The organism is Mesorhizobium sp. P3_A8 (genome assembly GCF_056402995.1).
Genome location: NZ_JBFUGI010000012.1, coordinates 1 through 57,039, shown reverse-complemented (window position 1 = coordinate 57,039; position 57,039 = coordinate 1). Strand labels below are relative to the sequence as shown.

Sequence of the window (57,039 nt, the reverse complement as noted above, 5' to 3'; positions counted from 1 at the left end):
CGCGTCTACGGCACCATGCAGACCGACAAGCCCAACGGCCGGTACCACGGCGTTGTCGGCTACATCTACAAGTGAATGGGGAAGCGGACATGTCTCAGTCAGCGTTGAAGACCAGGACCATCGCCACGACGATGCGAGCACTGCCGATCCTGGCGGTGGCGGTGACGGCGTTGCTGGCCGGCTGCGCCCAGCGCGACAGCATTACCGTTGGCGCCATTCCGGACGACTATCGCACCAACCATCCGATCGTCATCGCCGAGAAGAACCAGAAGATCGACCTGCCTGTCGGCGCCGGCGACCGCGGCATGACCGGCTCGCAGCGCGACACGCTGCTCGGTTTCCTCGACGGCTATGACAAGAGTGCCGCGCCGACATTGACGATACAGATACCCAGCGGATCGGCCAATCAGGTCGCCGCGACGGCGGCCGGCCGTGATTTCGCCAGGCTCGCGGTCGCCAGCGGCATCAAGCGCAACCGCATCGTCGTGGTCTCCTATCAGGCCGGCTCGAGTGAGACATCCGCCCCGATCCGCGTCTCCTTTATCGCGGTGAGAGCCCAGACTGACAAATGCGGTCGTTGGCCCGACGATCTGGTCGAGACCACGGAAAACAAGCACTATGCCGACTTCGGCTGCTCCTATCAGAACAATCTCGCGGCCCAGATGGCAAACCCGGCCGACCTGCTCGGGCCGCGCAAGCAGACCACCATCGACGCGGAAAATCGTGGTGCGGTGATCGATGTCTACCGCAGCAGAGGCATTTCGGATGAATTCCTCGGCAATTCGGAAGTGACGTACTGAGCCGAGCCCTCGAGGAAGAGAAGCCACGGAAAGAGCATGACCATGAGCAACCTTGCCTATGACGCCACCGTGGACGGCGGTGATACCTCGTCGCAGGACATCGCCGCGATGCAGGCATTGCGCCCGGTTCCGCGCATCTCGATCCAGGCATTCTGCGAGACCGAAGGCGTTGCCAATCCGGTCGAGCGCGCCGGCGAGGACCGCCGCATGACCAAGGCGCATCTCAAGGTGCATATGGGCGGCGTTGCCACGGCCATCGAGTTCTATCAGTCGGCGCCGACGCCGAACCTGATCCTGCTTGAGTCGCGCAGCGAACCCAAGCAATTGCTGGAGCAGCTCGCCCAGCTTTCGGAATACTGTGATCCATCCTCGAAGGTGGTGGTGATCGGCCACTACAATGATGTCGGTCTCTATCGCGAGCTCATCCGTTCCGGCATCTCCGAATATGTCATCGCGCCGGTGTCGATGGCTGACATCGTCAGTGTCGTGTCGTCGATTTTCGTCGATCCGGAGGCCGAACCGCTCGGCCGTTCGGTCGCCTTCGTAGGCGCCAAGGGCGGCGTCGGCTCTTCCACCATTGCCCACAACGTAGCCTGGGCAATGTCCACCCTGTTCAAGTCCGAGGTCGTCGTTGCCGACCTCGACCTCGCCTTCGGCACGGCCAACATCAATTTCGACCAGGATCCGGCACAGGGCATCGCTGAAGCGGTGTTCTCGCCTGAACGCGTCGACGAAGTCTATCTCGACCGGCTGCTGACTCAATGCGCCGAGCACCTGTCGTTGCTCGCGGCGCCCTCGACGCTGGAACGCGTCTACGACTTCGATCCCGATGCCTTTGCGCAGCTTGTCGATACCGCGCAGCGCAGCGTTCCGCTTCTGGTGCTCGACGTTCCCCATATCTGGACCGGCTGGGCCAAGAACACGCTGGTGAAGGCCGACGAGATCGTCATCACGGCGACGCCGGAACTGGCCAATCTGCGCAACACCAAGAACCTGGTCGACATGCTGAAGCGGCTTCGCCCCAACGACCCACCGCCTAAGCTGATCATCAACCAGGCCGGTGTGCCCAAGCGGCCGGAAATTTCACCGGCCGATTTCGCCGAGCCGCTCGGCCTGACGCCGATGTCGGTCATCGGCTTCGATCCGTTGCTGTTCGGCAATGCAGCCAACAATGGGCGCATGCTCGGCGAGATGGATGCCAAGAATCCGGTTGTGGCCATGATCAATGAGATTGCTCATGTGCTGACCGGCCGCAGCGAGATCCGGACGAAAAAGAAGGCTGGCCTGGGCAGTCTGCTCGGCAAGCTCTCGCGAAACAAGAAGTGACGCAGTGGGGTCGGTAGTCGATCATGTTCGGTAAACGAGGCAACGACGACGGCAACCGGTTCACGCCGGAATTCCGCCAGCCAGCACCGGCGCCGGCCGCGCCGCCGCCCTCGGGTTCGGCGGACACGGCGGTTCTGGCCGCCCGGCCCGCGGCAGCGCCGCAGCCAAGCGCACCTGTCGCGCCGCCGGCTCGCCGCGCGGTCGAGGCGCCGCCCATCGCGCCGGAGGCGAAGCGGGGGCGCGAAAAGAGCGAAACCTACTACGACACCAAGAGCCAGGTTTTCTCGGCGCTCATCGACACGATCGACCTGTCGCAGCTCGCCAAGCTCGAACCCGAAAGCGCGCGCGAGGAAATCCGCGACATCGTCAACGACATCATCGCGATCAAGAATTTCGCGATGTCGATTGCCGAGCAGGAGGAACTGCTCGATGACATCTGCAACGATGTGCTTGGTTATGGGCCGCTCGAGCCATTGCTCGCCCGCGACGACATCGCCGACATCATGGTCAACGGGTCGAAGAACGTCTACATCGAAGTCAACGGCAAGGTCGAGCAGACTGGCATTCGCTTTCGCGACAACCAGCAGCTTCTCAACATCTGCCAGCGCATCGTCAGCCAGGTCGGCCGCCGTGTCGATGAATCCAGCCCGATCTGCGACGCACGCCTCCCCGACGGCTCCCGCGTCAACGTCATCGCCCCTCCGCTCTCCATCGATGGAGCCGCGCTTACCATCCGAAAATTCAAGAAGGACAAGCTAACGCTCGATCAGTTGGTCAAGTTCGGCGCCATTTCCCCGCAGGGAGCCGAGGTCCTCAAGATCATCAGCCGTGTTCGCTGCAACATCGTCATCTCGGGCGGCACTGGCTCTGGCAAGACGACACTGCTCAACTGCCTGACCAATTACATCGACCGCGATGAGCGCGTCATCACTTGCGAGGACTCGGCCGAACTGCAGCTGCAGCAGCCGCATGTCGTGCGCCTGGAAACCCGCCCGCCGAACCTTGAAGGCGAAGGCGAAGTGACGATGCGCGACCTGGTCAAGAACTGCCTGCGCATGCGGCCTGAGCGCATCATCGTCGGCGAAGTGCGCGGACCCGAAGTGTTCGACCTTTTGCAGGCGATGAACACCGGCCATGACGGCTCGATGGGAACGATCCACTCGAACAGTCCGCGCGAATGCCTGAACCGTATCGAATCCATGATCGCCATGGGTGGCTATTCGCTACCGCAGAAAACCGTGCGTGAAATCGTCGTCGGCTCCATCGACGTGATCATTCAGGCGGCACGTCTGCGCGACGGATCGCGCCGCATCACCCACATCACCGAGGTGATCGGTATGGAAGGCGACGTCATCATCACCCAGGATATCGTCCTCTACAACATCAAGGGCGAGGACGCTAACGGCAGGCTTTTGGGCGAGCACGTCTCGACCGGCATCGGCCGTCCGCATTTCTGGGATCGGGCTCGCTACTACGGCGAGGAACAGCGCCTCGCCACCGCGCTCGAGGCGATGGAGAAACGTGCTGACTGAGGCATCCGCAGGCGTGAAGGTTCTGGTCGATGTTTGGAATTGACGGCACCGTATTGGCGTTTGTCGTGCTCGCCGGCTTCAGCGCCGGCGCGGTCGCCTATGCATTCCTGTTCACCCAGATCAGCAATGAGAAACAGGCAGGCAAGCGGCTTGAAACGATCAAGGCCGCGGAGACGGACCGTTCCGTCGTCAAGGCCACGCGCGACCGCGCGGCCGACGCGGCCAAGCGCCGTAAAACGGTGCAGGATTCGCTGAAGGACCTCGACGAGAAGCAGAAAACCAAGGACAACGCGGTCAAGAAGCCGCCACTGAAAGCCCAGCTTCGCCAGGCCGGCATGAAGGTTTCGATCGAACGTTTCTACATCTATTCCGCTATATGTGGGATCGCGCTGGCGGTGGTCGCCTTCGTGGCCGGGGCGCCGCTGCTTGTCGTGCCAGGCGTGCTGTTGGCCGGCGCGCTCGGCCTGCCGCGCTGGTTCGTCTCGTTTCGCCGCACGCGACGGGTCAAGGCATTCCTCAACGAATTTCCAAACGCCCTCGACATCATCGTACGCGCGGTCAAGTCCGGCCTGCCGCTGAATGATGCCATACGCCTGATCGCCAACGAATCCCCCGAGCCGGTGAAGACCGAGTTTCGCCGCATTGTCGATTCGCAGCAGATGGGCCTGTCGATCCCCGATGCGACCTTGCGCATGCCCGAAACCATGCCGTGCACCGAGGCGAGTTTCTTCGGCATCGTCATCCAGATCCAGTCGCAGGCCGGCGGCAATCTGTCCGAGGCGCTGGGCAACCTCTCGCGCGTGCTTCGTGACCGCAAGAAGATGAAGGCCAAGGTCCAGGCGCTGTCCATGGAGGCGAAGGCGTCGGCCGCCATCATCGGCGCGCTGCCCTTCATCGTCGCCTTCCTAGTCTACCTTTCGAGCCCGCTCTACCTGATGCCATTGTTCAACACCAGCGTCGGCAATCTTATCCTCGGTTGTGCCGCCGTCTGGATGTCGATCGGCATTCTTGTGATGCGCAAGATGATGAACTTCGAAGTCTAGGACCACGGCATGACCGAACAAGTCATCAAATCGCTGACTGATCCGACGCTGCTGATCGCACTGCTGGTCGGCATCGCCGTGTTTGCGACCGTCTTTACGCTGTTGCCGGCGTTTGGTGGCAGCCAGCTCAAGGCGCGCATGAAATCGGTCGCGCTGGAGCGCGATGAGCTTCGCGCCAAGCAGCGCGCGCGGCTTGCGACCGAGGCCGATCGCCGCCGCAAGGGTCTGCGCGAGCAACAGTCGGTCGGCATGCGCAACATCGTCGACAGGCTCGACCTGCGGCGCGCCCTCGCCGACGAGAGCACTTTGCAGAAGCTCAAGGTAGCCGGCTTCCGGGGACAGAACCCGCTGACGCGGTTTCTCTTCTTCCGTCTGGTGCTGCCTTTTGTCGGCTTCGCGCTGGCTCTGGTCTACATATTCGTGCTTGGCGGGTTGCCGGACAAACCATTGGTCATCCGGCTGTTCGTCTGCATCCTCGTTGCCTATGGCGGCTTCTACGCACCGGTCGTCTATGTCAACAACCGCGCCACCAAGCGCAAGCAGTCGATCCAGATGGCATGGCCGGATGCGCTCGACCTGATGCTGATCTGCGTGGAGTCGGGCATGTCGGTGGAGGCAGCACTGCGCAAGGTCGCCGACGAGATCGGCGCGCAGTCGGTGGCTCTGGCGGAAGAATTCATCCTGACCAATGCCGAGCTCTCCTATCTGCAGGAGCGCAAGCAGGCCTATGAGAATCTTGCAAGCCGTACCGGTCTGGAATCGGTCAAATCGGTGTCGCAGGCGCTCGTCCAGGCCGAGCGCTACGGCACGCCCGTGGCGCATGCGCTGCGCGTGCTCGCCGCCGAAAGCCGCGACATGCGCATGAACGCCGCCGAAAAGAAGGCTGCCGCCTTGCCGCCCAAGCTCACCGTGCCGATGATCCTGTTCTTCCTGCCGGTGCTTTTCGCCATCATCCTGGGCCCTGCCGGCATCCAGGTCAGCCAGCGCGGCATCTTCGGCGATCATTCCGGGGCGGCTGCGCCGTCCAGCCAGTAAGAGACACGGCAATCCTAGAGCGGTTCACCGTTTCACGGAAACGGTGAACCGCTCTAACTCTTTGTTTTGACGCAATTCCCAAGGGAAAGCGCTACGCGCTTTTCCCGGGAAAACCGTTTCACACTTTCCTGGAATTGCTCTAGCACAAATGCAAAAGCCGCGCTGCATGCAGCGCGGCTTTGTTCTGTTGGCGAAATCGCTGTGTCAGTTGGTTGCCGGCTTCGACTTCGACTTGTCCTGATCCTTGAGCTGGGTCCAGGCATTCTGCTGGGCCAGCATCTGCCTGAGATAGGCGACATTGGCCTGTGCCTGTTCGGGCGAGAGTTCCTGCGAGGCGATCTTCTCGGCTTCGTCGAAGCGTCCCTGCAGGCCGACGACCAATGCCAGGTTCTGGCGCACACGGCTGTCGGCGCCGGGCTGCTGGGCGGCTGAACGCATATAAGTCTCGGCGGTGCGCAGGTCCCCTTCCAGCACATAGGACATGCCGAGATTGGAGAGAACCGAGGGCTCGTTCGGCTTGAGTTCGAGGGCCTTGCGGTAGAGCTGGCGCGCGTCGTCCTTCTGGCCGATCTGATCAAGGATGGCCGCTTCCGCCGACACCAGCTTCCAGTCTGGATATTCCGGCGTCTGCGCACGGCGCACGGCGTCGAGCGCTGCCTCGAACTGACCATTGGCGGCCAGTGCCTTGCCATAGGCCGCGAGCACGTCGCGATCCTTGGGGTAGGCGATCGCCAGCTTGCGCATCACGGCAAGCGACTGGTCGGCATCACCGTCCATCTGCAGCGCGGCCGCGAAGTTGGTCGCTATACGCTTGTCGTTGGGGTTCTTGGCATAGGACTGGCCAAGGGCGGCCGTCGCATTGTGCAGTTCTCCCGCCGACATGGTCTCCAGCGGCTTGCCGCCGGAGCGGCCGATCGAGCCGGTAGTCATTCTGCTGGTTCCGCAACCGGCGATGCCCGCCGCCAGCGCCAGCATGAGGGCCGTGGTGACGAGCCGTTTTCCCCTGGAATTCACTGTCCGGTTGGTCGGCATCACACCCTAAGCCTCCATTCATGCGCGCGGCCATTGCGTGGCCATCTTCCCTCTCGCAGAAATATTCTGTTAACCCTAACGGACGGTTAAGAAACGCCGACTCGGGCTTCGGGTCGGCAGGAGAACATCGAATGCCTGTCGAACTCGTCGAGAAGAAATTGCAAGGCGCGCTGCCCGTGCATCTGGTGGCCCGGGACGGTCTGGAGGCCGCGGGCCTTGCACCATCTGTTGTCAGCTGGGCCAGGGCCAACGGGTTCTCCGGCGAGGCAGGCAGGACGCTGGCCGTGCCCGGCGAGAACGGTGCGCTTGCCGGCGCGCTGTTCGGTATTGGCGACGGCGAGGGCGCGCTTGCTCTCGGCGCATTGTCGAAAACCCTGCCGGAAGGCGACTGGCATTTCGCCTCGACGCCTGCCGAGCCAGAACTCGCGGCAATTGCGTTGGCGCTCGGCGGCTATGTCTTTACCCGTTACGGCAAGAAGTCAGGCAAGGTGCTGCGCTTCGACGTGCCGGCCGGTGTCGACGCGGCGCGCGTTCGCCGCATCGCCGATGGCGTCTTCCTGACACGCGACCTGGTCAACACGCCGACCAGCGACATGGGGCCGGACGATCTGGAGAAGGCGGTGCGGACTTTGGCCGCGGCTCACAAGGCCGAAATCTCCGTCATCAAGGGCGACGATCTGCTCACGCAGAATTTCCCGATGATCCATGCCGTCGGCCGTGCCTCATCAGGCGCGCCGCGGCTGATCGACATGGTCTGGGGGCAACCGGGCGCGCCAAAGGTGACGCTGGTCGGCAAGGGCGTCTGCTTCGACACCGGCGGTCTCGACATCAAGCCGTCGTCCGGCATGCTGTTGATGAAGAAGGACATGGGCGGCGCGGCCAATGTGCTTGGCCTGGCCTCGATGATCATGGCTGCCGGGCTGAACGTTCGGCTGCGCGTGCTGATCCCCGCGGTCGAGAACTCGATTGCCGGCAATGCCTTCAGGCCAGGTGACGTGCTGGCGAGCCGCAAGGGCATCACTGTCGAGATCGGCAACACGGACGCCGAAGGGCGGCTGGTGCTCGGCGACGCGCTGGCACTGGCCGATGACGAGGAGCCGCAGCTCCTGGTCGACATGGCGACGCTGACCGGAGCCGCCCGTGTCGCGCTTGGCCCCGATCTGCCGCCTTTCTACACCGGTGACGAGGCGCTGGCCTCGGAGCTGGCGGCGGCATCGCTTGCGGTCGAGGATCCGCTTTGGCGCATGCCGCTGTGGCGGCCCTACGATGCGAAACTGTCGTCGAAGATCGCCGACATCAACAATGTCACCACGGACGGCTTCGCCGGTTCGATCACGGCGGCGCTGTTCCTCAAGCGTTTTGTCGAAAAGACGATGAGCTGGGCGCATTTCGACATTTTCGCCTGGAATCCCGCCGACCGCCCGTACGGTCCTTCCGGCGGAGAGGCGCAAGGCATTCGGGCGTTGGAGCGGATCATCTCGACGCGCTATGGCTGATGTGACGGCCGCAAGCAGAGCCGGCAAATCGCTGAAACTGAAACGGAACCGAAACAATTTGCCGTCATGCTGGCGTGATGTCGATTGCGATGCGCCCGAGCCAGGCCTTGCGACTGTGGCAGCAAGTGATGCTGTCGCAGGTGCGCGACGACGCGCCTGACCTGACCATGCGCCAGACGGCCATCCTGTTCACCATCTATCTCGATCCGCCGCCGCACACGGTGCGCGGCCTCGCCGCCCGCCTCAACGTCACCAAGCCGGTCATCACCCGCGCGCTCGACACGATGGGCGCGCTGAAACTGGTGTCGCGCCATCGCGACGAACTCGACAAGCGCAACGTGCTGATCAAGCGCACGGTCGAGGGCGCGCTCTTTGTCGAGCGCTTCGGCGATGGTATCATCGCCAAGGCGCATGAACTGCCCATCTGACCAATTAGCCATTAGACCGAGTTAGTGATTTGACCGCCAGGGATGCCCGCCTTCACGCCTTTCGTACCGATCTTGCCGATGCTAGATTGAAAGGTGAGGTTACCGCCGACCGTTTTGTCAGCGGCCGTTCGGCGCGGATCACCGCGTCGGTTGCCGATGTCCGCAAGGCGCCGCGGCCTGATGCCGGCGTCAACACGCAGCTGCTGTTCGGCGATGATGTCCTTGTCTTCGAGGTCGCCGAAGGGTGGGCCTGGATCCAGGCCGAACGCGACGGCTATGTCGGCTATGTCGCCGACACCATGCTGGGCGGACGAGACAATGCGCCCACCCATATTGTCTCGGTGACCCGCACTTTCCTTTATCCCGGTCCGGATCTGCGCTTTCCAGTCGCGGGACAGCTGTCGATGGGATCGACCGTGACCGTGACGGGTGCCGCCGAGACGCGCGGCACGCACTATGCCGTCCTGCCCTCCGGCGAGGCTCTCATCGCTGGCCACCTCAGGCCAATCGCCGAAGTTGCCGCTGACTATGTCGCGGTTGCCGAGACATTTCTTGGCACACCTTATCTCTGGGGCGGCGCTTCCGGCTTCGGCATCGACTGTTCGGGCCTCGTGCAACTGGCGATGCGCATGGCCGGCAGGGACGTGTTGCGCGATTCCGACATGCAGGCGGCAAGCATCGGCGAACCCCTTGAGCCGGGCCCGGACTATGCCGGATTGCGCCGGGGCGATCTTGTGTTCTGGAAAGGCCATATCGCGGTCATGACCGACGCCGACACCATGATCCACGCCAATGGCCACACCATGCTGGTCTCGCGCGAAGGGCTGAAGGAAGCGGTGGCTCGCATCGGCTATCTCTACGGCGGGCCGACGGGGTTTCGGCGGCCATAGCGCATCCGTCTCGGCGCTGCGCGCCGATCCACCTTCTCCCACAGGGGAGAAGGGAAGAGTCGTCACGATCCCCTTTTGTTCCGATTTTCCTTGGCGATTGCCCGTGGCCGCGCTACCTCTGGCGCGTGACAGTTGAGCCGCGCCTTGCCGAGAAGAATGCCGCCATTGCCCTACCCGAGCCATTTGTCAGATGGTTCGGCGAGAAAGGCTGGTCGCCGCGCGCCCATCAGATCGAATTGTTGGCGAAGGCACAGAGCGGCCAATCGGTGCTGTTGATCGCGCCGACTGGGGCCGGCAAGACGCTGGCCGGCTTCCTGCCCTCGCTGACCGAACTGGCGGTCAGGCCGAGGCGAAAGCCGGGGCAGGCGCATCGCGGCATCCATACGCTCTATATCTCGCCGCTCAAGGCATTGGCCGTCGACATCGAGCGCAATCTCGGCAAGCCGGTCGAAGAGATCGGGTTGCCCGTCACCATTGAGACACGCACTGGCGACACCCCCGCCCACAAGCGCCAGCGCCAGAAGCTGGTACCACCGGATATTCTCCTGACCACACCCGAGCAACTGGCGCTGCTGATCGCCGCCCCCGATGCCAGGCGGTTCTTCGAGGATCTGCGCTATGTCGTGCTCGACGAACTGCATTCGCTGGTGACGTCGAAGCGCGGCCATCTGCTGGCGCTCGGGCTGGCGCGGCTGCGCAGTTTTGTCCCCGACCTGCAGACAATCGGCCTGTCGGCGACGGTGGCCGAACCGGACGAATTGCGACGCTGGCTGGTTAGGCAGAATCCACCTGGCGACATGTCCGAGCTGATCGTCGTTACCGGAGGCGCGAAACCTGAAATCTCCATCCTCGATTCCGAAGAGCGCGTGCCTTGGGCGGGCCATTCGGCGCGCTACGCCACGCCGGAGATCTATCGCGAGATCAAGCGCCACAAGACGACCCTGCTGTTCGTCAACACCCGCAGCCAGGCGGAGCTGTTGTTCCAGGAATTGTGGCGGGTCAACGAGGACACCTTGCCGATCGCGCTGCATCATGGCTCGCTCGATGTCGGTCAGCGCCGCCGGGTCGAAAAGGCGATGGGTGAGAATGCACTGCGCGCCATTGTCGCGACATCGACGCTCGATCTCGGCATCGACTGGGGCGATGTCGACCTGGTCGTGCATGTCGGTGCGCCGAAGGGCGCTAGCCGGCTGGCGCAGCGCATCGGCCGCGCCAACCACCGCATGGACGAACCGTCCAAGGCGATCCTCATCCCGGCCAACCGGTTCGAAGTGCTGGAATGCCGGGCGGCGCTCGACGCCAACTATCTCGGTGCGCAGGACACGCCGCCGCTGGTCGATGGCGGCCTCGATGTGCTGGCGCAACATGTGCTCGGCTGTGCCTGCGGCGCACCGTTCCGCGCCGATGATCTGTTCGAGGAAGTGCGAACGGCAGCACCCTACGCAAGTCTCGACCGGCCGACCTTCGACCGCGTCATCGACTTCGTCGCCACTGGCGGCTACGCGCTGAAGAACTACGAGCGCTACGCGCGCATCCGCCTGAACAAGGACGGTTTGTGGCGCGTCTCCAATCCGCGCGTTGCCCAGCAATACAGGCTGAATGTCGGCACCATCATCGAAGTGCCGGCGCTCAACGTCCGTTACGTCAAAGCCGGCAGCAAAGGCTCGGCTACGCGCGGCGGCGCCGTTCTCGGCAAAATCGAGGAGGCCTTCCTCGAAACGCTGACGCATGGCGACACTTTCATGTTCGCCGGCAAGGTGCTGCGCTTCGAAGGTATTCGCGAGAATGAATGCTTCGTGTCGAATGCCCCCGGCAGCGATGCCAAGGTGCCTTACTATGGCGGCGGCAAGTTCCCGCTTTCGACCTACCTGGCCGAGCAGGTCCGCATCATGCTGGACGATCCGCAGCGCTGGAAGAAGCTGCCGGAGCAGGTGGCCGACTGGCTGCGATTCCAGGCGGACAAATCGGTATTGCCTAAGCGCGATGATCTGCTGATCGAGACCTTTCCACGCGGCAACCGCTATTATCTGGTCGCCTATCCCTTCGAAGGCAGGCTGGCGCACCAGACGCTGGGCATGCTGCTCACCCGCCGTCTCGACAGGGCGGGCGCCAGGCCGCTCGGCTTCGTCGCCACCGACTATGCGCTGGCCATATGGTCGTTGGGCGATATGGGGGCGATGTTCAAGGCCCGCAGACCGTCACTCGGCGCGCTGTTCGACGAGGACATGCTGGGCGACGACCTCGAAGCCTGGCTGGCCGACAGCTGGCTGCTCAAGCGGACCTTCCGCAATTGTGCGCTGATTTCGGGACTGATCGAGAAACGCCATCCGGGCCAGGAGAAAAGCGGCCGCCAGGTTACCGTGTCGACCGACCTGATCTACGACGTGCTGCGCAGCCATGAGCCGGACCATATTCTGCTGCAGGCGACGCGTGCCGATGCGGCGGCCGGTCTGCTCGATGTCAGCAGACTTGCCGACATGCTCTCGCGCATCCAGGGTCGAATCATGCATAAGAATCTCGAGCAGATTTCGCCACTTGCCGTGCCCATCATGCTCGAGATCGGCAAGATGCCGGTCAATGGCGAAGCCGATGAAACACTCCTGATGGACGCGGCGACACTGGTCGAGGAGGCTATGGGGCCGGGAATGGTAGAGGAATGAATTTTTCGCTGGCGCGCACATCGCTGATTGGTGAGGCCGATCTTGTCGGCATCGCCGGCGAACGTGCGGTCTGCGATCCGCGCGGCGTGCTCTATTTTCCGGAGCTCAGGCTTCTGGCGGTATCCGACCTGCATCTGGAAAAAGGCTCGTCGCTGGCAAGGCGCGGCACGCTGATCCCACCCTACGACACCGGCGCGACCTTGCTGCGGCTGCAAGCGGTGATCTCGGACTATCAGCCATCGATCGTCATCAGCCTGGGCGACAGTTTTCACGACGGCGGTGGTGCCGAGCGCATGCATGCGAGTTTTCGCGAGCGGCTGGAAGCGCTGATGGCGGGCCGCGACTGGTTCTGGGTCGCCGGCAACCATGACCCGGAAGCGCCGGCCGATCTGCCCGGCGAAACCGTACGGGAACTAGCTATCGGTTCGCTGCTGTTCCGGCATGAGCCATCCAAGGTGCGCATCGAAGGCGAGATCGCAGGCCACCTGCATCCCTGTGCTCGCATCGTCCAGCGCGGCCGTTCGGTGCGGCGGCGGTGCTTCGCCGGCGATGGCGGCCGAATGATCATGCCGGCCTTCGGCGCCTATACCGGTTCGCTCAACGTCCTTGACCGCGCCTATGCCGGGCTGTTCCGTCTGGAATCGCTGATGGCCTATATGCTTGGCGCCGAGCGCATCTTCGCCATCTCCCGCTCGATGCTGCGGCCGGGCTGACCTCAACGTCCGTAGTACAGTGTAACCGTGTGCTTCGCCTCGGCGAAGAACAGCCAGCGCTCGACCAGCATGCCGGCGAACTGGACGATCGCGGCGAGCACCGAAGGCACCGCCGCAAAGGGCCAGGGCAAGGCGAATGTCGCGGCGAGAAGCAGGACGGGCAGGGCGAAGGCCAGGGCCTGTGTGATCTGGCGCAGGCGTGCGCTGTGCTTGCGCGCGATGCGAAAGCCCATTTCCTTGAGCAGGTAGTTTTCCTCGGTATGCGGCCATTCCAGCGACCGCACCGTGCCGCCGGCCAAGCCTGTAGCCGTGTTGGCGGTGGTTGGGATCTCGAGCCGGTCGTTGTGGCGCCATGTCGCCAGTTTCCAGCCCCAGCCGAGCAAGGTCAGCAGCACGCAAACCGCTAGCAGCATATTGGAGCCGAGGCCAAAACCCTGCAGCAGCGCGTTCAGGAGCACGCTGCCGGTCATCGCCGAGAATATGAGGTAGGCCGGTAGCGTGAAGCGGCTGTGCCACTGGGCGATTGGCTTCAGTGACGCGTAGATCATGCCGGTGGTGCAGACGGTGACGACCGCGCTCATAGCCGCCAGCAACCCGGCGATGGCCACCCAGGCGCCTGTGCGGCCGAAAAACACCCAGCCGATGCCGAACAGCCCCGCCGGGATGAAGGTAGCGACCGAAGCAACGCCTTCACGCGACAGCCACGAGCTGCGCCACTGCGAGAAAGCCCGCCAGGCTCGTTCCGGCCGACCGAGATGGCCGGTAGAGGACAACAGGCCTGCGGCGATCAGGCTGAGCGCCAGCCCCAGGCCGACGAGACCCAGCCAGAAATCGGGGGGGATGATCTCGAACCCGCCGAGCACGCCAAGCAGCGCCAGCAGACCATAGCCGGCGCCGGTGGCGGTGGTGAAGAAGACGACGGAGAAGGCGGGATGCATGGGCTAGTTCGAAAGCATGCGGTCTACCCAGCCGAGGAAGCCGCCTTCGGCCCGCACCGGCTCCAGCGCCTTCGCCGGCACCGATGCGGCGCGTTGCGTATGGGCGCGCGGCGGCAGATATTTGTTGGTCGGGTGGTAGCCGAGTTCCGGCATCAGGTCGACGCCGCCACGCTCCGCCACCAGTTGCGAGACGGCAGACTGCGGATCGCCGAGGTCACCGAAATGCCGGGCGCTTGTCGGGCAGGCGGCGACGCAGGCCGGCACGCGGTCTTCCTCGGCCAGATTGTCATTGTAGATGCGGTCGACGCAGAGCGTGCATTTCTTCATCACGCCGACATCACTGTCGAACTCGCGCGCACCATAGGGGCAGGCCCAGCTGCACAATTTGCAGCCGATGCACTTGTCCTCGTCGATCAGCACGATGCCGTCCGACGCCCTTTTGTAGGAGGCGCCGGTCGGGCAGACGGTGACACAGGCCGGCGTCTCGCAATGCAGGCAAGAGCGCGGGAAGTTCACCGTTCGACCGCCCATCTCGGTGGTATGCTCATAGCTGTGCACGCGGTTGAACCAGACGCCGTCGACATGGCCGCCATAGGGGTCGATGTCGGTCAACGGCGCCATGTGGCCGCCAGTGTTCCATTCCTTGCAGGCGGTGACGCAGGCCTGGCAGCCGACGCAGGTGTCGAGATCGATGACGAGGCCGAGCTTTTTGCCGGTTTGACTTGGCAGGCAGGTCATTCGGCCGCCTCTCTTGCTCGCCGAAACTCGGCACCGAAACGGAGCGTGTCGGGCGCTGGCTCGAAATGCGGCGGCTGCTGGAAACGCTCGAATTGCGGCTCTGTGAAGCCGGCTTCCTCATCTGCGCATTTGACGATGCGCACGCGCAAATCGAACCATGCCGCCTGGCCGGTCACCGGATCGGAGTTCGAATAGCGTTTGCCCTGCGCGTCGGCCGAGGTCTGGTCGCCGATGATGTGGTTGAGCAGGAAGCCGCGATTGCTCTCGGCGGCATCGTCCTTCAGGCCCCAGCTGCCGCGCCTTTTGCCGATCGCGTTCCAGGTCCAGACCGTGCTTTCGTTCACCCCGTCGATCAGCTTGATCTGCCCCTTCACCCGGCCATTGATGCTCTCGATCCACACCCAGTCGTCGTCTACCAGACCGAGGCTGGCGCCGGTCCGGTGATGCACGAACAGCCGGTTCTGGCTGGTGATCTGCCGCAGCCACGCATTCTGCGAACCCCAGGAATGGTACATGTGCATCGGCCGCTGTGTCAGCGCATGCAGCGGATATTTTTCGAGGTCGACCACCGCTTCCTCGAACGGCATGTACCAAAACGGCAGCGGGTCCATATAGGTCTCGATGCGCTGGCGTTCGCTCTCGGGTGGCACCACCCGGCCATGGCCGCGCGCTGCGAGGCGAAAGCGCTGCAATGGCTCGGAGTAGAGCTGGAAGACGATCGGTTCCGCCTTGGGGGTGAAGCCCATGCTCTCGGCGAAGTCGAGATAGGAGCGGTTGGCCATCTTGTAGTAGCGCTGGTCATCGGCGAAGTCGTGGTGCCAGAAGCCACCATTGTCGATGTAGCGCTGCAACTGGTCCGGGTTGGCCTCGCCCTTGCCGATCGCCGTCCCATCCTTGCCGCGCCAGCCGGCCAGCGGGCCGATGCCCGGCGTGCGCTCATGATTGACGATGTAATCGGCATAGTCGGCATACCTGGTCGATCCGTCGTCATCGACGAAGCCGGGCAGGCCAAGCCGTGCGCCGAGTTCGATCAGCACCGACTGGAACGGCCTGACGTCGCGGTCCGGTTCGACGACGGGATGGCGGATGGCGTCGCCCGGCCCGTCGGCATGGCTGATCGGCCGGTCGAGCAGGCTGATGCAGTCATGCCGTTCGAGATAGGTGGTGTCGGGCAGCACGAGATCGGCGAACGGCACGGTCTCGGAATAATAGGCGTCGGAATAGATGATGAAGGGGATCTTGTAATTACCGGCCTCGTCATGGTCAGTCAGCATGGCAATGGTCTCGACGGTGTTCATCGAGGAATTCCAGGCCATGTTCGACATGTACATCATCAGCGTGTCGATCGGGTACGGATCGCCCGCCCAGGCATTGCGGATGACGGTGTGCATCAGGCCATGGGCGGCCAGCGGCGCGTCCCAGGAATAGGCCTTGTCGATGCGGGTCGGCGTTCCGGCTTCATCAACCAGCAGATCGTCAGGCCCGCAGACGAAGCCGAGCGGCATGCCGTCCAACGGCGTCATCGGCTTGACGCTCTTGCCGGAGGGTTTCGGGCCCGGCGGCGCCGATCTGGGGTAGGGCGGCTTGAAGCGAAAGCCGCCGGGGACATCCACCGTGCCCAGAAGCACTTGCAGCAGATGGATGGCGCGGCAGGTGTGAAAGCCGTTCGAATGGGCTGAGATGCCGCGCATGGCATGCATCGAAACCGGCCGGCCCTTGATCGTCTCGTGCCGGCGCCCGGCCCAGTCGGTCCAGGCGATAGGCAGTTCGATCGTCTGTTCGAAGGCGACATGGGCAAGTTCGGCGGCGATCCGGCGGATCGTATCGGCGGCAATGCCGCAGCGCTCCGCGACCGCATCCGGCGCGTAGCTGTCGTCCAGGTAGCGGTCGGCGATCAGCTGGAACACCGGCGTGCAGCGGCGGCCGCCGACTTCGAAGCTGCCGGTCAGCGCCGGTTTCGCTTCCGGGTCATCTGCCTTGACGGAGGTTTTCGCCACCCTGTCCCAGGCCAGCGGATTGCCATCGGTGTCGCGCACGAACAGCCCATCGTCGGAGGCGCCGGGCTCCTGCACGACGAGGACATGGGCGTTGGTGTAGCGGAGCAAATAGTCGAGATCGACGCGGCCGGCCTTCAGCAACTCGTGGATGAGCGCGAAGACAAACAGGCCGTCGGTGCCTGGCCGGATGCCGATCCAGTCGTCGGCAATGGCATTGTAGCCGGTGCGGCATGGATTGATCGACACCACCTTGGCGCCGCGTGCCTTGAGTTTGCCCAGCCCGATCTTGATCGGGTTGGAATCATGGTCCTCGGCGACGCCGAACAGCATGAAGTATCTTGTGTTGTCCCAGTCGGGCTCGCCGAACTCCCAGAACGAACCGCCGATCGAATAGAGCCCGCCGGCTGCCATGTTGACCGAACAGAAGCCGCCATGGGCGGCGAAGTTCGGCGTGCCGAACTGGCTCGCCCACCAGCCGGTGAGAGACTGCGACTGGTCGCGCCCGGTGAAGAAGGCGAGTTTCCTGGGATCGGTCCGGCGGATGGCAGAGAGCCGTTCGGTGGCGATCGCGAACGACTCTTCCCACTCGATCTCGCGGAATTCTCCCGAGCCGCGCGGGCCGGTGCGCAGCAAGGGCTTCTTCAGCCGGGCCGGGCTGTAGTGCTGCATGATGCCGGAACTGCCCTTGCCGCAGATCACGCCGCGATTGACCGGATGGTCCTTGTTGCCGTTGATGTAGCGGACCTTGCCATCCTTGATGTGCACGTCGATGCCGCAGCGGCAGGCGCACATGTAGCAGGTGGTCTTGGCGATGCTGTCGGAAACGCTTGGCGAGGTGTCGACGCCGTCGCCCTCATCGGGCGCGCGTGTGTCGGCAAGCGGGCGTTGCGATGGTGCCGAATTCGCGCCGCGCGCCGGTCGGTGCATCATGAGCCGGTGTTGCCCGCGCGGCCGACGGATTTGGCTCGCGTCTTCGGCCCGGGGCCGCGCATGTAATGCTCTTCCGGGTGATAGCGATCGCCGGCCAGCCGTCGCCGGATGCCGCGGGTCCAATGCGCAAGCAGGGACTTGAACCGCCCGATCATTTTATTCCAAGCCATCCACTGGCGAATTTTTTCTAACTTCGCTCGAAAATGTAGAATAAAGCTATCGATCCGTCTAATCAGTTGTTCTTGTAAATTCGATCGATATTGGTTCTTAATGTCGTCATGACCCTGGACCAGTTGCGCATTTTCGTCGCCGTCGCCGAGCGCGGCCACATGACCAAGGCGGCGGAGCTGCTCGGCATCTCCCAGTCGGCGGCATCGGCCGCCATCCGCGCGCTTGAAGAGCAGCACGGCGTCCATTTGTTCAACCGCGTCGGCCGCAATATCGAGCTTGCCCAGACCGGCCATCGGTTCCTGCCGGAGGCCAAGGCCGTGCTCGAGCGAGCCGCCGCCGCCCGCAATGTGCTGGAACATGTCTCCCAGACGGTCGCCGGCAGCCTCTCCATCGCTGCCAGCCTGACCATCGCCAGTTACTGGCTGCCGCGCCGGCTGGCGTCCTTCCACGAGGCCTACCCCGCGGTGCGGCTGAGCGTCAGCATCGGCAACACAAGGCAGGTCGAGGCCAGCGTGCTGGATGGAACCGCCGATCTCGGCCTGGTCGAGGGTCGCACCGAGTCCGACATATTACGCCGTGCCAAGGTCGACACCGACCGGCTGATGCTGGTCGTTGCCAGTTCCCATCCCGAGATCGCTGAAATCGCGCCGGGCCGTCCCGATATCAAGGGCCTGCGCTGGATCATCCGCGAAGGCGGTTCGGGCACGCGCGAGGTGCTGGAGGATCTGGCGCGGCGTGAGGGGATTTCGCTTGCCGATTTGCAGGTGTTCCTGGTGCTGCCCAGCAACGAGGCGGTTCGCCAGGCGGTCGAGGCGGGTGCCGGCGCCACCATCATTTCGGAACTCGTCGTCGGGCGCGCCGTCGCCGAAGGTAGCCTGCGGTCCGTGCCGATCGAACTGCCGAAGCGCGATTTCGCCATGATCACGCACCGCGATCGCCAGGCAAGCTTGGCCCAGATGGCGCTCAAGGTGCATTTGACGGGCAATGCGGATGCGTCTCCGACGGGATAGAGCAATTCAAGGAAAATCCGCTGCACGCCATTCCTGAATTTCCTTGGCGTCGTGGCGTTTGCTGCGCGACAGGGACCCTTCTAAGAGTTGTTCTTAGCCAAACGTTTCCTGGCAAGGTCTGCCACGGCTTGGATCACCTGTTCGCAATCTTGCTGCGGGAAACTCTTCGATAGAACAGAAGAGAGGATGACGCCCATCAAGATTATGATGTCCGCAGTGCCGCCTCCAGCATCCTTGACGCTCTCAACGACCTTCCTCGAAAATGGTTCGCACTCCGTCTCAAAAAAGCGCATCATCTTGACGTAGATGATCCGTTTGCGGAATACGGCCAGCAATTTTTCAAGACGTGGCACGCTATCTTTGACTACAGAGAAGTTACGCGCATCTGCGAGTTCCTCGATGGGAATGGGGGGGTCTTCTTTCAGCAACCCGAGCTTTGCAAGTTCACGCCAGAATGCGTGATTGCGGCTGCCAACCCATGTTGACATTGAAGCGCGATGCGTCACCGCGCCAACAAGAACAGAGATGTCTCCATCGCTCAACTGCATCATCATATCGATAAGATTGTCCGGCGGCCATTGCTCATCCTGTGTCATCTCACCACCCTCCAAATACCAGCTGCAACGTCGCAGGATTGTGAGCAGAACAATCTAAACTTACTAGCGGGATTGGGTTTAATTTTTGCGAGAGGCGCGGCTTATGTACTCTTTGACAGGTCCGCTGGTGCTTCAGCCGAACTTCCGCTGGGCATCCAGCGCCAGGCCAAGCCCGACCGAGCCGAACATGTCGCCGTCGATGACGGAAGCCTGCGGCACCAGCGACAGGATTTTTTGTCTGGCCAGCGGAATCGCGGTCGAACCGCCGGTCAGGAACACCGCGGTGATGTCGGACGGCTTGACCTGTGCGTCACGGATGGTCTCAGCCACCGTTGCGGTGACCCGTTCGATGTCCCTGGCGATGGTGGCGTCCAACCCGTCGCGCGTGATCCCGGCAGCGAACGCTACGTCAGATAGCCTCACCGCGACTTCGGCCGATGATTGGTCGGTCAGCTCGATCTTGGCCCTTTCGACCAATGCCGCTAGCGCGTGCCCATAGCGATGCTCGACGATGTGGATGAAGCGATCGACGAGATCGGCGCGCGCGGCCTCGTAGCGGATCTGGCGCAGATGCGTCATCGCCTTGGCGGTGTAGACCAGGTTGATGCGCTGCCATGTCGCGAGATCGATGAAATAGCTGGCCGGCAGATTGCGCTTGCCGTCCTTGGTCGGGGTCAGATAGCCGAGCTGCGGCATCACATGGGCGATGCTGAGCAGCCGGTCGAAATCGGTGCCGCCGATATGGACACCCCGGCTGGCGAGGATGTCGTCCTTGCGGTCCAGGGATCGGACACGCTCCGGCGAGACGCGCACGACCGAAAAGTCAGACGTGCCGCCGCCCATGTCGATGATCAGCGCCAGCTCCTCGCGCGTCACCCTCTGCTCATAGTCGAGCGCCGCGGCGATCGGCTCGAACTGGAAGGCGATATGCTTGAAACCCTGGGCATGCGCGGCCTTTTCCAGGTCGCTCTGTGCGTTGGCGTCGGCTTGCGCATCGTCATCGACGAACTGCACCGGGCGGCCGAGCACCACGGTCTCGACCAGATCGCCGCCATCCTCCTCCAGCCTTTTCCTGAGATGCCCGAGGAACAGGCCGATGATCTCCATGAAGCCGATCGAGCGCGCCTTGATGCGCGTCTTTTCATGCGCCAGCGAACTGCCGAGCACGCTCTTCAGCGAACGCATCAGCCGGCCTTCCACGCTGTCCGTGTAGTTGGCGATGGCCTGGCGGCCAAAACAGATGCGGCCATCCTCGAAGTTGAAGAATACCGCACTGGGCAGCGTGACCTGGCCGTCCTCAAGCGCGACGAGGTGGGGTTGCCCGTTGCGGACCACGCCGACCGTGGAGTTCGAAGTGCCGAAATCGATACCGGCGAATGCTGGTCGCAAAGCAGCCTCCTCATTGGCGCCAGGCAGCGGATCGGCGCTCGCGGAAGAAGCGTGCGCTGCGGTTTCGGGCGACCGGACCGCTCTGCCGAATTGAATTGTGCGTGCTTGCCCGTTGGGCGGGGAGGTGCGGTCTATCGCATGACGTGGAAAAGGGAAACCCCTTTTGGACGCCTCAGTCCTTGCGGAAGATCAGCCTGCCGAGCCAGCCCGTCAGCATGGCCAGCGATATGGCGAAGACGCCATAGAGGAAGGAGTAGTTGTGGGCGACCCGGAAGATCGACTGTTCGAAACCGGATTTGCGGATTTCGAGCTGGGCTGAACTCTCCTTGATGAACAGGCCGCTCTTGAACAGGAACGCGCGGGCTTTGTGGGTGCCAACTGGCACATTGGGCGCCAGCCTGACAGTGGCGCGGAAAAGGTTCTGCGACAGGAACTGCACGCCGCCGACATTCTCGCTGTAGAGGCCGGTGGCGGCCTTGCGTTCGCGCAAGGCGGTAGTGAACTCCTCGATCGTCGCCGGGCTGTCACCAGCGTCAGCCGGCTGCATGTAGAGGTTGGAGGCGCCGAGCGACAGCTGCTTGTAGCTGTTCGGTTCGGTGATGTCCTGCAGCGGCCGCGTCGTCGCCACCGAATAGGACATCGGCACGTTCTCGAATGTTTCGGAATCGAGATTGACCCAGACGCCGAGCACCCGGTCCTTGCGCCGCACCACCACCGGCTTGGGTGGCCCTTCGAGCACGACGATGACGTCGTAGCGGCCCTGGCGGGCGACCAGCGGGTCGGGATTTTCCAGCGAGCCGAAAATGGTCAGGTCGGCACCGGAAAAGCCGGCGGTGATCGACACATTATCGGTGGAGAGCCCGATCTGGATGCCTTCCGGCAGCGGCGTCTGTGCCTTGGCGGGTACGACGACCGCCAGCAGTGACAGGAAAATGGCGGTTGCGAACGCTTTGCGGCCCGTCATCAGTTGAGGCCCAAGGCAGACAGCGAATAGAGATTGGGCGGGGTGACGAAAAGATCGATGGCAAGTCTGATCGCTACAGCCAGCACCAGCAAGGCCAGCAATGCCCTGAGCTGCTCGCCGCGCAGCCTCTGGCCGGCCTTGGCGCCATATTGCGCGCCGGCCACGCCACCCGCCATCAAAATGAAGGCCAGCACGACATCGACCGTCTGGTTGGTGGTGGCGTGCACCAGCGTGGTGTAGGCGGACGTGAAGATGATCTGGAACAGCGACGTGCCGATAACGACATTGGTCGGCACCTTGAGCAGGTAGATCAGCGCCGGCACCATGATGAAGCCGCCGCCGACGCCCATGATCGACGACAGGAAGCCGATGCCGGCGCCAAGGCCCAGCACCGGAATGACGCTGACGAACAGTTTTGACGCCCTGAAGCGCATCTTCAGCGGCAGCCGGTGGATCCAGTTGTGCTGGCCGGATTTCTTCAGCACAGGGGCGGCGCCACTGCGTGTGGCACGCAGCGCATTGATGCTTTCGACCAGCATGAGGCCACCGACCGTGCCGAGCAGCACGACATAAAGCAGCGAGATGAACAGGTCGAGCTGGCCGAGCCTGCGCAGGAAGGCGAAGACATAGATGCCGGCGGTGGAGCCGACGATGCCGCCGGCCAGAAGCACCCCGCCGAGCTTGAAGTCGAGGGTGCCGCGCTTCATGTGCGAAAGCACGCCGGAGACGGAAGAGGCGATGACCTGGTTGGCGCCGGTGGCAACCGCGATCGCCGGGGGGATGTTGTAGAAGATCAGGAGCGGTGTGATGAGGAAGCCGCCGCCGACGCCGAACATGCCCGACAGGAAGCCCACCGCCGCACCCATGGCCAGCAGCACGAAGACGTTGACGGAAATTTCCGCAATCGGGAGATAGATGCCCACCCGTCAGTCTCGATCAGTTTGCCTGTCGGCGAATACAGCCGTTGTCGGCAGTCTCGCACCGAAAAGCCAATTTTTCCTTGCGCCGACGCGGCGGCGGGGCCAAACCCCGTCGCCGCGCCGAAACAAAAAATATCTCAATCAGTTAACAGGCAAATGTGTGGCAAGAGCGTCGTGGAAACGACGCTTCTCTGTTATTTGCGCGCCAGCAGCGCCCGGACCAGTTTTTCATCGACGGCGCCGGTCGCCGGCAGCTTGTTGTCGGTCTGGAAAGCGATGATCGCGTTCTTGGTCTTCTCGCCCATGACGCCATCGGCGCCGCCGGCATCATAGCCGTTCTTGTTGAGGATGAGCTGGATGTTCTTGACCGCCTTCTTCATATCGATGCCGGCGGTCGTCTGCGGCGTGCCTTCCTGCCAGGATTCGGGAATGTCGGCCGAATTGGTCGCCGCATTGAGCGGCTTGGCCTTCCACAATTCGGTCGCGGCACGAGCCCGCTCGAGCTGCTCGGGCCGCAGCGCGTTGGCAATCTCGTCGCGCTTGGCGGCCGCATCCTTGTCGCCGGTCTTGGCGACGAGCGCGAACCATTTGTAGGATTCCTCGAGGTTCTGCTTCATGCCAACGCCCTTGGCGGCGAGGATGCCGAGATTGAACTGGCTGTCCTTGACGCCGAGGTCGGCGGCTTCCTGGAACCAGTGCGCGGCCGATTCATTGTCGGTCACGCCGTCGGCGGCCATGGCGAACAGCACGGCCAGATTGTGCATGGCGCTGGCGTTGCCCTGTTCGGCGGCGAGCTGGTACCAGGTCTTCGACTTCTTGATGTCGCGTGCGACGCCGATGCCCTTCTCGTAGAAATTGCCGATGCGGTATTCGGCCGGCGCGAAGCCGAGTTCTGCCGATTTCTCGTACCATTTGGCGGCTGCCGCCATGTCTTCCTTGACGCCGCGCGACTCGGCGTAGCGCGAGCCGATCTCGAACAGCGCCTTGGCGTCGCCACCGGCGGCGGCATCGCGCAGCGCGGCCGGGCCGGCGTCGGCCGGAATGTCGAACTTGGCCGTGGCGGCCGCTGCCGGCGCATCCGCCGGTGCAACCGCGCCGGTGGTGTCCTTGGCGGTGGCATCGTTGGCAGCTGTTGGCGCGGCCACAACCGGCTTGGCATCCGCATCCGTCGCTTGTGCACCGCCGGTGACAGCGGCCGGCTCTGAAGCCGTCGCATCCATCGGGGTCGTAGCAATGGGCGCGGCTGGCGCCGGAGCGACCGAAGCGGTCGCATCGGAGGCAGTGGTGCTCGGGCCGGAAGAGGTGGCCGAAGCCGCAGGCGCCGCTGTGGGCCCTGCTACCGGCGCCGTATTCGCCATTGCATCCGTGTCCGAAGGCATGGCCATAACGGGCTGCGCCGCCATCTCGTCCTTGCTTGCCGGCACCGACTGTTCGGCCTGCCTGACGGCACGGGCCGGTGCGCTGTCCGTCGCTGCAGGCTGAGTTTCCGCCTTCGGCGGGCTAGCCGTGTCGACGGATGCAGTTTGCACCGGCTGCGCGGCAACGATTGGTGCCGCGTCGTTGCTGGCCACCTGGGCCGGATCCGAGAGGAACGCCTTGCCGAGCTGCAGGCCGGCAAGCGCCAGCATGATCGCCGCCGCCGCCATCAGGATCGGCTTGCGCCGCGCCTTGAGCAGGTCGCCGATCCTGAGTGCTTTCACTGGCCCTTTCACCGTCGACTGGCGCTTCAAGGCGTCGGCCTCTGCTGCGGCAGCCTGCGCCGCGCGCCGCGCGGCAGCGATGAAGTCCGATTTGGCGGCGTCGCTTTCGCTGAGCTTTGCCGGCTGACCACGCTCGTCGCGCACCCGCTTCATGATCGCATTCAGGTCGGGCGCGCCCGAGCCGGGCTCCAGCGGTCGGTTGGCCACTTTCGGATCGAGCGGCTCGTCGAGATCGACACTCGGTATGTCGGCGCTTGGCGCCGAGCCGGCCAGCGGCGGAACGTCCGCCGCCTTCTTGCCCTTGAAAGCGCGTGCCAGCCCGCCGAACATCGACTTGCGGCCTGCCGGCTGGTCTTTCTCGGCAATGGTGTCGGAACCGAGTGCGGCGATGGCGGCGGCAGCGGCGGCTTCCGCCGGCGAGCGAGTGCCCAAGTCACCACGCGGGTCGCTGCGCGTGCCCAGGTCGCTACGCGTACCGAAATCGCCACGCGGCCCCGGCTCGTTGCCCAATATCGCAGCGGCGCGGCCGTCCAGATCGGCCATGTCTCCGGTCAGCGGCATCGGCTCGTCGATATCCAGGGACGGCGCCTCGACAGCCATCTTGGCGGTCCGTGTACGGCGCTTGCCGACCGCCTCGTCCTGGCGGGTGTCCAGAAGCTCGCTTACCGCCTCGGACGGTTCGCTGGTCTCCAGCGACCCCAGCCTGTCGACGATCTTGAGCAACGTGTCGTGGATGGCCTCGAAAGTTCGCGAATTGCGCTCGTCGGAACGCCGCGTCAGCGTTTCCAGCGTCTTCAGATCCTGGGCGAGCCCGGAAACTGCTGACGCGTTGGCGTTCGATCCAGCCAGCGAACGCACCGCGTTCTCGGCCGCCTCGCGTGCCGCGCCGAGGATGGAATCGCGGGTCCCGGCCAGTGTCTTCTCGATATCRTTGAGGCGCGGGCTGATGTCTTCGAATTCCGGCAGCGGCGTGCTCGGCCTGGAAAGATGGGCGGACAGGCCGGCGACTTGCGCCTCCAGGCTGCGGATCAGCGCCGGATCGATGCCGGCCACCTGGGCCGCCGATGCGTCGAGCCGGCTGGAAATGTCCTCGAGCCGGCTTTCCAGTCCACGGATCGCTGCTTCGCCAGCAGGATCGGGAGCGCGCGTCTCCATACGCGTGGCGAGTGCGGTGAAGCGGGCATCGATGGCTTCCATGATGCCGGCGCTGTCGACTTGCGGCGCGATGCGCTGATCGAGCCGGTCGGCAACTTCGTCCAGGCGGCGCTCGAGATCGCGAAACAGCATGTTGCCCTGTTCGATGGCGTCGCCCTGGCGTCGCTCCATCATGCTGGACAGCACGTCGAAGCGCTGCTCAAGCCCCTGGAAGATATAGTCGGCATCGGGCATGGCCGGCGCCTGGTCGATCTTGTCGGCGATCAGCGTGATCTGCTTGGCCAGCCGTTCCATTGCCTGTTCGGGCAAATTGGCGCGACCGGCGAGTTCGTCGACCCGGCTCGACAGCGTGCCCAGGCGATCCATGACCGCGTTGCCGGGGTGGTCCTGCGCCACTTCCTCGATCTGCCGGGCGAGCGAGTCGATCCGCTTCTCGATGCGTTCAAAGGCTTCGTGGTCGACCGAATTGGCCTGTGCCGCGACGGTCGAGGCAACGATGGCGCGGGAAATCTCGTCCAGCCGCTCGTCGATCATGGCAAGCGTGTCGCTGCCGCGATTGTCCTGCTGGCCCGCGAAGTGTTCGACGGCGCCGGCGAGCGTACGGACCTTTTCCTCGAGCGAGCGCAGCGACAGCGATTCCGGCAGATTGTTGACAGCGTTGCTGATCTGCTCCAGCCGGTCGGTCAGCGCCGCAAGGGCGGGATCGTCGGAACGTTTGCGCTGGTCGGCGTCGACGCGGTCTTCGAAAGCCGTCCAGCGGCGGTCGAAGTCGTCCCAGCGGCGGTCGACCTTCTGCACGCTCTCCTCGCGCGCCAGCGTGTCGAGCGCGGCCTTGACCTGCTCGAGCTCCAGCCGCAGCAGGTTGACGCTTCTGTCGTCGCTCTTCTCCGACAGCGTTTTGATGGCGCCGGAAAGCCGTTCGAATTCGACGCCGAGTTCGGCGCTGCCCTTGCCTGCCGCGCCGGGCTTGGCGTTCGCCTGGAAGGCGCGATCAATATCCTTGCGCAGCGCGTCGAATTCGCGTTGCAGGCCTGCCGTCATCTGGTGGCGCAGCTCCTCGCGCATGCCGCGCAGTTCGCCGGCGATCTTGCCAACCATGGCGACGCTGTCTTCCTGGCCGCGCACGCGGTCGATGTCGCGGGCGATGGCCTGGTAGTTCTGGTCGAAGCCGGGAGCGGGCGCCGGGTTCTGTGGGCGCGGCGCCGGCTGCGGGTCCTCGTACCAGCGCTGCTGGGCGGTTGGTTGCGTGGCGGGATAACGTGGCTCCGCGGGAGAGCGCGGATCGGTGGCTGGATAGCGCGGGTCGGCGCCGTATTGGCGCGGAGCCGGACGTGCCGTCACCTCCTCGCGGGTCTGCCCCAGTCGCTGTTCCAGCGTCTCCAGCGAGCGGTTCAGTTGCTCGAGCGTGGTCTGCGGCCTGCGCTGCCTGCCGGCGTTGAGTGTATCGAGATAGGACCGCTTGCTGTTCATCGGTGCGTCCGTCTTTCAGATTGGCCGGCTTGCGACCAGCTCCCCAAGTCCCTGCCGGAACGAAGGCGACCGCGCTGCCACGGTGGAAGACAAGCTTCCCGGGGGTTTCACCCGCGCTCCGAAAAACCGTGAAAAATTCGATACAGGATAAACACGGGTAGCCGACGCGCCCACATTTCCCCCAACGTGGTAAACAACGCGTTAACCAAGCTTAAGAAGTTGCAAGGAAGTTGGCTTCGCCGTCCGCGCTGCGGCATAAAGCACCTTCTCAGAACGCCCCTTGCGTCATGAGGCGGCTATCGGTATAGAATTGACGTAAACGTAAAAGGCGCATTTGAGTGTGCTGTTTGCGATTTTGTTTGTCGAAACCACGGCCGGAAGCACGCCCCCGCTTCCAGTCAGGCGACGCATGGTCCAGGACCGCGACGCCACCAGACGGGGAAAGCCAGTGACCATGAAGCTTATCTCGGCCGGCGAGACCGCGGCCAATACCAATAATGCATCTATCGAAGCCGGCGAGGATCTCGTCCGCATCGGCGAAATGGCCAAGAAATACGGTGTGACGCTGCGCACGCTGCGTTTCTACGAAGACAAGGGCCTGCTCAACCCGCAGCGCGACGGTTCGACCCGTCTCTACACGCGCCGCGACAAGGCTCGGCTTAAGCTCATCCTGCTCGGCCGCAAGGTCGGGTTCTCGCTGCGCGACGTCAAGCAGATGATGGATCTCTACGATCCGACCGGCTCCAACACCAAGCAGCTGCGGCTGGCGCTGGACAAGTCGGAGAAGCAGCTTGCCCGCCTGCAGAAGCAGCGGGCGCTGATCGACGACGCCATCAACGAGCTCTCCGGCTCGATGTCGGCGGTGCGCCAGATGTTGACCGAGCGCTCGGCACCGCAGGCGAGCGTCGCGAGCTAAACTGCCGGTTCCGACTCTGTCGGATTTCTGACTATCTAAGCCGCGTGGCTTTGCCGCGCGGCTTTTTCGTTGTCCTTCATCTGCCCAATTGATCCCTTGGCGCTGGCCTGCACGAAGTTGCGCCGATAGGCTCCTCAAGCATGGGCGGGGCGGAAATCTTGTCGCATCGAAAAAATTGACGTTTACGCAAACGTCAATTTTTGCTATCCCGACTTCAACACGGGTCCGCATGCTGCCCTGACATGAATTCGGGGGCTGTCGGACAAGGTCCGCAGGGTGGAGAAAAAGCATGCCAACATACAGGGCTCCGGTCCAGGATACGCTGTTCGTGCTCAACGAGGTGCTGGGCTATCAGCGCTATTCCAACCTTCCCGGATTTGCCGACGCCACGCCCGACGTGCTGGAGGCGATCCTCGCCGAAGGCGCCAAGCTCGCCGAAAACGTCATGCATCCGCTGAACCGCGTCGGCGACATGGAAGGATGCGTCCGTCACGAAGACGGCTCGGTGACGACGCCGAAAGGCTTCAAGGAAGCCTTCGACCAGTATCGCGAGGGCGGCTGGATGGGGCTGGCGGCACCGGTCGAGTTTGGCGGCCAGGGCTTGCCCTATGCCGTGCACACGGCGGTTGCCGAATACATGGTCTCGGCCAACATGTCGCTGATGATGTATCCCGGCCTGACGCAGGGCGCGATCGCGGCGATCATCACCCACGGCACCGATGAGCAGAAGGCCAAATGGCTGCCGAAGCTGGTCGAGGGTTCCTGGACCGGCACCATGAACCTGACCGAGCCGCATTGCGGCACCGATCTCGGCCTGCTGCGCACCAAGGCGGTGCCGAATGGCGACGGCACCTACAGGATTTCGGGCCAGAAGATCTTCATCTCGGCCGGCGAGCACGACATGTCGGACAACATCGTCCATCTGGTGCTGGCCCGCATCGAGGGCGCGCCGGAAGGCGTCAAAGGCATTTCGCTGTTCATCGTGCCGAAGCTCAAGCTCGATCAATCGGGCAATCCGGGGACAAGAAACACGCTCTCCTGCGGCTCGATCGAGGAGAAGATGGGCATCCACGGCAATTCGACCTGCGTCATGAATTATGACGAGGCCGAAGGCACGCTGCTCGGCGAGGCCAATGGCGGCCTCAAGGCGATGTTCACGATGATGAACGAGGCCCGGCTCGGCGTCGGCCTGCAGGGCCTGTCACTGTCGGAGATCGCCTACCAGAACGCCGTCGCCTACGCCAAGGACCGCTTGCAGGGCCGCTCGCTCTCGGGCGCCAAGGCGCCGGACAAGAAGGCCGACCCGATCATCGTCCATCCCGACATCCGCCGCTCGCTGATGACCATGAAGGCCTTCAACGAGGCTGGCCGCGCGCTGGCGCTGTGGACGGCGATCAAGTCCGACATCGCCCACCGCTCCGCCGACGACAAGGATCGCCAGGCGGCCGACGACTACACCGGCCTGATGACGCCGGTGGTCAAGGGCGTGCTCACCGACAAGGGTTTTGATCACGCCGTGATGGCGCAGCAGGTGTTTGGCGGCCATGGCTACATTGAAGAGCACGGCATGAGCCAGTTCGTGCGCGATGCCCGCATCGCCATGATCTATGAAGGCGCCAACGGCATCCAGGCGCTCGACCTCGTCGGCCGCAAGCTCGGCTTGAATGGCGGCCGCGCCATCCAGGCCTTCTTCAAGGAGGTCGGCGAATTCTGCGAGGAGAACCGCGCCGACGAGAAGATGGCGCCGTTCACCAAGGGATTGAAGAAGGGCCTCAACGATCTGCAGGCGGCAACCATGTGGCTGGTGCAGAACGGCATGGCCAAGCCCGACAATGCCGGTGCCGCATCGACCGACTATATGCACCTCTTCGGACTTGTGGCGCTGGGCTACATGTGGGCGCAGATGGCCAAGGCGGCGCAGGGCAAGACCGGCGCCAACGGCTCCCAGTCCTTCTATGACAACAAGGTGGTGACGGCGCGCTTCTTCATGGAGCGGATCATGCCGGAGACCTCGGCGCACCTCGCCCGTATTTCGAGTGGTGCGGACACGCTGATGGCGCTGCCTGCTGAAGCGTTCTAGGTTCGGCGGGCCGGCAGCGCCGGCCCACAATGTCGGAACGTGGAGGAAATCGTGGCGACAAATCCAGCCGAAGTGCTCTCTTTGCCGAAGCCCGCCTGGGCGGCGGACGAGGTCGGCATGCTCTACGACATGGCAACCCGCTTCATGTCGGAGGAGATCGCGCCGCGCTACGACGAGTTCGAGAAGAACGAGATGGTCGACCGCGAAAGCTGGCTGAAGGCAGGTTCCGCCGGCCTGCTCTGCGCTTCGATGCCGGAGGAATATGGCGGCTCCGGCGGCACCTTCGCGCATGAGAGCGCCATCATCGAAGCCATCGGCCATGTTGGTGTCGACGGTTTTGGCATCGGTCTGCACAATTCGATCGTCGCACCTTACGTCCTCCACTACGGCTCCGAGGAACAGAAGAAGAAGTGGCTGCCGAAGCTCGCCACCGGCGAGCTGATCGGAGCCATCGCCATGACCGAACCGGGCGCCGGCTCCGACCTGCAGGGCGTCAAGACGCGGGCGCAGAAGGACGGCAATCAGTACAAGATCAACGGCTCCAAGACCTTCATCACCAACGGCCAGCTGGCCAATCTCATCATCGTCGTCACCAAGACCGATCCGGAAAAGGGCGCCAAGGGCACCTCGCTGATCGTCGTCGAGACTGACGAGGTGGAAGGTTTCGAGCGCGGCCGTAACCTCGACAAGATCGGCCTCAAGGCCAACGACACGTCGGAACTGTTCTTCAACGACGTGCGCGTGCCGACCTCCAACCTGCTTGGCCACGAGGAAGGGCAGGGCTTCATCCAGCTGATGCAGCAATTGCCGCAGGAGCGGCTGCAGATCGGCACTGGGGCGATCGCCATGATCGAGCGGGCGCTGGCGCTGACCATCGACTACGTCAAGGAGCGCAAGGCCTTCGGCAAGGCGATCATCGATTTCCAGAACACCCAGTTCAAGCTGGCCGAGTTGAAGACAGAAGCCACCATCGGCCGTGTCTTCTACAATGACTGCGTCACCCGCCACATCAATGGCGGCCTCGATCCGGTGACGGCGTCGATGGCGAAATACTGGCTCAGCGACCTGCAGGGAAAAGTCGTCGACGAATGCCTTCAATTGCATGGCGGCTATGGCTACATGAATGAATATCCGATCGCCCGCATGTTCCGCGACGCTCGCGTCCAGCGCATCTACGGCGGCACCAACGAGATCATGAAATTGCTGATTGGCCGCTCTCTCTGAGAGCGACATCAGGCAAACCCAAGGAGCAAGGAAATGGCCGAAGCTTATGTCTACGATGCCGTGCGCACCCCGCGCGGCAAGGGCAAGAAGGACGGATCGCTGCACGAGGTGCCGGCGGTGCGGCTTGCCGCCAAGACGCTCGAAGCGCTGCGCGACCGCAATGGGCTGGATACCGGCAACGTCGACGACATCATCTTCGGTTGCGTCGATCCGGTTGGCGAGGCGGGTTCGGTCATTCCGCGCGCGGCTGCCTTCGAGGCCGGCTACGACACCAAGGCGCCCGGCATGCAGATATCGCGCTTCTGCGCCTCGGGTCTCGACGCCATCAATCTCGGCGCCGCCAAGATCGCGCAGGGCGCGGACGAGATCGTGATTGCCGGTGGCGTTGAATCGATGTCGCGCGTCGGCATGGGTGCCTCGGGTGGCGCCTGGTTCATGGACCCTTCGGTCGGCCTGCCCGGCTGGTTCGTGCCGCAAGGTATCTCCGCCGACCTGATCGCCACCAAATACGGTTTCTCCCGTGACGACGTCGACGCCTATGCGGTCGAGAGCCAGAAGCGGGCGGCAAAATCCTGGGCCGACGGTCGCTTCAAGAACTCCGTCATTCCGATCAAGGACCAGAACGGCCTGACCATCCTCGACCATGACGAGCACATGCGCCCTTCGACCGACATGCAGTCGCTCGCCTCGCTCAACCCGTCCTTCATCATGCCGGGCGAAATGGGTGGCTTCGACGCTGTCGCGGTGCAGAAGCATCCCGAGGTGGAAGAGGTCAACCACGTCCATCACGCCGGCAATTCGTCAGGCATCGTCGATGGCGCCGCGGCCGTGCTGCTCGGCTCGAAAAAGGCCGGGAAAGCCATGGGCCTCAAGCCGCGCGCGCGCATCCGCACCTTTGCCAATATCGGCTCCGAGCCGGTGCTGATGCTGACCGGCCCGGTCGATGTCACCGAGAAGCTTCTGAAGCGCGCCAAGATGAAGCTGTCGGACATCGACCTGTTCGAGCTCAACGAGGCCTTCGCCTCGGTGGTGCTGCGCTACATGCAGGCTTTCGACATCGATCACGACAAGATCAACGTCAATGGCGGCGCCATCGCCATGGGCCATCCGCTCGGCGCGACCGGCGCGATGATCTTCGGCACGGTGCTGGACGAACTCGAACGCCGCGACCTCAACACCGCGCTGGTAACGTTGTGCATCGGCGCCGGCATGGGCACCGCAACGATCATCGAACGGGTCTAGAGACGTGTCCTCGAACCCCGCCTTGATCCTCATCGACGTACAGATGGCGTTCGTCGAATGGGAGCGCACCGGGAAGCGGAGAAACAATCCCGACGCCGTCGACAACATGGCCCGTCTGCTGGAGGCGTTTCGGCTCAGAGGCCTCGCGATCTTCCATATTCGCCACGCCTCGACCGAGAAGGGCTCCGCGCTGCGACCGGAACGCAGCGGGTATCAGCCGATACCGCAGACACGTGAGCTGTCCGGTGAACCGGTGCTGGTCAAACATGTCAACTCGGCCTTCATCGGCACCGATCTGGAAAAGCGGTTGCGAGATGCTGGTCACCAGACGCTAGTGATTGCCGGCATCACCACCAATCACTGCGTCGAGACGACGACGCGTATGGCCGGAAATCTCGGCTTCGACGCGCAACTGGTTCGCGACGCCTGCTACACTTTCGATCGCGTGGGGTTCGACGGCCGGCCGGAAAGCGCCGAGGCGGTCCACGACATGACCTTGTCCAATCTCAATGGCGAATTCGCTTCAATCGTAACAACCGATGCCGTGGTCGCGGCCGTCGCTGACGCTATCGCCGCCTAAGGAGGTTTAGATGACCTACACCAATTTCACCCTCGACACCGACGCTGACGGCATCGCGCTGGTCACCTGGAACATGCCCGACCGCTCGATGAACGTCTTCACCGAAGAGGTGATGAACGAGCTCGACAAGATCATCGACCAGGTGGTGGCCGACGCCAGCATCAAGGGTGCGGTGATCACCTCGGGCAAGGACAGCTTCTCCGGTGGCGCCGATCTCACCATGCTGCAGAAGATGCTTACCGTGTTCGCCAAAGAAAAGACCAAGGATCCGGAGAAGGCGGCGAAACTTCTGTTCGACAATGCCGGCCGCATGGGCGGCCTGTGGCGCAAGCTCGAAACATCGGGCAAGCCCTGGGTGTCGGCGATCAACGGCACCTGCATGGGCGGCGCCTTTGAATTGTCGCTGGCCTGCCATGGCCGTGTCGCCGCTGACTCCGACAAGGTCAAGATGGCCTTGCCGGAAGTCAAGGTCGGCATCTTCCCGGGCGCTGGCGGCACCCAGCGTGTGCCACGGCTGACCGATCAGCAGCAGGCGCTGCAGATGCTGACCTCAGGCCAGAACCTGTCGCCGCAGAAGGCGAAGGCCATGGGCCTTATCCACGAGATTGCTGAACCGGCCAAGCTGATCGAGACCGCCAAGGCGATGATCAAAAATGGTCTGAAAGCGGTCCAGCCCTGGGACGAGAAGGGCTTCAAGCTGCCCGGCGGCCAGATCTATTCGCCTGCCGGCTTCAATCTGTGGCCGCCGGCAATCGCCATTCTACGCCGCGAGACCTATGGCAACTATCCGGCCGCCGCCGCGATCCTGAAATCCGTCTATGAAGGCCTGCTTGTGCCGTTCGACACCGGCCTCAGGATTGAGCAGCGTTATTTCACCGAGATCATGCAGACCAAGGAAGCGGCGGCGATGATCCGCTCGCTGTTCGTATCGCTGCAGGAACTGAACAAGGGCGCACGCCGCCCTGCCGGCGTGCCGGAAACCAAATTCAAGAAGATCGGCATTCTCGGCGCCGGCTTCATGGGTGCCGGCATTGCCTATGTCACCGCCAAGGCCGGCATCCCGGTGGTGCTGCTCGACCGCGATATCGAGTCCGCCAGCAAGGGCAAGGCGCATTCCGACAGCCTGGTCTCGGATCAGGTCAAGAAGGGTCGCGCCAAGCCCGAGGAGCGGGACAAGCTCCTGTCGCTGATCACGCCGACATCAGACTACGCCGATCTCGCTGGCTGCGACCTCGTCGTCGAGGCGGTGTTCGAGGATTCGGCCGTCAAGAAGGCCGCAACCGAACAGGCGGAGGCCGTGCTGAAGTCATCGGCGATCTTCGCCTCGAACACCTCGACCATCCCGATCACCGGTCTCGCCAAGAATTCGACGCGGCCGAAGAACTTCATCGGCATCCATTTCTTCTCGCCGGTCGACAAGATGATGCTGGTCGAGATCATTCTGGGCAAGAAGACCGGCGACAAGGCGCTGGCGACCGCGATCGATTTCGTGCGCGCCATCAAGAAGACGCCGATCGTCGTCAACGACACGCGCGGCTTCTACGTCAACCGCTGCGTGCTGCGTTACATGTCGGAAGCCTACAAGATGCTGATCGAAGGCGTGCCGGCGCCGATGATCGAGAATGCGGCCAAGGCCGCCGGCATGCCGGTTGGCCCCTTGGCGCTGACCGACGAGACGGCCATCGACCTCGCCCAGAAGATCATGAAGCAGACCATCAGGGATCTCGGCGACAAGGCTGTCGACCCCAAGCAGATAGCGTTGATCAACACCATGGTCGACGACCATGGCCGTTTCGGTCGCAAGAACGGCAAGGGCTTCTATGACTATCCGGCCAAGCCGGCCAAGAAGAAGCTGTGGCCGGGATTGAAGGACCTCTATCCGCAGCTCGCGGCCGAGAAGGTCGACTATGAGGAACTGCAGCAGCGGTTGCTCGTCACCATCGCGCTGGAAGCCGCACGGGTGATGGAAGAGGGCATTGTCACCGACCCGCGCGAGGCCGATGTCGGCTCGATCCTGGCCTTCGGCTTCGCGCCCTACACGGGCGGCGCGTTGTCCTATATCGACGGCATCGGCGCCAAGGAATTCGTCAAGATCGCCAAGGGGCTGCAGAAGAAGTACGGCGCCGAATTCAAGGCGCCCAGGCTGCTCATCGACATGGCCGAGAAGGGCGAAACCTTCTACCAGCGCTTCGACCCCTACGCGAAGGGCGACGTGAAGCAGGCCGCCTGACGCAGGACTATGTACGTCTGGGCGCGCATGGCGCGCATGCTGGCCACTGCGCGAAGCCGTGGCCCCTATATGATGGGCGGTGAAAGCCGGCTGGCCTTTCGCTGCCTGCCGACCGACATCGATTTCAACATCCATCTCAACAATGCGCGCTATATGATGCTGGCCGACCTCGGCCGCATCGATTTGTTCGTCCGCGCCGGGCTGATCACGCTGGCGCGCAAGAACGGCTGGGCGCCGATGATGGGCGGGCTGCAGGCGGTCTATGCGCGCGAGATCAGGCTGTGGCGCCGCTTCGAAGTGGTGTCCTCGATCGAAACCTGGGAAGGCAGCCAGGTCATCGGCAAGCACCGCTTCGTCCTCGACAATGGCGAGAGGGCCGCTTTGATCCTGACGACGGCCGGCGTCTACGACCGCAAGGCGCGCCGCTTTCTCGATATCGATGAGGTTGTCGCGGCACTTGGCCGCTCGGCAAACCCGAGACCCCCGACGCAGGCTGAACGGCGTTTCATGACGTCGCACCAGGGTTTGCGTAGCCTCGCCAAGGCGGCTGATTGATCCCGGGAATTGGATTTGCGCGACCGGCAGAAACGTGCGCCAGGGGAGCGCGGCCGGTGGACAAACCGGCATTCGCGGACTAGAAGGAAAAGGCATTTTTTCCTGTCTTGAAGGAGAGCACGATATGCTCTCGCACGACCGCGTCTGGGCCGCCATCGATGCTCTTGCCGAGCGTTATTCGCTTTCGGCGTCAGGTCTGGCAAGGCGCGCGGGCCTCGATTCGACGGCCTTCAACAAGTCGAAACGTCTGTCGTCGGACGGCCGGCCGCGCTGGCCTTCGACCGAATCGCTCGCCAAGATCATCGAGGCCACGGGTGCGTCGCTCGACGAATTCACCGGGCTGATCGAAGGCCGCACGGGCGCCACACCAGCTCACCGGCGCTCCGTGCCGCTGCTTGGCTTTGCCCAGGCCGGCGCTGGCGGCTTCTTCGACGATGCCGGCTTTCCGGCGGGGCAGGGCTGGGATCTGGTCGAACTGCCGGCGCAATCGACAGAAAGCTCCTATGCGCTGCAGGTGCAAGGCGATTCCATGCTGCCGCTCTACCGCAATGGCGACGTCCTCATCGTCGAGCCGGGTGCAGTCACCCGCAAGGGCGATCGCGTCGTCGTCAAGACCACATCAGGCGAGGTGATGGCCAAGGTACTCGAGCGCCAGACCGTCAAGGCGATCGCATTGGTCTCGCTCAATCCCGATCATCCCGACCGCGACATTGCCATGCGTGATGTCGAATGGGTGGCGCGGATTGTCTGGGCAAGCCAGTAGATGAGGCTTCTTCATCTTGTCCTGGCGGTTCTGATGATCCCGGTTATGGCGGCTTTGGTCGTCGCCGGCGGCCGCACGCTGAAAGGAAGCGAAAGCACTGTTGCGGTAGATCAGATCGATCCCGGCGCGGACACGATCTCACAGGCCGGCACCGATGCCGGGCCCGACGAGCCGGCCACGTCAGCCATTCCCGCGCCGGCCGCTGCGCAGCCAAAGCCGGCGGTGCATTCGCGGGCGATCGATCCGGACGTCGTCGCGCCGCCGGAACTGCCCGCCGGAGAGCTCGAGCGGGTCGAGCCGCGCGAGCCATTGAGCAAGCTGGCGCTCGCCATGCCGCCCAAGCCGAAGATGCCCGACGACTGGGATGGTACAAAGCTGTTCCAGCCGGTCGCGACGGCCGCCGGCCTGATCGAGGCAAAAGGCTATTCGGTCGCGGTTTCCGGCATCGATGTTGTCGGGCAGGACGAGACCTGCACCTCCGACGGCAAATCCTGGCCGTGCGGCATCCGTGCGCGCACCGCGTTCCGCGCCTTCCTGCGCGGCCGCGCCGTGGTCTGCACGGTGCCGCCCGAAGGCGGACGCGACCGGATCGCTGCGGAATGCCGGATCGGCAAGCAGGATGTCGGTCAATGGCTGGTCGACAATGGCTGGGCGCGTGCTGCCAAGGGCGGGCCCTATGTCGAGGCCGGCGAAAAGGCACAAAGCGCGAAGAAGGGCATTTTCGGGTCGGCGCCGAACCTTGCCGGCATCTCGGCGGTGCCGGCCGCGCCGGCCCCGGCGCCACAGGCGCCGGGCTCGATCCTGGAAGAGGGCTCAATCCTGAAAGAGGAGGGCGGCGCCGTCAAACCAGTTGACCAGCCAGCGCCTGCTGAATGAGTGCGCGGGTCTCGGCGACGCCGTAGAGCGCGGCGAATGAGCCGAAGCGCGGGCCGCGCTCCTGGCCGATGAGCACCTGGTAGATCATCTGGAAGAAGGCGCCCGAAACGCCCGGGCCGCCTTCCGGGCTCTGCTTGGAATGATCCTGATAGCGTTCGATCTTGCGCGCCACGTTGAGCGAAGCGTTCTGGATCGCTTCGCCGCCGGCGTCCGCCGGCAGCGTGCCAAGAGCTGCGTCCAGGGCCTCGAGCGCCTCGCGCTCGACCTCGTCGGCCGGCCGGAAGGTTTTCGTCGGCCGCACGAAATCGTCGAAATAGCGGATCGCATGGCCAACCAACTGATCGAGCTCCGGATGCGTCTTCGGCGTCACATCCTTGGTATGGCGCGAGATGAAGCCCCACAGGACATCCTTGTTCTGCGCATTGGAGGCACTGACCAGGTTGAGCAGCAGGGAGAACGGCACAGGCATATCGATGGCGGGCGGGTTGCCGTCATGCATGTGCCAGACCGGATTGCCCAGCCGCTCCTTCCAGTCCTGCCTGGGGTAGGCGGCGAGGAAGGTGTAATACTCGTCCACGGCCCTAGGAATGACGTCGAAATAGAGCTTCTTGGCCTGCCGTGGGCGCTGGTACATGTAGAGCCCGAGGCTTTCGGTCGGCGCGTAGGTCAGCCATTCGTCGATGGACAGGCCATTGCCCTTCGACTTCGAGATCTTCTGGCCGTTTTCGTCGAGGAACAGTTCGTAGACGAAATGCTCCGGCGCGCGTCCGCCCAGAATGTTGCAGATGCGGTCATAGACCACGGCATTGGTCTGGTGGTCCTTGCCGAACATTTCGAAATCGACGCCAAGCGCTGCCCAGCGCATACCGAAATCCGGCTTCCACTGCAGCTTCACCCGACCGCCGGTGATCGAAAGCGTGGTCTCGGTGCCTTCGTCGTCGAAGGTGATGGTGCCGGCCTTAGCGTCGACATGCTTCATCGGCACGTAAAGCACGCGGCCGCTCTTCGGCGAGATCGGCAGGAACGGGCTGTAGGTCGCCTGCCGCTCCGGCCCGAGCGTCGGCAGCATCACCGCCATGATCTTGTCATAGCGTTCGGCGGCGCGCAGCAGCATCGCGTCGAAACGGCCTGATCTGTAGTATTGCGTCGCGCTGGCGAATTCGTAGTCGAAGCCGAACGTGTCGAGGAAGCGGCAGAGCATCGCATTGTTGTGGTCGGCGAAGCTCGCATAGTCGCCGTCGAACGGATTGGGAACCGAAGACAGCGGCTTGTGCAGATGCGGCTCGAGCGCGGCGCGATCCGGCACGCTGTCGGGGATCTTGCGCATGCCGTCCATGTCGTCGGAAAAGCAGAGCAGCTTGGTCGCGACCTTGTCTTGTGTCAGCACGCGGAACGCATGGCGCACCATCGAGGTGCGCGCCACCTCGCCGAACGTGCCAATATGCGGCAGGCCGGACGGACCATAGCCGGTCTCGAACAGGATGGTTTCGGGAAAGTCGGCGCCCTTGTAGCGCTCGATAATCTTTTTGGCTTCCTCGAACGGCCACGCCTTGCTCTCGGTCGCGGCCGCCAGCAGTTCGGGGTTGAGATCGATGATGTTTGATCCCGCCATGTCAACGTTTCCAATTATTCGCCGGCCAAATTCGCCTGATAGGGCCGCAGTGTCGATTTTCAACCGGTCTCTAGGCGTGCGTGGCCGGAGCGTCAACGAGCGCAGCGCTTTTTCCTTGCGGCCCTTGGCCCTCGTTCCTACCTTCGAGGCCCGTTCAAGGAGTAAAGAATGCCGTCGCCGACCCCGCATGAAGCCCTGATCTACCTGATGGTCATCACCTCGGCCTCCGACCGCGACATGACCGATGTCGAACTGGCCCGGATCGGCGACGTTGTCCGTTCATGGCCGGTGTTCGAGGATTTCAAGCAGGATCGGCTGGTTCCCGTCGCCCAGGCTTGTCAGAAGCTGCTGCATGAGAAGGATGGCCTGGAGGGTGTCCTCGCCCAGGTTGCCGAAGCCCTGCCGGAGCGTCTGCGCGACACCGCCTATGCCGCCGCCTTCGAAGTCGCCGCCGTCGATCTTGAAATGCGCCTGGAAGAAGTTCGGGTGCTGCAGCTGATCCGCCGTGAGCTCGATCTCGACACACTGACCGTCGCCGCCATCGGCCGCGCGGCCAAGGCGCGGCTGCGCACGCTGACCTGAGTCCCTGCGAGCGGGGCAGCCCCTAGAAGAAACTGACCGGGAAATAGCGCAGATAGAATTCGGCGAAGGTGTCCTTCATCGAAATCTCCTGCAGCGCGTAATCGATCGCGGCGGCCAGCGCCGGATTGTCGGCCCGTGTGGCGATGGCCATGCCGGTGCCCAGATATTCGGGCGCCAGATAGGGACCGCCGGCAAAGCGGCAGCAGCCGGCCGCATCCGAGCCGCCCAGCCAGAAGGCGAAGCGCATGCCGTCGCCGAACGCGGCGTCGATCTTGCCCGCCTTGAGATCGCTGTAGAGGGCTTCCGGCCCGTCGAAGGAGACGATCTGGACCGTGTTGAAATACTCGCGCAGCATGCGCTCATGCGCCGAGCCGGCAAGCACGCCGACGCGCTTGCTGCGCAGCTTGTCGAAAATCGGTTCTGCAAATGCCTTGCTCTTGGGCATGATGAAGCGCGCCGGAAACTGCAGATAGGAGCGCGAAAAGGCGTATGTCTGGCGCGATTGCGGCGTTGCGGCGATGCCGGCGATGATGGCTTCGCCTTCGCCTTTCTCCAGTGCCCCCTCGAGCTCGCCCCAGGGCAATGCCTGGATCTGGCATTTGTCGACGATGCCGAGTTCGGCGCAGATGGCACGTGCCAGGTCGATGTGAAAACCGGACAGTTTTCCCGCGCCATCGAGGAAATTGAACGGCGGAAAATCCGTGGTCGTCAGGAAGCGCAGCCGTGGCAGCGCGGAAAGGTCGGGTTTGGGCAACCGTTCCTTGGCGTCCCACAACACCGGCACCTGCGGTTCCGCCGCGCGCCCGCCAGCCAATGGCAGCGCCGCTATCAGCAGCGACGCCAGCACCAGGGACCTCCATTGGAACGCCACGATAGAACTCCGCCGCACTCGTAATTCGCACAGGTTTTGGTACGAAAATGGTACAGGCACAATGGTTTTTGATTTCAACGCGCCGATTTCAGGGTATGCTTTAGCGCGTTTGCAAACAGCGGTGGCTACTCTGGTTGGGGGATCAGGGTCGAGAACCACAACCGGAAATGAGCGCGTTGCAATCCGCGGTCGGTGGCAAAGTGCGGACAATGCATGGACCATTGATCTTAATGCATAAGGCAACATGGGGTTGATGTTGCGATGGGTCAGTTCGATCGCACGCTGGAATACATAGACCAACTGCAGCACGCCGGAACGGCGGCGGCGGTCTGCGAGAAATTGTTGGGGGTAACGTCGGATTTCGGTCTGACCGCGCTGATGGCCGGGACCGTTCCGCAGCCGGGCACGCCGACCGGTCAGCAAAAGCAGCATGTGCTGCTGTGCGACTGGCCCGTCGAATGGCTGGAGCGCTACGTGGCGCGCAACTATGTCGACCACGATCCGGTGGTCAGCCACATGAAGCAGTTGCAGGCGCCTTTCCAGTGGCGCGAAGCCGCCCAGGGCATCCGCATCGACAAGAGCAGCGGCGAAGTGATGGGCGATGCCGGCGCTTTCAAGCTGCGCGACGGGCTGGCCTTTCCGCTGATCACGCTCGATGGCCAGATCGTCATGGTGTCGTTGGGTGGCGAGGCCGTGGAACTGTCGGCCGCCGAGTTCGGGCTGGTGTCGCTGGTCTCGACCTATGCCGTTGGCCGCGCCATGCAACTCCACACCATGGCGACCAAGACAATCGACCATATCGAGTTGACCCCGCGCGAACGCGAATGCCTGCAATGGGCCGCCGTCGGCAAGTCGGAATGGGAGATTTCTCAAATCCTCGGCATCTCCGAGCACACGTCGGAGAAACATCTTCTTAACGCCAAAAGCAAACTCGGTGCCGTCAACCGGGTCCAGGCTGTCGCCGAAGCGATAAGGCGCGGCTACATTAGTTAGGTCGGCCGTGCCGACCTAGAATTTCTCGCCTACGTGATCACGCAATTTTCTCAAGAAAGCACGGCCGTATCTTCCTCTTAAACCCAGGAGACGACGGAATGCTTTTTTGTCTTACAACTCAGGAATTGATGGAACGTCCCGACCTTTGGGAGGCCGTCCATCGACTGCGCTACCAGATATTTGTCGAGGAGATGGGGTGGGAGGACCTGCGGCGCCCGGACGGATATGAAGTCGACCAGTTCGACCATGACGAGGCGGTGCATCAGATCGTCATCAGAGGCAATGAGGTCGCGGGCTATCAGAGGATGCTGCCGACCACGCGGCCCCATCTGCTGACTGAGGTTTTGACCGACCTTTCCGAAGGAACGCCGCCATCGGGCCCCAACATCTGGGAATTGACCCGTTACGCGGTGGCTGCCGGCTATCGTGATGGCCGTCGCGGCGTATCGACCGTCGGTACCGAATTGATCGCCGGCTTCGTCGAGTGGGGGCTGAAGCGCGGCGTCGACAAGGTGATCATCGAGTTCGAGCCGATGTGGGTGTTGCGCGCCTTGCAGCTGCATTTCCTGGCGACCCCGCTGGGCTATCAGCGCACCTACGGCAATCAGCAGGTCGTGGCGACGCTGCTCTCCTTCAACGAGCACACGCTGGACGTGGTGCGTTCGCGCCGCAATCATCATGCTCCCGTTCTGGCCAGGGGATACCCCGATATGTTCGGCCAAAGGCGGGCGTCATGAGATCGCCGATGGGCGCGCACCCGCAACCCGAACTGCGCAACCACACGCTGATCGTCACCGTGTCGTCGAATGACGGCCGCCCGGTGCTCGACAGAAGGGCTTATGAAAGCCTTGCCAGGACGTTTCATGAAGCCGCCGACAATGACAAGGTTCGTGTCGTCGTGCTGCGTGGTCTGGCGGGCTGCTTCTGCCTTGGCGGCGACTTTTCCGAATTTCTCGACGCCACCAAGCATCAGAAGCTGATCGCCGCCGTCACCGACCTGTTCCGCACGCTGGCGACGTTCCCCAAGCCCATCCTCGCCTGCGTCGATGGCGATGCCGTCGGCGTCGGCTGCACCATCCTGTTCCACTGCGACATGGTGATCGCCTCGAATGAAAGCACGTTCCGGGTGCCGTTCGTCGATTTCGGCCTTGTGCCGGACGCGGCGACCAGCATCCTGGCACCGCAGAAGCTCGGCTATGCCGGCGCCTTCCGTTTCTTCTGCCTCGGCGACACGCTTCGCGCCGAGGATGCCAGGGCGCTCGGCCTCGTCGCCGAGATCGTGGATGACGGTGTGGAGGAGGCGACGCTCGGCCGAGCCAGGCAGCTCGTCAAGAAGCCGGTCGCCGCCCTGCTGCAGACCCGCGGCTTGCTCAAGGGGAACACCGCCGCGTTGTGCGACCGCATCGACCAGGAGATATCGCTGTTCCAGCAGGCGCTGCAGGACGACACCACGCTGCGCCGCCTTCAGCGTATTGCCCGGCTCGCCGCCTGAGCAATTACGAAGATACCGCGCCGCGCTGCCCATTGGCCGCGCGGCGCGGAAACATCAACCTTCCTTGCCGAGGAATGACGGCCCTTCGCCGATAATCTTCTTGTCTTCCTTGCCGATGACATCGAGATCGCGCCCCTCATAGGGCAGCGACAACAGGATGCGCCGCATCACCGCCAGCCGCGAGCGCCGCTTGTCATTGGCCCGCACGATGATCCACGGCGCGAACTCCTTGTGGGTGCGCTCGAACATGGTGTCGCGCACCCTGGTGTAATCGTCCCATTTGGTGATGCCAGCGACATCCATCGGCGAGAACTTCCAGCTCTTCAACGGGCTATAGCGGCGATCGTGAAAGCGCTCGAGCTGCGTTTCCCGACCGATGTTCAGCCAGAATTTGAAGAAGTGGATGTCGTCGTTGACGATCATCCGCTCGAAATGCGGCGTCTCGTCGAGAAACTTCTCATGCTGTTCGGGCGTGCAGAAACCCATCACCGGTTCCACACCGGCGCGGTTGTACCAGGAACGGTCGAAGGTGACGAACTCGCCCGATGTCGGGAAATGGTCGACATAGCGCTGGTAGTACCATTGCCCCAGTTCGGTGGGGGTCGGCTTGGTCAGCGCCACGTTGCGTGCCGTGCGCGGATTGAGGTACTGGCGCAGCACGAAGATCGTGCCGCCCTTGCCGGCGGCGTCGCGGCCCTCGAACAGCGCCATCACCCGCTTGCCGGTCGCCTGCAGCCATGCCTGCGCCTTGACCAGCTCGATCTGCAATTTCTCGAGCGTCTCGTCATACTCCTCGCTCTTCATCTTCTTGTCGTATGGGTAGCCGCCCGCGGTCAGCTTGTTGTCCTCGACCCAGTCCGGAAGCTCGGGATTCTCGATGTCGAACTCCCGTTCCTTGCCATCGATCCTGATCTTCAGCGGACCTGAAGCCGGCGCGGCAGGCTTTTCCTTGGCTTTTTTCATCGAGACGAACCCTTTTCAGCTGACGGACTCATGCTATTGGGAGCCTCCGGACCGGTCCAGCGGAAGTTTCCGTTGCCGTGCGGCGGATGCGAAGGCATGGGACGCGGGCGCGCAAGCGAATGACCAACCTGGACGCAGAACAGAATGGCATGGCGCAAGCCTTGGCCACCCGGCTGTGGCACAGCCGCTGGCTGCTAGCCGCCGGTGTCGTCGCGGTCCTTATCGCCTTTGCCTTCGCGGGTGTTTCCGCCTACGTGCTGGTGCCGGCGCTGCTCCTGTTGCTTGCAGCGGCGATGCTGCCGGCCGCGGGCCTGCGCCAGTCCGCGCAGAGTGCTGCCGCGATCGAGGCGATCGGCCTGCAGCGCCTGTCGGGCGAATATCTGGCGGCGGCTGTTGCTGACCCGCTCATCATCTTCGACCATGCCGCCACCATCGTCCATGCCAACGCCGCCGCCTTTGCCGCCTTTGGCGGGATCGCACCGGGCCTGTCGCTGCCGTTGAAATTCCGGGCGCCGGAAATGCAGACCCTGCTCGACAGCGTGCTGTCCGGCATGATCGCCTCGGATGTCGTCGACTATACCGAGAAGCTGCCGGTCGAACGGGCTTACCGGGTCAGCGCGTCCTCGGTCGGCCACGGCACCGACCTCTATGTGCTGGTGTTCAAGGACCAGAGCGAGACACGGCGCATCGACCGCATGCGCGCCGACTTCATCGCCAATGCCAGCCATGAATTGCGCACCCCACTCGCCTCGATCGCCGGTTTCATCGAAACACTGCGCGGACCGGCCCGCAACGATCCGGCGGCGCGCGAGCAATTCCTGCAGATCATGCAAAACCAGACCGGCCGCATGGCGCGCCTGATCGACGATCTGCTGTCGCTGTCGCGGCTCGAGATGAAGCCCTATCTGAAGCCCGGGACGGAGGTCGATCTGCGCCAGACCGTCGACAGCGTCATCGACTCGCTGGCCCCGCTTGCCCGCGAAAACAGCGTTGCCATCGAGCGCGATTTCGCCAAGGGGCCTCTCAATGTGCCGGGCGATCGCGACGAGCTGTTCCAGGTTTTCGAGAACTTGCTGGAAAACGCCTGCAAATACGGCCAGTCGGGCGGCCGTGTCCTGGTGTCGATCGCACACGCCGATGACGGTTCCGAACCCGGCATCGACGTGACCATCAGGGATTTCGGCCCCGGCATTCCCGAGGAGCATATTCCGCGCATCACCGAGCGCTTCTATCGCATCGACGTCGAAACCAGCCGGACCCAGAAAGGCACCGGCCTTGGCCTGTCGATCGTCAAGCACATCCTGACGCGTCACAATGCCCGGCTGACGATCAAGTCGGAGGTCGGCAAGGGCGCCGCCTTCTCGGTTCATTTGCCGACGCACTGATATCGCCCTAGTTTTCCACGGAACCGTTTCTTTTTTCTGTCATCCGGCTAGCGTATCAGCGGGGATTCGAGGAAACGACTCAAGATCAAGAACCCGTGGGAAGGCATTCATCCATGCAGTCCGTGCACATAATGAGCGCCTATGACGAGGAGCTGAAGTATCTGTCCAAGCGCATTGCCGCGATGGGCGGTCATGCCGAGCGCATGGTCGAGCAAGCGGTCGCTGCTCTCGTCAATGCCGATCCGGGATTGGCCCAGAAGGTCATCCGTGACGACGCCGTGCTCGATGAAGGGCAGCGCGAAATCGACGACAAGGCGATCATCATCATCGCCAAGCGCCAGCCGATGGCGACGGATCTGCGCGAGATCGTCGGCGCCATCCGTATTTCCGCCGACCTCGAACGGGTCGGCGACCTCGGCAAGAACGTCGCCAAGCGGGTGGTCGCCGTCACCGACGGCCGCCAGCCGACCAGCCTGTTCCGCGGCCTGGAGGCCCTGGCCAATCTGGCGCTGACCCAGCTCAAGGAAGTTCTCGACGTCTACGCGTCGCGCTCGGTCGACAGAATAGGCTTCGTGCGCGACCGCGACGACCAGATCGATGCCATGTACACGTCGCTGTTTCGCGAATTGCTGACCTACATGATGGAAGATCCGCGCAACATCACGCCCTGCACGCATCTGCTGTTCTGCGCCAAGAACATCGAGCGCATCGGCGATCATGCCACCAACATCGCCGAGACCATCTATTACATCGTCACCGGCGACCAGATGCCGGCTGACCGGCCGAAGGGCGACAAGACGGACAAGATCAGCGTGTCAGCGCCGCTTTCGGCGAAATGAACGTTCGTCCACTCGAACGCCAGATCATATTGCGCTAAACTATCCCGGCGTTAAGCTTCTCAGGCCTTGATAAAGGCCCTGCTTTCCGGAGGCTGCGATGGAATATGTCCGAGAGTTCAAGCCCGCGGCGCCGACATCAGGCATCATTGCCTCCAGTGTCTATACGGCCGGCAAGCGCATCGCCGACATTCCGATCGAGGAAGCCGGCGAATGGGCCAAGAAATCGGGTCACGTCGTCTGGATCGGGTTGCTAGAACCTGACCGTGACCTATTGCTGCGCGTCAAGGCGCAGTTCCATCTGCATGAGCTGGCGATCGAGGACGCCGAGCATCCGCACCAGCGGCCGAAGATCGAGCAATATGGCGACGCGCTGTTCATCGTCGCCCGCACCGCGCAACTGATCGAAGGCCGCGTCACTTTCGGCGAAACGCATCTGTTTGTCGGCTCGGGCTACATCGTCAGCGTCAGGCACGGTCCGTCGACCTCCTACGCCGCCGTGCGCCAGCATTGGGAAAGCTGCCCGCATTCGCTGGCCAAGGGCGAGGATTTCGTCCTCTATGCCATTCTCGACTTCATCGTCGACAACTACATGCCCGTGCTCGAACAGATCGAGGACGAGGTCGAGGCGATCGAGGACAAGGTCCTTTTGAAGCCGATGACCGGCCCCGACATCGAGCGGCTCTATATGCTGCGCCGCGATCTGCTGCGCCTGCGCAATGCCGCACTGCCGCTGGTGGAAGTCTGCCGGCGGCTGACCAGCGCCGACCTGCCGCAGATCCACACTGCCATGCATCCACTGTTTCGTGATGTGACCGACCACATCCGCACCGTCCAGGAAAAGATCGACAGTCTGCGCGAGGTGCTGGCCTTCGCCTTCGAGGCCAGCCTGCTGGTCGGCCAGAGCCAGGAAACGGCGATCTCCAAGAAACTCGCCTCATGGGCGGCCATCCTGGCCGTGCCGACGGCATTCGCCGGCATTTACGGCATGAACTTTGACGACATGCCGGAACTGAAGATGGAATATGGCTACCCGATTGTGCTGGCCGCGATCGCCTTGATTTGCTCGTTCTTGTACTGGCGGTTCCGCAAGAATGGGTGGCTATGAAAAGAGAGCGAATAGGGAGTGGCGAATAGCAACAAAAAACGGCTTGCTCCCAGTCACAGAAGCCAAGCCGTTCCTATTCGCTATTCGCTATTCGCTATTCGCTATTCGCTATTCGCTATTCGCTATTCGCTATTCGCTATTCGCTATTCGCTATTCAGCGATTGCGCCTCCGCTCCGCCGCCGGCTGAAACGCCACGCGGGCATGATACTTGCAATACGGACCGGTTTCGGCGGCCTCGTTGCCGCAGAAATTGAAGTCTTCCGACAGCGGATCGCCGTTCGGCCATTTGCAGGTGCGCTCGGTCAGTTCGACGAGCTGCAGATGCCGTGAGATCGGTACCACGACATTTTCAACCGGACGGATGTAATGATGGCGTGCGACTGGCTCGGCATCGAACTGGGTCTGCAAGGCAGTTGCGCCGATCGAAGTCGTGACGTGGCGTGCCGTGCTTGCGGCGCGCGCCACCGATTTCTGAACGGTCGATCCCTGAGCCGTCTTCTTCTGGCGTGCCGGTGTCGCCGTTGCGCGGCCGCGGCCCGACAGCTTCAGCCGGTGCACCTTGCCGATGACGGCATTGCGGCTCACCCCTCCAAGCTGGGCAGCAATCTGGCTTGCGCTCAGACCCTCCGACCACAGTTTCCTGAGAAGTTCGACCCGCTCGTCAGTCCAGTTCATGAGACCGCGCTCCTGCTAAGCGTGCGCAATCGGAATCCCTTCCCGACCCAGCAACCTTGCTGGGGCAGACACCACATATATCTGGTGATTAGGTCCGCCGCACGAAATCTAGTTATTTCTCGACTACAATTACCTTATGCGCTGACTCGGTGACAAGAGTCCGAAGTGCAACACGAATCGGTTTTTTCGGTTTTCCCCAACTTGCCCGGTCGCTCATGAGCCGGCGTCGAGTTAGGGGGCTGATCGCGCGCCACTACGCGACGTTTTCGTTGACTTCATGGCCGAAAAACACGATAAGCCGCACAAGGCCGCCGCTTTGGCGGCTTTTTTGATTTTCCGGTACCGGAGACGCATATAATGAGCGGTTCGGCGCTTTACGAGACCTTTGCTCGCGCTCCCCTGGCTTTCGACCACGGGGAAGGCACCTGGCTGGTTACCGACAAGGGCGAGCGATATCTCGATTTCGCCGGCGGTATCGCGGTTAATTCGCTCGGCCACAGTCATCCGCATCTGGTCGCGGCTCTCACCGAGCAGGCGGCAAAACTCTGGCACGTCTCCAATCTCTACGAGATTCCGGGGCAGAGCCGGCTTGGCGAGCGTCTGGCCGACGCCACCTTCGCCGACAAGGTGTTCTTCACCAATTCCGGCGCCGAGGCGCTGGAATGTGCGATCAAGACGGCGCGGCGCTACCACTTCGTCAAAGGGCATCCCGAGCGCTTCCGCGTCATCACCTTCGAAGGCGCCTTCCATGGCCGCACGCTGGCGACCATCGCGGCCGGCGGCCAATACAAATACCTCGAAGGCTTCGGCCCCAAGGTCGAAGGCTTCGACCAGGTTGGCTTCGACGATATCGATGCCGCCGAGAAGGCGATTACGCCGGAAACCGCCGCGATCCTGATCGAGCCGGTGCAGGGCGAGGGCGGCATCCGTCCGGTCCCGACACAATCGTTGAAGCGGCTGCGCCAGCTCTGCGACCAGCACGACCTGCTCTTGATCTTCGATGAGGTCCAGTGTGGCATTGGCCGCACCGGCAAGCTGTTCGCGCATGAGTGGACGGGCGTGACGCCCGACATCATGGCGATCGCCAAGGGCATTGGCGGCGGCTTCCCGATGGGCGCTTGCCTGGCCACCGACGAGGCTGTGGTCGGCATGACGTCGGGCGTGCACGGCACCACCTTCGGCGGTAACCCGCTGGCGATGGCGGTCGGCAACGCCGTGCTCGATGTGGTGCTGGAAGACGGCTTCCTCGAAGACGTCCAGCGCAAGGCGCTGCTGATGAAGCAAGGTCTGGCGGCGGTCGCCGACGAGTTTCCCGATGTCATCGAGGACATCAGGGGCACCGGCCTGATGCTTGGCCTTAAATGCGCCATGCCCAACACCAAGGTGAACATGGCGCTGCGCGACCAGCATTTGCTGACGGTTCCGGCCGGCGACAACGTCATTCGCCTTTTGCCGCCGCTCACCGTCACCGACGCCGAGATCCACGAAGCGCTCAACCGCATCCGCGCCGGTGCCAAAGGCCTGGCAGATGCCATCGCCGCGGCCGCCGCGAAGTAATTCCGGAATATTGCTGATGTCCGTTCGCCATTTCACCGATCTCTCCACCGTTTCCGAGGGCGACCTGCGCTTCATGCTGGACGACGCGGTGGTGCGAAAGGCACGCCTCAAGGCCGGCGAGCGGACAAGGCCGCTCGAAGGCAAGGTGCTGGCGATGATCTTCGACAAGCCATCGACGCGCACACGCGTCTCCTTCGACGTCGGCATGCGTCAGCTTGGCGGCGAGACCATCATGCTGACCGGCACCGAAATGCAACTCGGCCGCTCCGAAACCATCGCCGATACCGCCAAGGTGCTGTCGCGCTATGTCGACGCCATCATGATCCGCACCACCTCGCATGAGCGGCTGCTGGAGCTGACCGAGAATGCCACCGTTCCGGTGATCAACGGACTGACGGATGACACCCATCCTTGCCAGCTGATGGCCGACATCATGACCTTCGAGGAGCATCGCGGTCCGGTGGCCGGCAAGACCATCGCCTGGACCGGCGACGGCAACAATGTGCTGCATTCGCTGCTCGAAGCCTCGGCGCGGTTCCGCTTCAACCTCAACGTCGCCGTGCCCGAAGGCAGCGAGCCGGCACAGAAGCATATCGACTGGTCCGAGGCGAATGGCGGCAAGCTGCACTTCACCCGCTCGCCCGAGGAAGCCGTCGACCAGGCCGACTGCATCGTCACCGATTGCTGGGTGTCGATGGGCCAGGAGCATCGCGCCCGCGGTCACAACGTGTTTTCGCCCTACCAGGTCAATGCCAAGCTGATGGCGCATGCCAAGCCGGATGCGCTGTTCATGCACTGCCTGCCGGCGCATCGCGGCGAGGAAGTAACCGACGAGGTCATAGACGGCCCGCATTCGGTGGTCTTCGACGAGGCCGAGAACCGGCTCCACGCCCAGAAGGCGGTGCTTGCCTGGTGTTTGGGCGCGTGAAGTGTCTGGGCGCTTGATCTGCGGGGGCGCGATGCCTATCTGCGCCGCATCACGCAAATCAAGCGCGTTTGGACGCATGTGCCTCTCCGGGTCGCATGGCCGCGCCCTGGAGCTTTGTCATGTTGGAAATGCATCAAGTGACTGAACATCACCCCAAACTCGGCGAGTTCGGCTATGCCGGCGACGACCATGTCGTGCCGTTCGAGGTCGGCCCGCTCGACGTGCGCGGTCGCACCGTGCAGCTCGGGCCGATGCTCGACGCCATCCTCAGCCGCCATGATTATCCCGAACCGGTTGCCCGCCTGCTGGCGGAAGCCTGTGTGCTGACGGTGCTGCTTGGCACCTCGCTCAAGTTCGAGGGCAAGTTCATCCTGCAGACCCGCACCGACGGGCCGGTCGACATGCTGGTGGCGGATTTCTCCACGCCCTCGGCATTGCGCGCCTATGCACGCTTTGACGCCGACCGGCTCGAGGCATTGGTCGCGGCGGGCGAAACGTCCCAGCAGACGCTGCTCGGCAGCGGCGTGCTGGCGCTGACCATCGACCAGGGCGCCCACACGCAGCGCTATCAGGGCATCGTCCAGCTCGACGGCGAAACGCTGGAAGATGCAGCACGCACCTATTTCCGCCAGTCGGAACAGATCCCGACCGATATCAGGCTTTCGGTCGCCAAGCTGTTGACGCCGGGCCCTGGCGGCGCGCGCGAACAGTGGCGCGCCGGCGGTATCCTGGCGCAGTTCCTGCCGCAGTCGCCTGAGCGCATGCGCGTTCCGGACCTGCCCGGTGGCGATGGCGATCCGCGCGAGGAGATCCATGATCCGGCCGACAATTCCTGGCAGGAGTTGCTGGCGCTGCTCGGCACCATCGAGCCGACCGAGCTGATCGATCCGACGATCGGCGCCGAGCGGCTGCTCTATCGCCTGTTCCACGAGCATGGCGTGCGGGTCTTCGGCGGCGTTCCCGTCGCCGACCAGTGCTCGTGCTCGCGCGACAAGATCCGCGGTATCCTGGAGGGTTTTTCCGCGCAGGAGATCAAGGACAGCACCGAGGATGGCGGTATCCACGTCGCCTGCGAATTCTGCTCGACGCAGTACGATTTCGACCCGGCGGAATTCGCTGCGCAGTAAAGGAGCGTCTTTCTCCCCGTGGAACGGGGAGAAAGACGCTAATTCACCGTCCGCCTCGTCCCCGGCAGATCCAGCGAAAACGCCGGGATGGCGATATCGAAAGTTTCGCCCCGCTTGTTGCGCATCGTGTAGCGCCCGACCATGATGCCTGACGGGGTCGAGAGCGGGCAGCCCGACGTGTACTGATAACTGTCGCCGGGATTGAGTTCGGGCTGGTCGCCGACGACGCCTGGGCCGCGCACCTCCTCGACCCGGCCGGCACCGTCGGTGATGTGCCAATAACGCGACAGAAGCTGCACGAATTCGTCCGACTGGTTGTCGATCGTTATCTGATAGCCCCAGACATAACGGTTCTCGGAAGGATCCGAGCGATCCTCAAGGTAGAACGGCCTGACCTGCACTTCGATGTTGCGCGTGACGGCGCGGTACATAAGCGGCTCCAAAACAATCCGATACCTTTCGGCGCTCCCGGCGAGCAGGTCAACGTGCGCGTCTTGTCGCGCCTGACTTTGAAACGCAGGTGCCGGCAAAGAATGTCATTTAAGTGACACACGACAATGGTGGGGTGCATGCACCGGGCGACTCGGCGCTCTGTCGAACTGTTGAAAACTGCCACGGTGCGGGCCGCCTCTTCTGGAGTGACCAGATCTCGATGGAACTCACTCTCATAGCCGCCTCGCTTTCGACTGCCCTTGTCCTTTCAAACGCTGCCAGCATCCTGCTCGCCGCTTCGCAACTGAAACGGCGCAGCACGATCGCACGGCCAGCTGGCAAATCGCCGCCGGTGTCGATTATCGTGCCGTCGCGCGGCGTCGAGCCGTTCACGCAGGAGACGCTGGAGCGCGCCTTCTCGCTCGACTGGCCGCGCTACGAGCTGATCTTCTGCGTCGCCCATGTCGACGATCCGGTGGTCAGGTTGATCCGCGCCGCCATTGGCCGCTTTCCAAAAGTGCCGGCTCGGCTGTTGATCGGGGACGATCGCGTCAGCGCCAATCCCAAGCTCAACAATTGCGTCAAAGGCTGGGAAGCCGCGCGGCACAACTGGGTCGTCCTGGCCGACTCCAACGTGCTGATGCCGAGAGACTACGTTCAGCATCTGATGGCGGCGTGGCGGACGGATACCGGCCTTGTCTGCTCGACACCGATCGGTTCGCGGCCGGACGGTTTTTGGGCCGAGGTCGAATGCGCCTTCCTCAACACGCTGCAGGCTCGCTGGCAGTATGCCGGCGAGGCGCTCGGCCTCGGCTTTGCCCAGGGCAAGAGCATGTTGTGGAACAAGCCGATGCTGGATGCCAATGGCGGCATCCGAGCGCTGGCGGCCGAAATCGCCGAGGACGCCGCCGCGACCAAGCTGGTCAATGGACTTGGCCTATGCGTCAATCTCGTCGCAGCGCCCTTCGAGCAGCCGCTCGGTCGGCGCACGCTTGGCGTGATCTGGTCGCGCCAGGCCCGCTGGGCGCGCCTGCGCCGCGTCACCTTTCCGCGGTTCTTCGCGCCCGAAATCCTGACCGGCGCGGTGGTGCCGCTGGTGCTTGCGCTGATTGCGGCGGCAAGTGCCGGCGTCAGCTTGCCGCTGACGGCCATCGCCGTACTAACGGCCTTCTACCTTCCGGAATGTGCCCTGGCCTGGTCCAAAGGCTGGTACCTGTCGTCGCGCACAGTCGCGGCGATGATTGCGCGGGACTTGATGCTTCCAGCCATGTGGGTCCGCGGCTGGCTCGGCGGCGCTGTCGACTGGCGCGGCAACGCCATGACCATCGGCACCAAGGCAGCCGAGCTGGAAGAGACGCCGTCGCGCGCCTGATCGCGGCGCGGACGAGCTGCCTCGACTGGGTCTATTTTGCGGCCTTCAGCGCCTGCGCGATGTCTTCCAGAAGATCGTCGGTGTCCTCCAGGCCGACCGACAGCCTGAGCGTGCCAGGCCCGATGCCGAGTTCGGCGCGGGCCTCGTCGCTCAAATTCTTGTGGGTGGTCGTTGCCGGATGGGTGATCAGGCTCTTGGCATCGCCAAGGTTGTTCGAGATCAGCACGATGTCGAGCGCGTTCTGCAGGGCGAAGGCCGCCTGCTTGCCGCCCTTGACGTCGAGGCAGATCAGCGTCGAGCCGCCCGACATCTGCTTCTTGACGATATCAGCTTGCGGGTGGTCGGCGCGGCCGGGATAGATGACGCGAGCGATCTGCGGCTGCTCGGCCAGGAAATCGGCGATCTTGCCGGCGCTCTCCGTCTGCTGGCGCACGCGCACCGGCAGCGTCTCCAGACCCTTGAGCAGCGTCCAGGCGTTGAACGGCGATAGGCTGGGGCCGGTGTGGCGGAAATAATCGTGCAGGTTCTCGTCGATCCACTTCTTGTCGGACAGGATCACGCCGCCGAGACAGCGGCCCTGGCCGTCGATGTGCTTGGTCGCCGAATAGACGACGATGTGGGCGCCGAGCTGCAGCGGCTTCTGCTGCAACGGCGTGGCGAAGACATTGTCGACCACAAGCCGCGCGCCGATCGAGTTGGCAAGCGAGGCGACGGCGGCGATGTCGACCACTTCCAGCGTCGGATTGGTCGGGCTTTCCAGGAAGAACAGTTTTGTGTTGGGCCTAACCGCCTTTTCCCAGTTGGCGATGTCGGTGCCGTCGACCAGCGTCGCCTCGATGCCGTAGCGCGGCGCCAGCGTCTCGACCACCCAGCGGCAGGAGCCGAACAGCGCGCGAGCCGCGACTATATGATCGCCGGCCTTGGCGCTGCACAGCAGGGCCGCCGTCACCGCGGCCATGCCGGATGCCGTGGCGCGCGCGTCCTCGGCGCCTTCGAGCGCACACATGCGCTTTTCGAACATGTCGACGGTCGGGTTGGCGTAGCGCGAATAGATGAAGCCGGGTTCCTCACCCTTGAAACGAGCTTCGGCGGCTTGCGCCGTTTCATAGACGTAGCCCTGCGTCAGATACATTGCCTCGGAGGTCTCGCCGAATTGGGAACGCAGGGTTCCGCCATGCACGAGGGCTGTCTGAGGCTTCCAGTTGCGCTTCTTGCTGCTCATCGCTTTTGTTTCCAGACACAAAAAAACCGGCCGCGAAAGTCGCAACCGGTCCATACGGCCTCGCGGCCAACGGTCCTTTAGCGACTTGTTTAACGTGGCTGCAAGCCGACCGGCCAAATCACCACGGGATAACGACCCTTTAGACCCGCGCCGCGCTTGCGTCAATTGCCGGCTTGATTAAGAGGTTTGTACCAGTTGGAACGGAGCCAGCCTTTGCGGCAGACAGGCATTCTTCCCGATCAAGACATTTCCGCGCTGTTCCAGTCCGGCGCGCTGAAGTCGTCGCGCGCGCTCGATGCCGACCAGATCCAGCCGGCCAGCCTCGATCTGAGGTTGGGCGACAAGGCCTGGCGGGTGCGGGCCTCCTTCCTGCCCGGCCCCAACCACAAGGTTTCGGAAAAGCTCGACCGGCTGAAGCTGCACGAGATCAATCTTGCCGAAGGCGCGGTGCTGGAAACCGGCTGCGTCTACATCGTGCCGCTGCTCGAAAGCCTGGCATTGCCTGCCGAGATTTCCGCCTCAGCCAATCCGAAAAGCTCGACCGGACGGCTCGACATCTTCACCCGTGTCATGACCGACCGCGGCCACGAGTTCGACAAGATCGCTGCGGGCTACAACGGTCCGCTCTACCTGGAAGTCAGCCCGCGCACCTTCCCGATCGTCGTGCGCACCGGCTCGCGCCTATCGCAGATCCGTTTCCGCACCGGCAACGCGCTGCTGTCGGAAGCGGAGTTGCATGAACTGCACCGCGCCGAGATGCTGGTCGCCACCGAACCGCCGAATATTTCCGGCGGCGGCATCGCGCTGTCGATCGACCTCAATGGCGACAGCGACGGGCTGGTCGGCTATCGCGGCAAGCATCACACCGGCCTTGTCGATGTTGACAAGCGCGCGGCCCAAGAGGTCGTCGATTTCTGGGAACCGATCCACAAGAGCGGAGCCGGCGAACTGGTGCTCGATCCCGATGAATTCTACATCCTCGTCAGCCAGGAGGCGGTGCATGTGCCGCCGCTCTACGCCGCCGAAATGACGCCGTTCGATCCGCTGGTTGGCGAATTCCGCGTCCACTATGCCGGCTTCTTCGATCCGGGCTTCGGCCATTCGGCATCAGGCGGCACAGGCAGCCGGGCGGTGCTCGAAGTGCGCAGCCACGAAGTGCCGTTCATCCTCGACCATGGCCAGATCGTCGGCCGGCTGGTCTACGAGCATATGCTGAAGCGGCCGCAGGCGCTCTACGGCACCGATCTCGGCTCCAACTACCAGGCCCAGGGCCTGAAGCTCTCCAAGCATTTCCGCGCCGCGCGCTGAGCTCCGGTTACCGGCAGGCAAAATACTTGCCTGCGCTGGCACATCATGCTTGGCTGGTTTGTCGGTCGCCCGGATGCGGCGCTCAAGGGGAACAAGAAAATGCAGATTTCAAGATGGATCCTATCGGCGGCAGGCGCTGCCTTGTTGGCGATTGCGGCCGGCTCTCTGTCGGCGCAGGCTGCCGAGAAATTGAAAATCGGCACCGAGGGTGCCTATCCGCCATTCAACACCATTACTTCTGACGGCAAGGTTGTCGGCTTCGACATCGACATCGCCAATGCGTTGTGCGCGCAGATGAAGGTCGAATGCGAAATCGTCACCCAGGATTGGGATGGCATCATCCCCGCTCTGCAGGCCAAGAAGTTCGACGCCATTATCGCCTCGATGAGCATCACCGAAGAGCGCAAGAAGCAGGTCGCCTTCACCAACAAATACTACACCACGCCGCTCGCCTTGGTGGCGCCGAAGGACAGCGAACTGACCTCGACCGATCCGGCGGCACTTGCCGGCAAGACCGTCGGCGCCCAGGCTTCGACCACACAGGCCGATTATGCCCAGAATACCTATGGCAAGGCGGGTGCGGAGGCAAAACTCTACCCAACCCAGGAAGAGGCGATCACTGACCTGACCAACGGCCGGCTTGATGCCGTGATCTCGGACAAGTTCGTGCTGGTGGACTGGTTGAAGAAGGCAAGCGACGGCTGCTGCAAGCTGATCGGCGACGTCAAGGGCACCGAGACTCAAGCCGGCATCGCCGTGCGTCTGGAAGACACAGAACTTCGCGACAAGCTCAATGCGGCCATCGACGCCATCGTCGCCGACGGCACCTACAAGAAGATCCAGGCCAAGTATTTCGACTTTGATATTTATTGAGGTTGAAGAGCGTCTCTTCCTTCTCCCCTTGTGGGAGAAGGTGTCGCCGAAGGCGACGGATGAGCAACTGTGTTTTCAGGCTTTGTCTGGACACCAGGGTTGGTTGTGTCGAAGCATGGCGCTGAGGATGGTCATAATCTTTCGGGCCACGGCGACGATGGCGACCTTTGGTTGCTTGCCGTTGGCAATGAGACGCTGGTGGAAGGCTCTGAGTACGGGATTTGAGCGGCTGGCGGTGAGCGCTGCCATGTAGACCACCCTGCGCAGAGCATGCCGGCCGCCCCAGATGACGCGGCGACCTTT

General features: G+C 63.2%; 50 protein-coding genes and 1 riboswitch (1 of these 51 only partly in view). Of the genes, 34 read left to right on the top strand and 16 right to left on the bottom strand.

Annotated elements, in window-relative coordinates; translation table 11 throughout:
* The 6 genes in view from AC1DX4_RS25800 to AC1DX4_RS25775 are tightly spaced (at most 36 nt apart) and all read left to right on the top strand, a layout consistent with a single transcriptional unit that may run on beyond the window.
* A protein-coding gene (locus AC1DX4_RS25800; protein WP_477222998.1) for a type II and III secretion system protein family protein crosses the window boundary here: on the top strand, positions 1-75 show its final stretch. Its footprint begins 1,452 nt before the window's first position; only the last 75 of its 1,527 coding nucleotides appear in the window; the start codon falls outside the window, past its left edge; the stop codon is at positions 73-75.
* A 14-nt stretch (positions 76-89) separates the two neighbouring features.
* Positions 90-800, top strand: a complete 711-nt coding sequence (locus tag AC1DX4_RS25795) for a CpaD family pilus assembly protein (RefSeq protein ID WP_477222997.1) — start codon at positions 90-92, stop codon at positions 798-800.
* A gap of 36 nt (positions 801-836) precedes the next feature.
* Positions 837-2,126, top strand: coding sequence for a CpaE/TadZ family protein (locus tag AC1DX4_RS25790; protein ID WP_477222996.1), 1,290 nt, complete (start codon positions 837-839; stop codon positions 2,124-2,126).
* 23 nt (positions 2,127-2,149) lie between these two features.
* Positions 2,150-3,658 carry a CpaF family protein gene (locus AC1DX4_RS25785; RefSeq protein ID WP_477222995.1) on the top strand — a complete coding sequence of 503 codons (1,509 nt, stop codon included), beginning with the start codon at positions 2,150-2,152 and terminating at the stop codon, positions 3,656-3,658.
* A 29-nt stretch (positions 3,659-3,687) separates the two neighbouring features.
* Positions 3,688-4,701, top strand: a complete 1,014-nt coding sequence (locus AC1DX4_RS25780) for a type II secretion system F family protein (protein ID WP_477222994.1) — start codon at positions 3,688-3,690, stop codon at positions 4,699-4,701.
* Positions 4,702-4,710: 9 nt separating this feature from the next.
* On the top strand, positions 4,711-5,736 hold the full coding sequence (locus AC1DX4_RS25775) for a type II secretion system F family protein (RefSeq protein WP_477222993.1): 1,026 nt from the start codon (positions 4,711-4,713) through the stop codon (positions 5,734-5,736).
* Positions 5,737-5,940: 204 nt separating this feature from the next.
* On the opposite strand, the gene AC1DX4_RS25770 is transcribed toward AC1DX4_RS25775, so the two are convergent.
* A complete protein-coding gene (locus tag AC1DX4_RS25770) occupies positions 5,941-6,768 on the bottom strand; it encodes a tetratricopeptide repeat protein (protein WP_477222992.1) in 828 nt (275 codons plus the stop codon).
* Positions 6,769-6,899: 131 nt separating this feature from the next.
* Between AC1DX4_RS25770 and AC1DX4_RS25765 the strand changes: the two genes are divergently transcribed.
* From AC1DX4_RS25765 to pdeM, 5 genes are all read left to right on the top strand, one after another.
* Positions 6,900-8,264, top strand: a complete 1,365-nt coding sequence (locus tag AC1DX4_RS25765; RefSeq protein ID WP_477222991.1) for a leucyl aminopeptidase family protein — start codon at positions 6,900-6,902, stop codon at positions 8,262-8,264.
* Positions 8,265-8,341: 77 nt separating this feature from the next.
* Positions 8,342-8,692 (top strand): MarR family winged helix-turn-helix transcriptional regulator, encoded by a 351-nt coding sequence (locus tag AC1DX4_RS25760; RefSeq protein ID WP_096453375.1) that lies wholly within the window; start codon positions 8,342-8,344, stop codon positions 8,690-8,692.
* A gap of 29 nt (positions 8,693-8,721) precedes the next feature.
* Entirely contained in the window at positions 8,722-9,582 is an 861-nt protein-coding gene (locus tag AC1DX4_RS25755) for a C40 family peptidase (protein WP_477222990.1), read from the top strand.
* A 125-nt stretch (positions 9,583-9,707) separates the two neighbouring features.
* Positions 9,708-12,242: a ligase-associated DNA damage response DEXH box helicase gene (locus tag AC1DX4_RS25750; RefSeq protein ID WP_477222989.1), complete on the top strand. Its 2,535-nt coding sequence runs from the start codon at positions 9,708-9,710 to the stop codon at positions 12,240-12,242.
* Positions 12,239-12,955 carry a ligase-associated DNA damage response endonuclease PdeM gene (gene pdeM / locus AC1DX4_RS25745; RefSeq protein ID WP_477222988.1) on the top strand — a complete coding sequence of 239 codons (717 nt, stop codon included), beginning with the start codon at positions 12,239-12,241 and terminating at the stop codon, positions 12,953-12,955. Before AC1DX4_RS25750 ends, pdeM begins: the two co-directional genes overlap by 4 nt.
* 2 nt (positions 12,956-12,957) lie before the next feature.
* On the opposite strand, the gene AC1DX4_RS25740 is transcribed toward pdeM, so the two are convergent.
* From AC1DX4_RS25740 to AC1DX4_RS25730, 3 genes are read right to left on the bottom strand one after another with little or no spacing between them, the layout of a single operon-like run.
* Complete coding sequence (locus tag AC1DX4_RS25740) at positions 12,958-13,893, bottom strand: dimethyl sulfoxide reductase anchor subunit family protein (RefSeq protein WP_477222987.1); 936 nt, start codon at positions 13,891-13,893, stop codon at positions 12,958-12,960.
* A gap of 3 nt (positions 13,894-13,896) precedes the next feature.
* Entirely contained in the window at positions 13,897-14,631 is a 735-nt protein-coding gene (locus AC1DX4_RS25735) for a 4Fe-4S dicluster domain-containing protein (protein WP_027043497.1), read from the bottom strand.
* Positions 14,628-17,558, bottom strand: coding sequence for a molybdopterin oxidoreductase family protein (locus tag AC1DX4_RS25730; RefSeq protein WP_477222986.1), 2,931 nt, complete (start codon positions 17,556-17,558; stop codon positions 14,628-14,630). Before AC1DX4_RS25730 ends, AC1DX4_RS25735 begins: the two co-directional genes overlap by 4 nt.
* Before the next feature lie 278 nt (positions 17,559-17,836).
* Here AC1DX4_RS25730 and AC1DX4_RS25725 point away from each other — a divergent pair, with 278 nt between their 5' ends.
* Positions 17,837-18,739 (top strand): LysR substrate-binding domain-containing protein, encoded by a 903-nt coding sequence (locus tag AC1DX4_RS25725; RefSeq protein ID WP_477222985.1) that lies wholly within the window; start codon positions 17,837-17,839, stop codon positions 18,737-18,739.
* A gap of 80 nt (positions 18,740-18,819) precedes the next feature.
* Here the strand turns inward: AC1DX4_RS25725 and AC1DX4_RS25720 are convergent, their stop codons facing one another.
* The 5 genes from AC1DX4_RS25720 to AC1DX4_RS25700 all read right to left on the bottom strand — a co-directional run bounded on the left by AC1DX4_RS25720 (position 18,820) and on the right by AC1DX4_RS25700 (position 26,933).
* Entirely contained in the window at positions 18,820-19,335 is a 516-nt protein-coding gene (locus AC1DX4_RS25720; protein ID WP_477222984.1) for a hypothetical protein, read from the bottom strand.
* A 132-nt stretch (positions 19,336-19,467) separates the two neighbouring features.
* Positions 19,468-20,724 (bottom strand): Hsp70 family protein, encoded by a 1,257-nt coding sequence (locus AC1DX4_RS25715; RefSeq protein ID WP_477222983.1) that lies wholly within the window; start codon positions 20,722-20,724, stop codon positions 19,468-19,470.
* A gap of 172 nt (positions 20,725-20,896) precedes the next feature.
* The gene (locus AC1DX4_RS25710; protein WP_477222982.1) at positions 20,897-21,688 is read right to left on the bottom strand and encodes a TIGR02186 family protein; all 792 of its coding nucleotides are present in this window, start codon (positions 21,686-21,688) and stop codon (positions 20,897-20,899) included.
* Positions 21,688-22,611: a sulfite exporter TauE/SafE family protein gene (locus AC1DX4_RS25705; RefSeq protein WP_027043492.1), complete on the bottom strand. Its 924-nt coding sequence runs from the start codon at positions 22,609-22,611 to the stop codon at positions 21,688-21,690. The genes AC1DX4_RS25710 and AC1DX4_RS25705 overlap by 1 nt, the downstream gene beginning before the upstream one ends.
* A gap of 191 nt (positions 22,612-22,802) precedes the next feature.
* Complete coding sequence (locus tag AC1DX4_RS25700; RefSeq protein WP_477222981.1) at positions 22,803-26,933, bottom strand: peptidoglycan-binding protein; 4,131 nt, start codon at positions 26,931-26,933, stop codon at positions 22,803-22,805.
* 454 nt (positions 26,934-27,387) lie between these two features.
* Between AC1DX4_RS25700 and AC1DX4_RS25695 the strand changes: the two genes are divergently transcribed.
* The 9 genes from AC1DX4_RS25695 to AC1DX4_RS25655 all read left to right on the top strand — a co-directional run bounded on the left by AC1DX4_RS25695 (position 27,388) and on the right by AC1DX4_RS25655 (position 37,399).
* Entirely contained in the window at positions 27,388-27,849 is a 462-nt protein-coding gene (locus AC1DX4_RS25695) for a MerR family transcriptional regulator (protein ID WP_477223170.1), read from the top strand.
* 289 nt (positions 27,850-28,138) lie between these two features.
* Complete coding sequence (locus AC1DX4_RS25690; RefSeq protein WP_477222980.1) at positions 28,139-29,929, top strand: acyl-CoA dehydrogenase; 1,791 nt, start codon at positions 28,139-28,141, stop codon at positions 29,927-29,929.
* A 51-nt stretch (positions 29,930-29,980) separates the two neighbouring features.
* The gene (locus AC1DX4_RS25685; protein WP_477222979.1) at positions 29,981-31,153 is read left to right on the top strand and encodes an acyl-CoA dehydrogenase family protein; all 1,173 of its coding nucleotides are present in this window, start codon (positions 29,981-29,983) and stop codon (positions 31,151-31,153) included.
* A gap of 33 nt (positions 31,154-31,186) precedes the next feature.
* Positions 31,187-32,395, top strand: a complete 1,209-nt coding sequence (locus tag AC1DX4_RS25680) for an acetyl-CoA C-acetyltransferase (protein ID WP_477222978.1) — start codon at positions 31,187-31,189, stop codon at positions 32,393-32,395.
* A 4-nt stretch (positions 32,396-32,399) separates the two neighbouring features.
* Positions 32,400-32,975 carry a cysteine hydrolase family protein gene (locus tag AC1DX4_RS25675; RefSeq protein WP_477222977.1) on the top strand — a complete coding sequence of 192 codons (576 nt, stop codon included), beginning with the start codon at positions 32,400-32,402 and terminating at the stop codon, positions 32,973-32,975.
* A gap of 10 nt (positions 32,976-32,985) precedes the next feature.
* Positions 32,986-35,205 carry a 3-hydroxyacyl-CoA dehydrogenase NAD-binding domain-containing protein gene (locus AC1DX4_RS25670; protein ID WP_477222976.1) on the top strand — a complete coding sequence of 740 codons (2,220 nt, stop codon included), beginning with the start codon at positions 32,986-32,988 and terminating at the stop codon, positions 35,203-35,205.
* A gap of 9 nt (positions 35,206-35,214) precedes the next feature.
* Complete coding sequence (locus tag AC1DX4_RS25665; RefSeq protein ID WP_477222975.1) at positions 35,215-35,760, top strand: thioesterase family protein; 546 nt, start codon at positions 35,215-35,217, stop codon at positions 35,758-35,760.
* 124 nt (positions 35,761-35,884) lie between these two features.
* Entirely contained in the window at positions 35,885-36,523 is a 639-nt protein-coding gene (locus tag AC1DX4_RS25660) for a S24 family peptidase (RefSeq protein WP_477222974.1), read from the top strand.
* Positions 36,524-37,399: a thermonuclease family protein gene (locus tag AC1DX4_RS25655; protein WP_477222973.1), complete on the top strand. Its 876-nt coding sequence runs from the start codon at positions 36,524-36,526 to the stop codon at positions 37,397-37,399.
* Here the strand turns inward: AC1DX4_RS25655 and AC1DX4_RS25650 are convergent.
* A complete protein-coding gene (locus tag AC1DX4_RS25650) occupies positions 37,365-39,011 on the bottom strand; it encodes a lysine--tRNA ligase (RefSeq protein WP_477222972.1) in 1,647 nt (548 codons plus the stop codon). The two genes, AC1DX4_RS25655 and AC1DX4_RS25650, sit on opposite strands and share 35 nt — an antisense overlap.
* Positions 39,012-39,179: 168 nt before the next feature.
* Here AC1DX4_RS25650 and AC1DX4_RS25645 point away from each other — a divergent pair, with 168 nt between their 5' ends.
* Complete coding sequence (locus AC1DX4_RS25645; RefSeq protein WP_477222971.1) at positions 39,180-39,593, top strand: tellurite resistance TerB family protein; 414 nt, start codon at positions 39,180-39,182, stop codon at positions 39,591-39,593.
* A gap of 22 nt (positions 39,594-39,615) precedes the next feature.
* Here AC1DX4_RS25645 and AC1DX4_RS25640 read toward each other — a convergent pair whose 3' ends face one another.
* Complete coding sequence (locus AC1DX4_RS25640) at positions 39,616-40,464, bottom strand: transporter substrate-binding domain-containing protein (RefSeq protein ID WP_477222970.1); 849 nt, start codon at positions 40,462-40,464, stop codon at positions 39,616-39,618.
* A gap of 261 nt (positions 40,465-40,725) precedes the next feature.
* On the opposite strand from AC1DX4_RS25640, the gene AC1DX4_RS25635 reads away from it, so the two are divergent.
* From AC1DX4_RS25635 to AC1DX4_RS25625, 3 genes are all read left to right on the top strand, one after another.
* The gene (locus AC1DX4_RS25635) at positions 40,726-41,457 is read left to right on the top strand and encodes a helix-turn-helix transcriptional regulator (RefSeq protein WP_477222969.1); all 732 of its coding nucleotides are present in this window, start codon (positions 40,726-40,728) and stop codon (positions 41,455-41,457) included.
* A gap of 98 nt (positions 41,458-41,555) precedes the next feature.
* Entirely contained in the window at positions 41,556-42,194 is a 639-nt protein-coding gene (locus AC1DX4_RS25630) for an acyl-homoserine-lactone synthase (RefSeq protein ID WP_477222968.1), read from the top strand.
* A gap of 8 nt (positions 42,195-42,202) precedes the next feature.
* Complete coding sequence (locus AC1DX4_RS25625) at positions 42,203-42,949, top strand: enoyl-CoA hydratase-related protein (RefSeq protein WP_477223169.1); 747 nt, start codon at positions 42,203-42,205, stop codon at positions 42,947-42,949.
* Between the two features lie 54 nt (positions 42,950-43,003).
* On the opposite strand, the gene ppk2 is transcribed toward AC1DX4_RS25625, so the two are convergent.
* Complete coding sequence (ppk2, locus tag AC1DX4_RS25620; RefSeq protein ID WP_477222967.1) at positions 43,004-43,912, bottom strand: polyphosphate kinase 2; 909 nt, start codon at positions 43,910-43,912, stop codon at positions 43,004-43,006.
* Between the two features lie 119 nt (positions 43,913-44,031).
* Here ppk2 and AC1DX4_RS25615 point away from each other — a divergent pair, with 119 nt between their 5' ends.
* The 3 genes from AC1DX4_RS25615 (at position 44,032) to AC1DX4_RS25605 (ending at position 47,241) form a co-directional block, all read left to right on the top strand.
* The gene (locus AC1DX4_RS25615; RefSeq protein WP_477222966.1) at positions 44,032-45,297 is read left to right on the top strand and encodes an ATP-binding protein; all 1,266 of its coding nucleotides are present in this window, start codon (positions 44,032-44,034) and stop codon (positions 45,295-45,297) included.
* A 113-nt stretch (positions 45,298-45,410) separates the two neighbouring features.
* Positions 45,411-46,136 carry a phosphate signaling complex protein PhoU gene (gene phoU / locus AC1DX4_RS25610; protein ID WP_477222965.1) on the top strand — a complete coding sequence of 242 codons (726 nt, stop codon included), beginning with the start codon at positions 45,411-45,413 and terminating at the stop codon, positions 46,134-46,136.
* Between the two features lie 97 nt (positions 46,137-46,233).
* Entirely contained in the window at positions 46,234-47,241 is a 1,008-nt protein-coding gene (locus AC1DX4_RS25605) for a magnesium and cobalt transport protein CorA (RefSeq protein ID WP_477222964.1), read from the top strand.
* A gap of 154 nt (positions 47,242-47,395) precedes the next feature.
* Here AC1DX4_RS25605 and AC1DX4_RS25600 read toward each other — a convergent pair whose 3' ends face one another.
* Positions 47,396-47,917, bottom strand: a complete 522-nt coding sequence (locus AC1DX4_RS25600) for a GcrA family cell cycle regulator (RefSeq protein WP_027043472.1) — start codon at positions 47,915-47,917, stop codon at positions 47,396-47,398.
* 357 nt (positions 47,918-48,274) lie between these two features.
* Between AC1DX4_RS25600 and AC1DX4_RS25595 the strand changes: the two genes are divergently transcribed.
* The 3 genes from AC1DX4_RS25595 to AC1DX4_RS25585 all read left to right on the top strand — a co-directional run bounded on the left by AC1DX4_RS25595 (position 48,275) and on the right by AC1DX4_RS25585 (position 51,529).
* On the top strand, positions 48,275-49,474 hold the full coding sequence (locus AC1DX4_RS25595; protein ID WP_477222963.1) for an acetylornithine transaminase: 1,200 nt from the start codon (positions 48,275-48,277) through the stop codon (positions 49,472-49,474).
* 16 nt (positions 49,475-49,490) lie between these two features.
* Entirely contained in the window at positions 49,491-50,402 is a 912-nt protein-coding gene (argF, locus tag AC1DX4_RS25590) for an ornithine carbamoyltransferase (RefSeq protein ID WP_477222962.1), read from the top strand.
* Positions 50,403-50,497: 95 nt separating this feature from the next.
* Complete coding sequence (locus AC1DX4_RS25585; protein ID WP_172234522.1) at positions 50,498-51,529, top strand: Hsp33 family molecular chaperone; 1,032 nt, start codon at positions 50,498-50,500, stop codon at positions 51,527-51,529.
* A gap of 38 nt (positions 51,530-51,567) precedes the next feature.
* On the opposite strand, the gene apaG is transcribed toward AC1DX4_RS25585, so the two are convergent.
* Positions 51,568-51,960, bottom strand: coding sequence for a Co2+/Mg2+ efflux protein ApaG (gene apaG / locus AC1DX4_RS25580; RefSeq protein WP_027146773.1), 393 nt, complete (start codon positions 51,958-51,960; stop codon positions 51,568-51,570).
* A 221-nt stretch (positions 51,961-52,181) separates the two neighbouring features.
* On the opposite strand from apaG, the gene AC1DX4_RS25575 reads away from it, so the two are divergent.
* Positions 52,182-53,333: a ceramide glucosyltransferase gene (locus AC1DX4_RS25575; protein WP_477222961.1), complete on the top strand. Its 1,152-nt coding sequence runs from the start codon at positions 52,182-52,184 to the stop codon at positions 53,331-53,333.
* A 31-nt stretch (positions 53,334-53,364) separates the two neighbouring features.
* Here the strand turns inward: AC1DX4_RS25575 and AC1DX4_RS25570 are convergent, their stop codons facing one another.
* On the bottom strand, positions 53,365-54,555 hold the full coding sequence (locus tag AC1DX4_RS25570) for an O-succinylhomoserine sulfhydrylase (RefSeq protein WP_477222960.1): 1,191 nt from the start codon (positions 54,553-54,555) through the stop codon (positions 53,365-53,367).
* A gap of 57 nt (positions 54,556-54,612) precedes the next feature.
* Positions 54,613-54,690: riboswitch (SAM riboswitch) on the bottom strand.
* Between the two features lie 78 nt (positions 54,691-54,768).
* Here AC1DX4_RS25570 and AC1DX4_RS25565 point away from each other — a divergent pair.
* Positions 54,769-55,863, top strand: a complete 1,095-nt coding sequence (locus tag AC1DX4_RS25565) for a 2'-deoxycytidine 5'-triphosphate deaminase (RefSeq protein ID WP_477222959.1) — start codon at positions 54,769-54,771, stop codon at positions 55,861-55,863.
* 99 nt (positions 55,864-55,962) lie between these two features.
* On the top strand, positions 55,963-56,736 hold the full coding sequence (locus AC1DX4_RS25560) for an ABC transporter substrate-binding protein (protein ID WP_477222958.1): 774 nt from the start codon (positions 55,963-55,965) through the stop codon (positions 56,734-56,736).
* Positions 56,737-56,811: 75 nt separating this feature from the next.
* Here AC1DX4_RS25560 and AC1DX4_RS25555 read toward each other — a convergent pair.
* Positions 56,812-57,039: transposase (locus AC1DX4_RS25555; protein WP_477222957.1), on the bottom strand; the 228-nt coding region annotated here is incomplete at its 5' end.

What these genes read in the sequence shown, in the direction of transcription:
- AC1DX4_RS25795 (WP_477222997.1), top strand. Translation starts at nt 90, where the DNA reads ATGTCTCAGTCAGCGTTGAAGACCAGGACCATCGCCACGACGATGCGA.
- AC1DX4_RS25790 (WP_477222996.1), top strand. Translation starts at nt 837, where the DNA reads ATGACCATGAGCAACCTTGCCTATGACGCCACCGTGGACGGCGGTGAT.
- AC1DX4_RS25785 (WP_477222995.1), top strand. Translation starts at nt 2,150, where the DNA reads ATGTTCGGTAAACGAGGCAACGACGACGGCAACCGGTTCACGCCGGAA.
- AC1DX4_RS25780 (WP_477222994.1), top strand. Translation starts at nt 3,688, where the DNA reads ATGTTTGGAATTGACGGCACCGTATTGGCGTTTGTCGTGCTCGCCGGC.
- AC1DX4_RS25775 (WP_477222993.1), top strand. Translation starts at nt 4,711, where the DNA reads ATGACCGAACAAGTCATCAAATCGCTGACTGATCCGACGCTGCTGATC.
- AC1DX4_RS25770 (WP_477222992.1), bottom strand. Translation starts at nt 6,768, where the DNA reads ATGCCGACCAACCGGACAGTGAATTCCAGGGGAAAACGGCTCGTCACC.
- AC1DX4_RS25765 (WP_477222991.1), top strand. Translation starts at nt 6,900, where the DNA reads ATGCCTGTCGAACTCGTCGAGAAGAAATTGCAAGGCGCGCTGCCCGTG.
- AC1DX4_RS25760 (WP_096453375.1), top strand. Translation starts at nt 8,342, where the DNA reads ATGTCGATTGCGATGCGCCCGAGCCAGGCCTTGCGACTGTGGCAGCAA.
- pdeM (WP_477222988.1), top strand. Translation starts at nt 12,239, where the DNA reads ATGAATTTTTCGCTGGCGCGCACATCGCTGATTGGTGAGGCCGATCTT.
- AC1DX4_RS25740 (WP_477222987.1), bottom strand. Translation starts at nt 13,893, where the DNA reads ATGCATCCCGCCTTCTCCGTCGTCTTCTTCACCACCGCCACCGGCGCC.
- AC1DX4_RS25735 (WP_027043497.1), bottom strand. Translation starts at nt 14,631, where the DNA reads ATGACCTGCCTGCCAAGTCAAACCGGCAAAAAGCTCGGCCTCGTCATC.
- AC1DX4_RS25730 (WP_477222986.1), bottom strand. Translation starts at nt 17,558, where the DNA reads ATGATGCACCGACCGGCGCGCGGCGCGAATTCGGCACCATCGCAACGC.
- AC1DX4_RS25725 (WP_477222985.1), top strand. Translation starts at nt 17,837, where the DNA reads ATGACCCTGGACCAGTTGCGCATTTTCGTCGCCGTCGCCGAGCGCGGC.
- AC1DX4_RS25720 (WP_477222984.1), bottom strand. Translation starts at nt 19,335, where the DNA reads ATGACACAGGATGAGCAATGGCCGCCGGACAATCTTATCGATATGATG.
- AC1DX4_RS25710 (WP_477222982.1), bottom strand. Translation starts at nt 21,688, where the DNA reads ATGACGGGCCGCAAAGCGTTCGCAACCGCCATTTTCCTGTCACTGCTG.
- AC1DX4_RS25695 (WP_477223170.1), top strand. Translation starts at nt 27,388, where the DNA reads ATGAAGCTTATCTCGGCCGGCGAGACCGCGGCCAATACCAATAATGCA.
- AC1DX4_RS25690 (WP_477222980.1), top strand. Translation starts at nt 28,139, where the DNA reads ATGCCAACATACAGGGCTCCGGTCCAGGATACGCTGTTCGTGCTCAAC.
- AC1DX4_RS25680 (WP_477222978.1), top strand. Translation starts at nt 31,187, where the DNA reads ATGGCCGAAGCTTATGTCTACGATGCCGTGCGCACCCCGCGCGGCAAG.
- AC1DX4_RS25670 (WP_477222976.1), top strand. Translation starts at nt 32,986, where the DNA reads ATGACCTACACCAATTTCACCCTCGACACCGACGCTGACGGCATCGCG.
- AC1DX4_RS25665 (WP_477222975.1), top strand. Translation starts at nt 35,215, where the DNA reads ATGTACGTCTGGGCGCGCATGGCGCGCATGCTGGCCACTGCGCGAAGC.
- AC1DX4_RS25660 (WP_477222974.1), top strand. Translation starts at nt 35,885, where the DNA reads ATGCTCTCGCACGACCGCGTCTGGGCCGCCATCGATGCTCTTGCCGAG.
- AC1DX4_RS25655 (WP_477222973.1), top strand. Translation starts at nt 36,524, where the DNA reads ATGAGGCTTCTTCATCTTGTCCTGGCGGTTCTGATGATCCCGGTTATG.
- AC1DX4_RS25650 (WP_477222972.1), bottom strand. Translation starts at nt 39,011, where the DNA reads ATGGCGGGATCAAACATCATCGATCTCAACCCCGAACTGCTGGCGGCC.
- AC1DX4_RS25645 (WP_477222971.1), top strand. Translation starts at nt 39,180, where the DNA reads ATGCCGTCGCCGACCCCGCATGAAGCCCTGATCTACCTGATGGTCATC.
- AC1DX4_RS25635 (WP_477222969.1), top strand. Translation starts at nt 40,726, where the DNA reads ATGGGTCAGTTCGATCGCACGCTGGAATACATAGACCAACTGCAGCAC.
- AC1DX4_RS25630 (WP_477222968.1), top strand. Translation starts at nt 41,556, where the DNA reads ATGCTTTTTTGTCTTACAACTCAGGAATTGATGGAACGTCCCGACCTT.
- AC1DX4_RS25625 (WP_477223169.1), top strand. Translation starts at nt 42,203, where the DNA reads ATGGGCGCGCACCCGCAACCCGAACTGCGCAACCACACGCTGATCGTC.
- ppk2 (WP_477222967.1), bottom strand. Translation starts at nt 43,912, where the DNA reads ATGAAAAAAGCCAAGGAAAAGCCTGCCGCGCCGGCTTCAGGTCCGCTG.
- AC1DX4_RS25615 (WP_477222966.1), top strand. Translation starts at nt 44,032, where the DNA reads ATGACCAACCTGGACGCAGAACAGAATGGCATGGCGCAAGCCTTGGCC.
- phoU (WP_477222965.1), top strand. Translation starts at nt 45,411, where the DNA reads ATGCAGTCCGTGCACATAATGAGCGCCTATGACGAGGAGCTGAAGTAT.
- AC1DX4_RS25605 (WP_477222964.1), top strand. Translation starts at nt 46,234, where the DNA reads ATGGAATATGTCCGAGAGTTCAAGCCCGCGGCGCCGACATCAGGCATC.
- AC1DX4_RS25600 (WP_027043472.1), bottom strand. Translation starts at nt 47,917, where the DNA reads ATGAACTGGACTGACGAGCGGGTCGAACTTCTCAGGAAACTGTGGTCG.
- AC1DX4_RS25595 (WP_477222963.1), top strand. Translation starts at nt 48,275, where the DNA reads ATGAGCGGTTCGGCGCTTTACGAGACCTTTGCTCGCGCTCCCCTGGCT.
- argF (WP_477222962.1), top strand. Translation starts at nt 49,491, where the DNA reads ATGTCCGTTCGCCATTTCACCGATCTCTCCACCGTTTCCGAGGGCGAC.
- AC1DX4_RS25585 (WP_172234522.1), top strand. Translation starts at nt 50,498, where the DNA reads ATGGCCGCGCCCTGGAGCTTTGTCATGTTGGAAATGCATCAAGTGACT.
- apaG (WP_027146773.1), bottom strand. Translation starts at nt 51,960, where the DNA reads ATGTACCGCGCCGTCACGCGCAACATCGAAGTGCAGGTCAGGCCGTTC.
- AC1DX4_RS25575 (WP_477222961.1), top strand. Translation starts at nt 52,182, where the DNA reads ATGGAACTCACTCTCATAGCCGCCTCGCTTTCGACTGCCCTTGTCCTT.
- AC1DX4_RS25570 (WP_477222960.1), bottom strand. Translation starts at nt 54,555, where the DNA reads ATGAGCAGCAAGAAGCGCAACTGGAAGCCTCAGACAGCCCTCGTGCAT.
- AC1DX4_RS25560 (WP_477222958.1), top strand. Translation starts at nt 55,963, where the DNA reads ATGCAGATTTCAAGATGGATCCTATCGGCGGCAGGCGCTGCCTTGTTG.